Origin of the sequence: Aeromicrobium sp. UC242_57 (genome assembly GCF_044452305.1) — a bacterium.
Taxonomy (GTDB): Bacteria; Actinomycetota; Actinomycetes; order Propionibacteriales; family Nocardioidaceae; genus Aeromicrobium.
Genome location: NZ_JBIOAM010000002.1, coordinates 547,983 through 602,420, shown reverse-complemented (window position 1 = coordinate 602,420; position 54,438 = coordinate 547,983). Strand labels below are relative to the sequence as shown.

59 protein-coding genes and 13 pseudogenes (2 of these 72 running past the window's edge) are annotated in these 54,438 nt (G+C 68.1%); 59 read left to right on the top strand and 13 right to left on the bottom strand.

Annotation, left to right across the window (positions count from 1 at the left end):
* From ACHMWU_RS08485 to ACHMWU_RS08420, 14 genes and pseudogenes are all read left to right on the top strand, one after another.
* Nucleotides 1–196, top strand: partial view of a glutaredoxin family protein gene (locus tag ACHMWU_RS08485; RefSeq protein ID WP_396042756.1) — the 3' portion only. The gene continues 107 nt to the left of window position 1, outside the view; only the last 196 of its 303 coding nucleotides appear in the window; the start codon falls outside the window, past its left edge; the stop codon is at nt 194–196.
* A 137-nt stretch (nt 197–333) separates the two neighbouring features.
* Nucleotides 334–438: pseudogene (locus tag ACHMWU_RS08480) on the top strand (redox-sensing transcriptional repressor Rex); the annotation flags it as partial.
* On the top strand, nt 389–1,021 hold the full coding sequence (locus ACHMWU_RS08475) for a redox-sensing transcriptional repressor Rex (RefSeq protein WP_396042754.1): 633 nt from the start codon (nt 389–391) through the stop codon (nt 1,019–1,021). The pseudogene ACHMWU_RS08480 and the gene ACHMWU_RS08475, both read left to right, overlap by 50 nt.
* Before the next feature lie 124 nt (nt 1,022–1,145).
* Nucleotides 1,146–2,294, top strand: a complete 1,149-nt coding sequence (gene hemA, locus ACHMWU_RS08470; RefSeq protein WP_396042752.1) for a glutamyl-tRNA reductase — start codon at nt 1,146–1,148, stop codon at nt 2,292–2,294.
* Between the two features lie 114 nt (nt 2,295–2,408).
* Nucleotides 2,409–2,534, top strand: a complete 126-nt coding sequence (locus ACHMWU_RS08465; RefSeq protein WP_396042750.1) for a hypothetical protein — start codon at nt 2,409–2,411, stop codon at nt 2,532–2,534.
* A gap of 351 nt (nt 2,535–2,885) precedes the next feature.
* Nucleotides 2,886–3,170, top strand: a complete 285-nt coding sequence (locus ACHMWU_RS08460; protein WP_396042748.1) for a hypothetical protein — start codon at nt 2,886–2,888, stop codon at nt 3,168–3,170.
* A 126-nt stretch (nt 3,171–3,296) separates the two neighbouring features.
* Nucleotides 3,297–4,909: pseudogene (locus ACHMWU_RS08455) on the top strand (uroporphyrinogen-III synthase).
* An 81-nt stretch (nt 4,910–4,990) separates the two neighbouring features.
* Nucleotides 4,991–5,853 (top strand): annotated as a pseudogene (gene hemB, locus ACHMWU_RS08450) (porphobilinogen synthase); the annotation flags it as partial.
* A gap of 168 nt (nt 5,854–6,021) precedes the next feature.
* Entirely contained in the window at nt 6,022–6,318 is a 297-nt protein-coding gene (locus ACHMWU_RS08445; protein ID WP_396042746.1) for a PadR family transcriptional regulator, read from the top strand.
* 87 nt (nt 6,319–6,405) lie between these two features.
* Nucleotides 6,406–6,597: pseudogene (locus ACHMWU_RS08440) on the top strand (PadR family transcriptional regulator); the annotation flags it as partial.
* A pseudogene (locus tag ACHMWU_RS08435) lies at nt 6,594–7,323 on the top strand (ABC transporter ATP-binding protein). The pseudogenes ACHMWU_RS08440 and ACHMWU_RS08435, both read left to right, overlap by 4 nt.
* A complete protein-coding gene (locus tag ACHMWU_RS08430; protein WP_396042743.1) occupies nt 7,320–7,895 on the top strand; it encodes a hypothetical protein in 576 nt (191 codons plus the stop codon). Before ACHMWU_RS08435 ends, ACHMWU_RS08430 begins: the two are co-directional and overlap by 4 nt.
* A complete protein-coding gene (locus tag ACHMWU_RS08425; protein WP_396042741.1) occupies nt 7,808–8,536 on the top strand; it encodes an FtsX-like permease family protein in 729 nt (242 codons plus the stop codon). Before ACHMWU_RS08430 ends, ACHMWU_RS08425 begins: the two co-directional genes overlap by 88 nt.
* A 457-nt stretch (nt 8,537–8,993) precedes the next feature.
* Nucleotides 8,994–9,929 carry an FtsX-like permease family protein gene (locus ACHMWU_RS08420; RefSeq protein ID WP_396042739.1) on the top strand — a complete coding sequence of 312 codons (936 nt, stop codon included), beginning with the start codon at nt 8,994–8,996 and terminating at the stop codon, nt 9,927–9,929.
* Between the two features lie 169 nt (nt 9,930–10,098).
* On the opposite strand, the gene ACHMWU_RS08415 is transcribed toward ACHMWU_RS08420, so the two are convergent.
* Together ACHMWU_RS08415 and ACHMWU_RS08410 are read right to left on the bottom strand one after the other, a co-directional pair.
* Entirely contained in the window at nt 10,099–10,563 is a 465-nt protein-coding gene (locus tag ACHMWU_RS08415; RefSeq protein WP_396042737.1) for a hypothetical protein, read from the bottom strand.
* 37 nt (nt 10,564–10,600) lie between these two features.
* On the bottom strand, nt 10,601–11,119 hold the full coding sequence (locus tag ACHMWU_RS08410; protein WP_396042735.1) for a lytic transglycosylase domain-containing protein: 519 nt from the start codon (nt 11,117–11,119) through the stop codon (nt 10,601–10,603).
* Between the two features lie 415 nt (nt 11,120–11,534).
* Between ACHMWU_RS08410 and hemL the strand changes: the two are divergent.
* The 6 genes and pseudogenes from hemL (at nt 11,535) to ccsB (ending at nt 17,382) form a co-directional block, all read left to right on the top strand.
* A pseudogene (gene hemL / locus ACHMWU_RS08405) lies at nt 11,535–12,873 on the top strand (glutamate-1-semialdehyde 2,1-aminomutase).
* A complete protein-coding gene (locus tag ACHMWU_RS08400; RefSeq protein WP_396042733.1) occupies nt 12,870–13,517 on the top strand; it encodes a histidine phosphatase family protein in 648 nt (215 codons plus the stop codon). The pseudogene hemL and the gene ACHMWU_RS08400 overlap by 4 nt, the downstream one beginning before the upstream one ends.
* Before the next feature lie 6 nt (nt 13,518–13,523).
* A complete protein-coding gene (locus ACHMWU_RS08395; protein ID WP_396042731.1) occupies nt 13,524–14,114 on the top strand; it encodes a TlpA family protein disulfide reductase in 591 nt (196 codons plus the stop codon).
* A 25-nt stretch (nt 14,115–14,139) separates the two neighbouring features.
* Nucleotides 14,140–14,874, top strand: coding sequence for a cytochrome c biogenesis CcdA family protein (locus ACHMWU_RS08390; RefSeq protein ID WP_396042728.1), 735 nt, complete (start codon nt 14,140–14,142; stop codon nt 14,872–14,874).
* Nucleotides 14,875–14,902: 28 nt separating this feature from the next.
* The gene (locus tag ACHMWU_RS08385; RefSeq protein WP_396042726.1) at nt 14,903–16,456 is read left to right on the top strand and encodes a cytochrome c biogenesis protein ResB; all 1,554 of its coding nucleotides are present in this window, start codon (nt 14,903–14,905) and stop codon (nt 16,454–16,456) included.
* Entirely contained in the window at nt 16,453–17,382 is a 930-nt protein-coding gene (gene ccsB / locus ACHMWU_RS08380; protein WP_396042723.1) for a c-type cytochrome biogenesis protein CcsB, read from the top strand. Before ACHMWU_RS08385 ends, ccsB begins: the two co-directional genes overlap by 4 nt.
* Here ccsB and ACHMWU_RS08375 read toward each other — a convergent pair.
* A complete protein-coding gene (locus ACHMWU_RS08375; protein ID WP_396042720.1) occupies nt 17,370–18,479 on the bottom strand; it encodes a type IV toxin-antitoxin system AbiEi family antitoxin domain-containing protein in 1,110 nt (369 codons plus the stop codon). The two genes, ccsB and ACHMWU_RS08375, sit on opposite strands and share 13 nt — an antisense overlap.
* A gap of 192 nt (nt 18,480–18,671) precedes the next feature.
* On the opposite strand from ACHMWU_RS08375, the gene ACHMWU_RS08370 reads away from it, so the two are divergent.
* Both ACHMWU_RS08370 and ACHMWU_RS08365 read left to right on the top strand, forming a co-directional pair.
* On the top strand, nt 18,672–19,574 hold the full coding sequence (locus tag ACHMWU_RS08370; protein ID WP_396042718.1) for an ABC transporter ATP-binding protein: 903 nt from the start codon (nt 18,672–18,674) through the stop codon (nt 19,572–19,574).
* Nucleotides 19,571–20,650, top strand: coding sequence for an ABC transporter permease (locus ACHMWU_RS08365; RefSeq protein WP_396042716.1), 1,080 nt, complete (start codon nt 19,571–19,573; stop codon nt 20,648–20,650). The genes ACHMWU_RS08370 and ACHMWU_RS08365 overlap by 4 nt, the downstream gene beginning before the upstream one ends.
* Before the next feature lie 96 nt (nt 20,651–20,746).
* Here ACHMWU_RS08365 and ACHMWU_RS08360 read toward each other — a convergent pair.
* Nucleotides 20,747–20,866, bottom strand: a pseudogene (locus tag ACHMWU_RS08360) (PLDc N-terminal domain-containing protein); the annotation flags it as partial.
* Nucleotides 20,867–20,971: 105 nt separating this feature from the next.
* On the opposite strand from ACHMWU_RS08360, the gene ACHMWU_RS08355 reads away from it, so the two are divergent.
* Complete coding sequence (locus ACHMWU_RS08355) at nt 20,972–21,238, top strand: DUF4229 domain-containing protein (RefSeq protein ID WP_396042714.1); 267 nt, start codon at nt 20,972–20,974, stop codon at nt 21,236–21,238.
* Nucleotides 21,219–22,301: a PLP-dependent cysteine synthase family protein gene (locus ACHMWU_RS08350; RefSeq protein ID WP_396042712.1), complete on the top strand. Its 1,083-nt coding sequence runs from the start codon at nt 21,219–21,221 to the stop codon at nt 22,299–22,301. The genes ACHMWU_RS08355 and ACHMWU_RS08350 overlap by 20 nt, the downstream gene beginning before the upstream one ends.
* Here ACHMWU_RS08350 and ACHMWU_RS08345 read toward each other — a convergent pair.
* Both ACHMWU_RS08345 and ACHMWU_RS08340 read right to left on the bottom strand, forming a co-directional pair.
* Entirely contained in the window at nt 22,240–22,902 is a 663-nt protein-coding gene (locus ACHMWU_RS08345; RefSeq protein WP_396042710.1) for a metallophosphoesterase family protein, read from the bottom strand. The two genes, ACHMWU_RS08350 and ACHMWU_RS08345, sit on opposite strands and share 62 nt — an antisense overlap.
* Before the next feature lies 1 nt (nt 22,903).
* A pseudogene (locus tag ACHMWU_RS08340) lies at nt 22,904–23,789 on the bottom strand (1,4-dihydroxy-2-naphthoate polyprenyltransferase).
* Nucleotides 23,790–23,866: 77 nt separating this feature from the next.
* Between ACHMWU_RS08340 and ACHMWU_RS08335 the strand changes: the two are divergent.
* The gene (locus tag ACHMWU_RS08335) at nt 23,867–25,450 is read left to right on the top strand and encodes an AMP-binding protein (RefSeq protein ID WP_396042708.1); all 1,584 of its coding nucleotides are present in this window, start codon (nt 23,867–23,869) and stop codon (nt 25,448–25,450) included.
* Nucleotides 25,451–25,501: 51 nt separating this feature from the next.
* Here ACHMWU_RS08335 and ACHMWU_RS08330 read toward each other — a convergent pair whose 3' ends face one another.
* Entirely contained in the window at nt 25,502–26,155 is a 654-nt protein-coding gene (locus ACHMWU_RS08330; RefSeq protein WP_396042706.1) for an SDR family oxidoreductase, read from the bottom strand.
* Nucleotides 26,156–26,192: 37 nt separating this feature from the next.
* Between ACHMWU_RS08330 and ACHMWU_RS08325 the strand changes: the two genes are divergently transcribed.
* The 10 genes and pseudogenes from ACHMWU_RS08325 to ACHMWU_RS08280 all read left to right on the top strand — a co-directional run bounded on the left by ACHMWU_RS08325 (nt 26,193) and on the right by ACHMWU_RS08280 (nt 35,111).
* Nucleotides 26,193–27,137: an o-succinylbenzoate synthase gene (locus ACHMWU_RS08325; RefSeq protein ID WP_396042704.1), complete on the top strand. Its 945-nt coding sequence runs from the start codon at nt 26,193–26,195 to the stop codon at nt 27,135–27,137.
* Nucleotides 27,134–27,922, top strand: a complete 789-nt coding sequence (locus ACHMWU_RS08320; RefSeq protein WP_396042702.1) for a thiamine pyrophosphate-binding protein — start codon at nt 27,134–27,136, stop codon at nt 27,920–27,922. The genes ACHMWU_RS08325 and ACHMWU_RS08320 overlap by 4 nt, the downstream gene beginning before the upstream one ends.
* Nucleotides 27,807–28,745, top strand: coding sequence for a thiamine pyrophosphate-dependent enzyme (locus ACHMWU_RS08315; protein WP_396042700.1), 939 nt, complete (start codon nt 27,807–27,809; stop codon nt 28,743–28,745). Before ACHMWU_RS08320 ends, ACHMWU_RS08315 begins: the two co-directional genes overlap by 116 nt.
* 75 nt (nt 28,746–28,820) lie before the next feature.
* Nucleotides 28,821–30,404, top strand: coding sequence for a GMC family oxidoreductase (locus tag ACHMWU_RS08310; protein WP_396042698.1), 1,584 nt, complete (start codon nt 28,821–28,823; stop codon nt 30,402–30,404).
* Nucleotides 30,401–31,941 (top strand): annotated as a pseudogene (locus tag ACHMWU_RS08305) (aldehyde dehydrogenase family protein). Before ACHMWU_RS08310 ends, ACHMWU_RS08305 begins: the two are co-directional and overlap by 4 nt.
* Nucleotides 31,942–32,006: 65 nt before the next feature.
* Complete coding sequence (locus ACHMWU_RS08300) at nt 32,007–32,177, top strand: hypothetical protein (protein ID WP_396042696.1); 171 nt, start codon at nt 32,007–32,009, stop codon at nt 32,175–32,177.
* Between the two features lie 47 nt (nt 32,178–32,224).
* Nucleotides 32,225–32,635, top strand: a complete 411-nt coding sequence (locus ACHMWU_RS08295) for an ATP-binding protein (protein WP_396042694.1) — start codon at nt 32,225–32,227, stop codon at nt 32,633–32,635.
* The gene (locus ACHMWU_RS08290; RefSeq protein ID WP_396042692.1) at nt 32,625–33,623 is read left to right on the top strand and encodes an ATP-binding protein; all 999 of its coding nucleotides are present in this window, start codon (nt 32,625–32,627) and stop codon (nt 33,621–33,623) included. Before ACHMWU_RS08295 ends, ACHMWU_RS08290 begins: the two co-directional genes overlap by 11 nt.
* Before the next feature lie 85 nt (nt 33,624–33,708).
* Complete coding sequence (locus ACHMWU_RS08285) at nt 33,709–33,861, top strand: hypothetical protein (RefSeq protein ID WP_396042690.1); 153 nt, start codon at nt 33,709–33,711, stop codon at nt 33,859–33,861.
* Nucleotides 33,858–35,111, top strand: coding sequence for a LuxR C-terminal-related transcriptional regulator (locus tag ACHMWU_RS08280; RefSeq protein WP_396042687.1), 1,254 nt, complete (start codon nt 33,858–33,860; stop codon nt 35,109–35,111). The genes ACHMWU_RS08285 and ACHMWU_RS08280 overlap by 4 nt, the downstream gene beginning before the upstream one ends.
* A gap of 95 nt (nt 35,112–35,206) precedes the next feature.
* Here ACHMWU_RS08280 and ACHMWU_RS08275 read toward each other — a convergent pair whose 3' ends face one another.
* On the bottom strand, nt 35,207–35,815 hold the full coding sequence (locus tag ACHMWU_RS08275; RefSeq protein ID WP_396042685.1) for a GntR family transcriptional regulator: 609 nt from the start codon (nt 35,813–35,815) through the stop codon (nt 35,207–35,209).
* A gap of 204 nt (nt 35,816–36,019) precedes the next feature.
* Between ACHMWU_RS08275 and ACHMWU_RS08270 the strand changes: the two genes are divergently transcribed.
* From ACHMWU_RS08270 to ACHMWU_RS08190, 17 genes are all read left to right on the top strand, one after another.
* Nucleotides 36,020–36,211, top strand: coding sequence for a hypothetical protein (locus ACHMWU_RS08270; RefSeq protein ID WP_396042683.1), 192 nt, complete (start codon nt 36,020–36,022; stop codon nt 36,209–36,211).
* A 7-nt stretch (nt 36,212–36,218) separates the two neighbouring features.
* Nucleotides 36,219–37,322 (top strand): substrate-binding domain-containing protein, encoded by a 1,104-nt coding sequence (locus ACHMWU_RS08265; RefSeq protein WP_396042681.1) that lies wholly within the window; start codon nt 36,219–36,221, stop codon nt 37,320–37,322.
* Between the two features lie 118 nt (nt 37,323–37,440).
* Nucleotides 37,441–38,340: an ABC transporter permease gene (locus ACHMWU_RS08260; protein WP_396043033.1), complete on the top strand. Its 900-nt coding sequence runs from the start codon at nt 37,441–37,443 to the stop codon at nt 38,338–38,340.
* A 9-nt stretch (nt 38,341–38,349) separates the two neighbouring features.
* Nucleotides 38,350–38,760: an ATP-binding cassette domain-containing protein gene (locus ACHMWU_RS08255; RefSeq protein ID WP_396042679.1), complete on the top strand. Its 411-nt coding sequence runs from the start codon at nt 38,350–38,352 to the stop codon at nt 38,758–38,760.
* A gap of 38 nt (nt 38,761–38,798) precedes the next feature.
* The gene (locus tag ACHMWU_RS08250) at nt 38,799–39,914 is read left to right on the top strand and encodes an ATP-binding cassette domain-containing protein (protein ID WP_396042677.1); all 1,116 of its coding nucleotides are present in this window, start codon (nt 38,799–38,801) and stop codon (nt 39,912–39,914) included.
* Nucleotides 39,911–40,879 carry an ABC transporter permease gene (locus tag ACHMWU_RS08245; protein ID WP_396042675.1) on the top strand — a complete coding sequence of 323 codons (969 nt, stop codon included), beginning with the start codon at nt 39,911–39,913 and terminating at the stop codon, nt 40,877–40,879. The genes ACHMWU_RS08250 and ACHMWU_RS08245 overlap by 4 nt, the downstream gene beginning before the upstream one ends.
* Nucleotides 40,876–41,148 carry a nitrilase-related carbon-nitrogen hydrolase gene (locus ACHMWU_RS08240; RefSeq protein WP_396042673.1) on the top strand — a complete coding sequence of 91 codons (273 nt, stop codon included), beginning with the start codon at nt 40,876–40,878 and terminating at the stop codon, nt 41,146–41,148. Before ACHMWU_RS08245 ends, ACHMWU_RS08240 begins: the two co-directional genes overlap by 4 nt.
* On the top strand, nt 41,145–41,561 hold the full coding sequence (locus tag ACHMWU_RS08235) for a carbon-nitrogen hydrolase family protein (protein WP_396042671.1): 417 nt from the start codon (nt 41,145–41,147) through the stop codon (nt 41,559–41,561). Before ACHMWU_RS08240 ends, ACHMWU_RS08235 begins: the two co-directional genes overlap by 4 nt.
* Nucleotides 41,455–41,766: a nitrilase-related carbon-nitrogen hydrolase gene (locus ACHMWU_RS08230; RefSeq protein WP_396042669.1), complete on the top strand. Its 312-nt coding sequence runs from the start codon at nt 41,455–41,457 to the stop codon at nt 41,764–41,766. Before ACHMWU_RS08235 ends, ACHMWU_RS08230 begins: the two co-directional genes overlap by 107 nt.
* A gap of 2 nt (nt 41,767–41,768) precedes the next feature.
* Nucleotides 41,769–42,740 carry a cyclase family protein gene (locus tag ACHMWU_RS08225; RefSeq protein WP_396042667.1) on the top strand — a complete coding sequence of 324 codons (972 nt, stop codon included), beginning with the start codon at nt 41,769–41,771 and terminating at the stop codon, nt 42,738–42,740.
* Nucleotides 42,741–42,768: 28 nt separating this feature from the next.
* Nucleotides 42,769–43,521, top strand: a complete 753-nt coding sequence (locus ACHMWU_RS08220; RefSeq protein WP_396042665.1) for an SDR family oxidoreductase — start codon at nt 42,769–42,771, stop codon at nt 43,519–43,521.
* Between the two features lie 17 nt (nt 43,522–43,538).
* The gene (gene lhgO, locus ACHMWU_RS08215) at nt 43,539–44,519 is read left to right on the top strand and encodes an L-2-hydroxyglutarate oxidase (RefSeq protein WP_396042663.1); all 981 of its coding nucleotides are present in this window, start codon (nt 43,539–43,541) and stop codon (nt 44,517–44,519) included.
* Between the two features lie 14 nt (nt 44,520–44,533).
* Complete coding sequence (locus ACHMWU_RS08210) at nt 44,534–44,716, top strand: hypothetical protein (RefSeq protein WP_396042661.1); 183 nt, start codon at nt 44,534–44,536, stop codon at nt 44,714–44,716.
* A 213-nt stretch (nt 44,717–44,929) separates the two neighbouring features.
* On the top strand, nt 44,930–45,463 hold the full coding sequence (locus ACHMWU_RS08205; protein WP_396042659.1) for a TSUP family transporter: 534 nt from the start codon (nt 44,930–44,932) through the stop codon (nt 45,461–45,463).
* A 30-nt stretch (nt 45,464–45,493) separates the two neighbouring features.
* Nucleotides 45,494–45,739, top strand: coding sequence for an SGNH/GDSL hydrolase family protein (locus tag ACHMWU_RS08200; RefSeq protein WP_396042657.1), 246 nt, complete (start codon nt 45,494–45,496; stop codon nt 45,737–45,739).
* Complete coding sequence (locus tag ACHMWU_RS08195) at nt 45,699–46,205, top strand: SGNH/GDSL hydrolase family protein (RefSeq protein ID WP_396042655.1); 507 nt, start codon at nt 45,699–45,701, stop codon at nt 46,203–46,205. Before ACHMWU_RS08200 ends, ACHMWU_RS08195 begins: the two co-directional genes overlap by 41 nt.
* A gap of 15 nt (nt 46,206–46,220) precedes the next feature.
* Nucleotides 46,221–46,688 (top strand): hypothetical protein, encoded by a 468-nt coding sequence (locus tag ACHMWU_RS08190; protein WP_396042653.1) that lies wholly within the window; start codon nt 46,221–46,223, stop codon nt 46,686–46,688.
* Here the strand turns inward: ACHMWU_RS08190 and ACHMWU_RS08185 are convergent.
* The 5 genes and pseudogenes from ACHMWU_RS08185 to ACHMWU_RS08165 form a co-directional block, all read right to left on the bottom strand.
* Nucleotides 46,679–47,056, bottom strand: a complete 378-nt coding sequence (locus ACHMWU_RS08185) for a hypothetical protein (RefSeq protein ID WP_396042651.1) — start codon at nt 47,054–47,056, stop codon at nt 46,679–46,681. The two genes, ACHMWU_RS08190 and ACHMWU_RS08185, sit on opposite strands and share 10 nt — an antisense overlap.
* A gap of 343 nt (nt 47,057–47,399) precedes the next feature.
* Nucleotides 47,400–48,389 carry a DUF222 domain-containing protein gene (locus tag ACHMWU_RS08180; RefSeq protein ID WP_396042649.1) on the bottom strand — a complete coding sequence of 330 codons (990 nt, stop codon included), beginning with the start codon at nt 48,387–48,389 and terminating at the stop codon, nt 47,400–47,402.
* Nucleotides 48,388–48,813, bottom strand: a pseudogene (locus tag ACHMWU_RS08175) (DUF222 domain-containing protein); the annotation flags it as partial. The pseudogene ACHMWU_RS08175 and the gene ACHMWU_RS08180, both read right to left, overlap by 2 nt.
* Before the next feature lie 181 nt (nt 48,814–48,994).
* Nucleotides 48,995–50,005: an isochorismate synthase MenF gene (locus ACHMWU_RS08170; protein ID WP_396042647.1), complete on the bottom strand. Its 1,011-nt coding sequence runs from the start codon at nt 50,003–50,005 to the stop codon at nt 48,995–48,997.
* Nucleotides 49,918–50,235, bottom strand: coding sequence for a hypothetical protein (locus tag ACHMWU_RS08165; RefSeq protein WP_396042645.1), 318 nt, complete (start codon nt 50,233–50,235; stop codon nt 49,918–49,920). The genes ACHMWU_RS08170 and ACHMWU_RS08165 overlap by 88 nt, the downstream gene beginning before the upstream one ends.
* A 78-nt stretch (nt 50,236–50,313) precedes the next feature.
* Here ACHMWU_RS08165 and ACHMWU_RS08160 point away from each other — a divergent pair.
* The 7 genes and pseudogenes from ACHMWU_RS08160 to ACHMWU_RS08130 form a co-directional block, all read left to right on the top strand.
* A pseudogene (locus ACHMWU_RS08160) lies at nt 50,314–50,962 on the top strand (demethylmenaquinone methyltransferase).
* Between the two features lie 170 nt (nt 50,963–51,132).
* Nucleotides 51,133–51,492, top strand: coding sequence for an NADH-quinone oxidoreductase subunit A (locus ACHMWU_RS08155; RefSeq protein WP_396042643.1), 360 nt, complete (start codon nt 51,133–51,135; stop codon nt 51,490–51,492).
* The gene (locus ACHMWU_RS08150; RefSeq protein ID WP_396042641.1) at nt 51,492–52,046 is read left to right on the top strand and encodes a NuoB/complex I 20 kDa subunit family protein; all 555 of its coding nucleotides are present in this window, start codon (nt 51,492–51,494) and stop codon (nt 52,044–52,046) included. The genes ACHMWU_RS08155 and ACHMWU_RS08150 overlap by 1 nt, the downstream gene beginning before the upstream one ends.
* Nucleotides 52,043–52,204 carry a hypothetical protein gene (locus ACHMWU_RS08145; RefSeq protein ID WP_396042639.1) on the top strand — a complete coding sequence of 54 codons (162 nt, stop codon included), beginning with the start codon at nt 52,043–52,045 and terminating at the stop codon, nt 52,202–52,204. The genes ACHMWU_RS08150 and ACHMWU_RS08145 overlap by 4 nt, the downstream gene beginning before the upstream one ends.
* Nucleotides 52,129–52,771 (top strand): annotated as a pseudogene (locus ACHMWU_RS08140) (NADH-quinone oxidoreductase subunit C). The gene ACHMWU_RS08145 and the pseudogene ACHMWU_RS08140 overlap by 76 nt, the downstream one beginning before the upstream one ends.
* A pseudogene (locus ACHMWU_RS08135) lies at nt 52,768–54,113 on the top strand (NADH-quinone oxidoreductase subunit D). The pseudogenes ACHMWU_RS08140 and ACHMWU_RS08135 overlap by 4 nt, the downstream one beginning before the upstream one ends.
* Before the next feature lie 206 nt (nt 54,114–54,319).
* Nucleotides 54,320–54,438, top strand: the 5' end (the start) of a protein-coding gene (locus ACHMWU_RS08130; RefSeq protein ID WP_396043031.1) for an NADH-quinone oxidoreductase subunit NuoE. Its footprint extends 529 nt past the window's final position; 119 of the gene's 648 nt are visible here — the first part of the coding sequence; its start codon is at nt 54,320–54,322; its stop codon lies beyond the right edge, outside the window.

Genomic DNA, 54,438 nt, shown 5'->3' with positions numbered 1-54,438 from the left:
GGTCGCCGAGGCGCAGGTCGCCGAGATCTGCGCCGAGCTGGGCACCTCGTGGACGCGCGTCGACATCGACGACGACCCCGATCTTCACCAGCGTTTCACCGAACAAGTGCCTGTCACCTTCGTCGACGGAGCCCAGCACGACTTCTGGCGGGTGGACCCCGAACGGCTTCGCAAGGCCCTGTCGAAGCGTCCCTGAACGAGGCCGTCGAGTGTGACGTGGGCCACCGAGATGTGTCTCGATTTTGTTAACGCGTTCACAAACTCTTAAACTGTCGGTGCACCGCGTGCCCGTCCCGCAAGGGATAATCCCCAGCACCGCAGTGCAGGAGCACCGTGACCATTCTTCGCAGCCCCCGTCTTGGCGACGGAAGCAGCCGCGGCATCCCTGATGCCACCGTGGCGCGCTTGCCCGTCTACCTGCGCGCGCTCAATGCGCTGGCCGAGCAGGCCGTGGCGACCTGTTCGTCCAACGAGCTTCGCAGACGCTGCTGGAGTCAACCCGGCCAAGCTCCGCAAGGACCTGTCCTACCTCGGCTCCTACGGCACCCGCGGTGTCGGCTACGACGTCGAGTACCTGCGCTACCAGATCGCTCGCGAGATCGGCCAGACCCAGGACTGGGACGTCGTCATCGTCGGCATCGGCAACCTGGGCTCGGCGCTGTCGGCCTACCAAGGATTCACGACCCGCGGCATCCGCGTCGCCGCGCTGGTCGACACCGACCCGCAGCGCATCGGCACCGTCGTGTCCGACATCGTCGTGAGCTCGGTCGACGACCTCGACGAGATCGTGGCCGAGCGGTCCATCTCGATCGGCATCATCGCGACCCCCGGAACGGCGGCCCAAGAGGTCGCCGACCGGCTGGTCGCTGCTGGGATCACCAGCATCCTCAACTTCGCGCCCGCCCTCGTGCAGGTTCCCGACGGCGTCGACGTCCGCAAGGTCGATCTGTCGATCGAGCTGCAGATCCTCGCCTATCACGAGCAGCGCAAGGCCGGAACCGAGACACGGGGGGTCTCCTGACTTATGAGCGTTCTAGTGGTGGGCATGTCCCACAAGTCGGCGCCGATCGACCTGCTCGAGCGGGCTTCGCTCGACTCCGAGGCCGGGGTCAAGCTTGTCCCGGATGGTGCTCGAGGCGCCCTTCGTGACCGAGTCGGTCGTCGTCTCGACCTGCAACCGGGTCGAGATCTACGTCGAGGCCGAGCGCTTCCACGGCGCCGTCGAAGAGGTGTCACGCATCCTGGCCGAGCACTCAGGGCTCGACCGTGACGAGCTCGTGCGCCACGTGTACGTCCACTTCGACGAGGCCGCCGTCGCCCACCTGTTCGGTGTCGCGGCCGGCATGGACTCGATGATCCTGGGCGAGAGCCAGATCCTCGGACAGGTTCGCGACGCGCTGCACAGCGCCCAGGCTGAGTCGACGGTTGGCTCGGCGCTCAACACGTTGTTCCAGCAGGCGTTGCGTATCGGCAAGCGCGGCCATGCCGAGACCGGGATCGACCGGCTCGCGCCGTCGGTCGTCACAGCCGGCCTCGACGCCGCCGGAGCGGTCGTCGACGCACCCGAGAGCCGTTTCCTCGTGGCCGGCGCCGGGACCATGGCAAGCCTCGCGGTCCGCACGCTGGTCGACCGAGGCGTCGACCCGACCCGCATCATGGTCGCGAACCGCACGTTCCAGCGAGCCTTCGCACTGGTCGAGACGTTCGGAGTCAGCGCGGTCCGCTGGCAGGCGATGGACGTCGAGCTGGCCGGTGCCGATGTCGTGATCAGCTGCACCGGAGCCAGCGGCATCGTCTTCGACCGCGAACGGGTTGCCGCAGCGACCCAGGGCCGTCCGATGTCGCTGATCGATCTCGCCCTGCCCCGCGACATCGATCCGGCCGTCGGCGAGATCGACGGCGTCACGCTGGTCGACCTCATCGTCCTGTCCGGACTGTCCGAGAACGCCGAGATCGCTGCCGACGTGCGCGAGGTGCGCTCGATCGTCGACAGCGAGGTCCGCACGTTCCTGGCAGCCAAGGCCGCTTCGCACATCACGCCGACCGTCGTCGCGCTGCGCACCATGGCCACCGAGGTCGTCGCCGCCGAGCAGGCCCGCATCGAGGCCCGGCTGCCCGGGCTGAGCGACGAGGATCGGGCCGACGTCCGCAAGGCCCTTCATCGAGTCGCCGAGAAGCTCATCCACGCACCCACGGTGCGGGTGCAGCAGTCGTCGACGGCCCGGCCGGGCTCACGTACGCCAATGCGCTTGCTGATCTGTTCGCGCTTGATCCGTCCGCTGTCGAGGCAGTGACACGAGTGGGGGACCAGGCATGACCACAGACAAGACCGTCCTGAGGCTCGGCACGCGCGCCAGCGCTCTGGCGACGACGCAGTCGGGCATCATCACTGACCGGTTGCGCGCCGAGTGGGGTGTCGAGATGGAGCCGTGCACATCTCCACCGAAGGAGATCGCAGCAGCGAGCCACTCGCGCAGATCGGCGGAACCGGCGTGTTCGTCGCTGCCCTCCGTGAGGCGTTCGTGCCGCGGTGAGATCGACCTCGCCGTGCACTCGCTCAAGGACCTGCCGACCGCGCCGCACCCCGAGCTGCGTCGTCGCGGCGATCCCGCCGCGGGTCGATCCGCGCGACGTCCTGGTCGGCCGCGACGGGCTGACGCTCGGCGAGCTCCGCAAGGCGCCCGGATCGGCACCGGTTCACCGCGTCGCCAGGCCCAGCTCAACGCGCTCGGGCTCGGAGTCGAGGGGGCGCCGCTGCGCGGCAACGTCGACACCCGCATCGGCAAGGTCACCTCCGGTGGCTCGACGGTGTGCTCCTGGCGCGGGCCGGACTGCTGCGGCTCGGCCGCGCCGAACGAGGCCACCGAGATCATTGACCCCTGCAGATGCTTCCGCCCCCCGGGCAGGGAGCACTTGCCTGCGAATGTCGCGCCGATGATGGCGCGACGATTCGACTGCTCGAACGACTCGACGACAGCGACACACGTGCTGCCGTCACCGCCGAGCGAAGCCTCCTCGCCACCCTTGAGGCAGGTTGCAGTGCACCAGTGGGAGCTCTGGCCGAGATCGTCGAAGGCGATGACGGTGTCGAAGCTCTGGCTTCGTGCCGTGGTCGGAGACGTTTCCGGCTCGCCCACTATCCGACTGTCCGCGACCGGCAAGCCCAGTGATGCCGCCGCGGTCGGTGAACGTCTTGCTGTCGAGATGCTCGCCGAAGGTGCTGACGACCTGATGGCCGCCACCACCTCCTGACCCCCTGACAGACCGAGAAAAGGAACACCGTGACAATCACCCCGATGCGAGAAGCACCGACGACGCCGGATCCCGGCGTGCGCAAGGTCATTCGCGGCCACGTGAGCTTCGTGGGCACAGGACCAGGAGACGCGAGTTCTCCTGACGGTCCGTGCCGCCGAGCTCCTCGCGCAGGCCGACGTCGTCATCACGGAGCTGCCTGAGCAGGCTGAGCCGTCACCAACGGTGCAGAGATCATCGATGGCGGTGTGGGCGAGGACGGCGAGAAGCTGACCCACGCCGCTCGTGCCCGACTCGTGGTCAAGCACGCCAAGACCGGCGCGCACGTCGTGCGCCTGATCGCTGGTGACCCGTTCACGTATGCCACGGGCCCCGAAGAGGCCGCTGCGTGCAGCAAGGCCGGTATCGGCTTCGAGATCGTCCCCGGCATCTCGTCGATCACCGCGGTTCCGGCGTACGCGGGTGTCCCGCTGACCAACAAGACGCACCGTGAGTACTCGGTCGTCAGCGTGGGTGACGCGTCCATCAACTGGGCCGATCACACGGGCAACGACACGCTGGTGCTGCTGTCGGCCGTCGCGCGGATCGCCGAGGTCGCCTCGGGACTGATCGATGCGGGTCGCAAGGCCGAGACGCCGGTCGCGATGACCCGGGTCGGCACGACGACCGAGCAGACCACGGTCGTCTCGACGCTCGCCAACATCGCTGCCGACGCCAAGGCCGCGGGCATGACCGCCCCGGCGATCACGGTCGTCGGCGAGGTCGTCACGATGCGCGAGGCGCTGTCGTGGTTCGAGACCAAGCCGCTGTACGGCTGGCGCATCCTGGTGCCCCGCACCAAGGAGCAGTCCGCCGGTCTGGCCTCGCGCCTGCGCGGGTTCGGTGCGATCTCCGAGGAAGTTCCGACGATCTCGGTCGAGCCGCCGCGCAACCCGCAGCAGATGGACAAGGCCGTCCGCGGTCTGGTCGAGGGCCGTTACGAGTGGATCGCGTTCACGAGCGTCAGACGCCGTCAAGGCCGTTCGCGAGAAGTTCGAGGAGTATGGGCTCGACGCTCGTGCGTTCTCGGGCCTGAAGATCGCCGCAGTCGGCGAGAAGACCGCCGAGGCCATCGCCACGTGGGGCATCCGCGCCGATCTCATCCCGTCGGGTGAGCAGTCGGCTCGTGGGTTGCTCGAGGACTGGCCGCCGTACGACGAGCTGCTCGACCCGATCAACCGGGTCTTCCTGCCGCGCGCCGACATCGCGACCGAGACCCTGGTCGCCGGCCTGATCGACCTGGGCTGGGAGGTCGACGACGTCACGGCCTACCGGACCGTCCGGGCGGCCCCGCCGCCGGCGCCGACCCGCGAGGCGATCAAGACCGGCAAGTTCGACGCGGTGATGTTCACCTCGTCGTCCACGGTCCGCAACCTCGTGGGTATTGCCGGCAAGCCGCACACGTCGACGATCATCGCGTGCATCGGCCCGGCTACGGCCAAGACGGCTGAGGAGCACGGCCTGCGGGTCGACGTGATGGCCGAGTCGCCGTCGGTCGACGTGCTGGCTGATGCTCTGGCCGAGTTCGGCGCGGCCCGTCGTCTGGGCTTTCGTCGAGGCGGGCGAGCCGGTGACGAAGCCGTCGCAGAAGCGTCCGTCGTCGCGCCGCAAGGCCTGACGCGTTCCCGAGAGAACAAGCAAAGGAAACGCCATCAGCTTCCCCGCCGACCGTCCTCGTCGTCTGCGTTCAACGCCTGCGATGAGGCGGTTGGTGGCGGAGACTCATGTGCAGCCGTCCCAGCTGATCCTGCCGATGTTCGTGGCAGAGGGGCGCACCGAGCCGCGGCCGATCTCGAGCATGCCCGGCGTCGTGCAGCACACCCGCGACACCGCCCGACGGGCCTACGCCGAGGCCGCCGAGGTGGGCCTTGGCGGGGTCATGCTGTTCGGTTGCCCGAGCGCAAGGACGCGGTCGGCTCGGGGGCGCTCGATCCTGATGGCATCCTCAACGTCGCGCTGGCCGATGCTCGCGCCGAGGTCGGTGACGACCTGCTCGTGATGGCCGATCTGTGCCTCGACGAGTTCACCGATCACGGCCACTGCGGTGTGCTCGACGACCGGGGTCGGGTCGACAACGACCGGACGGTCGAGATCTACGCCCAGATGGGGGTCGTCCAGGCTGAGTCGGGTGCCCACGTCGTCGCACCGAGCGGGATGATGGACGGTCAGGTCGGTGCGATCCGCTCGGCCCTCGACGCAGCAGGTCACGACGACGCGGTGATCCTGGCGTACGCCGCCAAGTACGCATCGGCCTTCTACGGTCCGTTCCGCGAGGCCGTCGACTCCTCGTTGCAGGGCGATCGCAAGTCGTACCAGCAAGATCCGGCCAATGGTCGTGAGGCGATCCGCGAGACCCTGCTCGACATCGAGGAGGGCGCCGACATCGTCATGGTCAAGCCGGCGCTGTCGTACCTCGACCTGATCGCCGACGTGCGCGCTGCCGTCGACGTGCCGGTGGCCGCCTACAACATCTCCGGCGAGCTCGCGATGGTCGAGGCCGCCGCGGCGAACGGCTGGATCGATCGTGAACGGGCCATCGACGAGATCATCATCTCGATCCGTCGCGCGGGCGCCGACATCGTGCTGACGTACTGGGCCGCCGAGCTCGCCGCCCGCCTGGCGCGCTGATCCCCCACCCGCACCGCTAGTACCGAGGTTGTTTGACGGCCTCTGCATACCCGGTATACAGTCATGTCCGAGCGGTGCATACCGGGTATAGGGAGAGCGAACATGTCGATCCGTCACAGCTTGATGGCGTTGCTGAAGCAAGGACCGCGCCACGGTTATCAGCTCCGCGCGGAGTTCGAGGCGCGCACCGGAGGTACCTGGCCGCTCAACGTCGGGCAGGTCTACACGACCCTGCAGCGTCTGCAGCGAGATGGTCTAGTTGACGTTGTGGGCGAGGCTGATCATGACGGTCGTATTGCCTATCAGCTCACCGCGACCGGACAGGCCGACGTGGATGCCTGGTTCATCAGCCCGGTCGACAAATCTGGTGACCCGCGGGGTGGCTGTCGATCAAGCTAGCCCTGAGCGTCGGGATGGACGGCGTCGACGTGCCCGCGATCATCCAGACCCAACGGGCCGCGACGCTGCGCCAGCCAGGACTACACCCGGCTCAAGCGCCAAGCTGACGACACGAACGATCTTGCGTGGGAGCTCGTGCTTGAACGACTGATCTTCTCGGCTGAGTCGCAGGTCCGCTGGCTGGATCATGTCGAGTCCCGAGTGAGTCGCGCCAATCCTCCGACCCAGGCCGCCCCAGCCCGGCCGGTGCAGGTCGACAGCAGTCAGGTGAACGCATGAGCGAGGTCGTGCTGGAGCTGCGCGCAGTGAGCCGCGTCCACGGCGAGGGCGCCGCCGAGGTGCACGCGTTGCGTGACGTCGATCTGCGCCTGATCGAAGGCGAGCTGGTCGCCATCATGGGACCGTCTGGCTCGGCAAGTCCACCTTGCTGACGATGGCCGGCGGACTCGACCGGCCGACTGAGGGCGAGGTGGTCGTGGAGGGTCAGAGCCTGGGGCAGGCGACGGCCAAGCAGCCCGCGGCGATGCGCCGACGCAGCGTGGGCTACGTCTTCCAGGACCTCAACCTCATTCCGACCCTCACCGCAGCCGAGAATGTGGCCCTGCCGCTGGAAGCTCGACGGGATGTCTCGGCGGGCGGCGCGGCGCAGTGCATCCAAGTCGCTGGAGGACGTCGAGATGGATGGCCTCGCCGACCGGTTCCCCGACGAGATGTCTGGTGGTCAGCAGCAGCGCGTCGCCATCGCTCGAGCTCTGGTCGGCCCACGTCGCGTGCTCCTCGCTGATGAGCCGACCGGCGCGCTCGACTCGCAGACGGGAGAGGCCGTGCTCGAGGTGCTGGCGCAAGCGCATCGACCGCGGCGCAGCAGGGCTGATCGTGACCCACGACGCCCGGCACGCTGCGTGGGCTGATCGCATCATCTTCCTGCGCGACGGTCGCATCACCGACTCCACCGCGTCGGAGCAGTCGGCAGAGACGCTGCTCGTCACCGGTCGGCACGTGTGAGTCAGTTCTCCGCCTCATGGCGCGTTGCCCTGCGCGCGGGTCGTCGCGACGTGCTGCGCTCGAAGGGACGCAGTGCGCTGATCATGACCATGGTCGGCGCCCCGGTGCTGCTCACCGTGATGCTGACGTCGATCGTCGCGTCCAACGAGATCAGCTCGGCAGAGGGCCTTCGCGACCAGCTGGGCTCGGCCCAGGCGGCGGCCACCTATGTCGGAGGCAGGGTCGAACAGCTGCCCGACGGAATCGACATGGCACGGTACGAGGGCGGGACGCAGTGGGAGACCACCGACGAGCAGGCCGCGTCGTTGGCGGGGCTGGTCGACGGGCGCGTCGATGTGGTCGAACGGGGATTCGGCACGACCGTCGTGATCGACGGCAAGGGTTACCGCAGCGAGTCACTGGCGTCGACGGTTCGAGCCCAGCTACCCGAGGTCTTTTCCGGTTGGACTCGGGACGTGTGCCTCGCACCAAGGACGAAGTTGTCGTGTCACAGCGCCTGGCCGAGGAGGGGGCCGTTGTCGGTTCCACGGTCAAGGCCGGCCGGAACCACGCCCTCGAGGTGGTGGGGGTAGGGCGGATCGGCACGGTCACCCGCGGGGGAGACCGGCAGACGGTCATGACGTTGCCGGGAGTTCTACCAGCTGCGGATGGCGCATCATTTCTGATCGATCGCGCTGCGCCTGTGACGTGGGACGACGTCAAACGGCTCAATCGCCAGGGGTTCCTCGTCACGTCTGAGCACGTGCTGGCCCACCCGCCAGCTGAGGCTGAGCTCTACCCTGACACGCTGGTGATGCAGTCGGAAGGTGATGCCGCACTCCGGGGCGTCCTGGCGATTGTGGTGACCGCGATCGTGCTGGAAGTCGTGCTGCTGGCCGGTCCTGCCTTCGCGGTCGGAGTGCGCCGACAACGGCGCGATCTGGCCTTGCTTGCCGCCACCGGGGCGTCGCCGACGCAGATTCGCCGGGTCGTGCTGGGCCAAGCGCTCGTGCTCGGGATACTGGCCTGCCTTGTCGGCGCCCTGCTGGGTGCTGCGTTGTCGGCGCTGGTCGTGTGGCTCGGTCCTTCCGTGGTTCCGAAGGTGGAGTCGGCCCCTTCGAGATGCAGTGGCCGTACGTGGCAGCGGCGATCCTGCTCGGCTCCCTTGCCTCGGTGGGAGCCGCGCTCGTTCCGGCCCGTCAGGCGGCGAGGCAAGAAGTGGCTGCCGTGCTAGCTGGCCGCCGCGGGACTGTCAGGTCGAGTCGAGGGTGGCCCGTCGTCGGTATCGTCCTGGTGGTGGCGGGACTCGCCGCATGTTTCACCTTCGGCACCCGGCCCGGAGGGGAGATGGCCGTGGCTGCCTCGACCATCGCGATCGTCTTTGGAGCGGTGTTCTTGACGCCGCTCGTCATCGGCGCGGTGGCCCGAGCCGGCGGATGGCTGCCGCTGTCGTTGCGGCTCGCCCTGCGTGACACGGCGAGGCACCGCGCGCGAAGTGCGCCGGCGATTGCCGCAGTCATGGCGTCGGTCGCAGGGATCACGACCCTTCGCGATCGGCTCCTCGAGCGATTTCGAGCAGAGCCGCCGGGACTATCAGTACCAGCAGCAAGCCGGACGCATGACGATCAATGCCCAACCGGACGTTCTCGAGTCCGCCGTGGCTACTGCCACGAAAAGCTGCTGGTGGGCTCGTGTTCACGCCGATCGGCTCCGCCGGTGTCGAGTCCGACTCGGGAGAAGACAGCACCTGGGTCTACGCCAAGTCGTCCGAGATGTACTCGGGTCCGACCGATGTGGTCGTCGGCGATGCGGACGCAGCACGCGAGTGGGGCGTCCGGCTCGATGCTGCCGGTGAGGCGGCGCTGTCCTCTGGAACGGCGGTGGTCGGTGACCCCGACGCCATCAACCCGGACGGCAAGGTCGTGCTCGAGGTCGAGGGCGGCGAGGAGACGCAGCAGGTGTCTCTCCCCGCTGTGCTGGGCGACCTCGGCACAGGTGGCGTGCCCAGCGGACCCGAGCCCAGGCTCGGCCTGGTCCTCGTCTCGCCCCAGACCATGAAGTCCGTCGGCGTCCCGTGGGAGTCACGGCGCGCGATCTCCGCGCTCGGTGCCCCAATCCAGAGCGAGGCGGTCGAGGCGCGGGTCCAGCGAGCCGTGTCGGGGCTGGACTCGATTGGCGGTGGAGCGTACGTCGAGCGCGGCTTCCAGGAGTCGTTCGCCTTGCCATTCCTCGCGCTTCTCGGCTTCGGCGCCGTGGCGGTCCTGGTCGGGACGATGACTGCGACCGGTCTGGCGCTGAGTGATGCCCGGCCTGACTTCTCGACGCTCGCCGCGGTGGGGGCTGCACCACGCACGCGCCGTCTGGTGGCTGGCGCGCAGGCGATCGTGCTGGCGACCCTGGGCACCTTGCTCGGCATTGCCGTGGGTTTCGCGCCGGGGATCGCGGTGACGTGGCCGCTGACCAGCGAGAGCTATGTGTCGGGCGTGGCCGAGCAGGTCGGTCCCATCATCCAGGTGCCGTGGCTGCTGCTCGGTGCCATCGTGGTGGTCGTCCCGCTGATAGCGGCGCTGGCGGCCATGATTTTCACGCGCAGCCGGTTGCCGATCGTGCGGAGGCTGGCCCAGTGAGCCGGGGAACTCTTGCGCATCGTCGGAGGCTCATCGCCAAGCGTCGGCTGGCCGAGCTCATCGCGGTCCGCCGCACGGCTCAGGTCATGCAGCAGCATCGCAGAGGCTGACGGGCACATGACGAAGGCCCGACCCAGGGGAGCGGGCCTTCGTCAGGCTGTCGTGCTGATCAGGACAGCAGGTCAGTGACGCACTTGAGGATTCCGGCGACGTCGAGACTCGAGATGCCGGTCGCCAGGCACTTGGCCTTGGCCTCGGCCCAGGTCAGTGTCGCCGAGCCGGTCGATCCGCCGTCTTCTTCTGTCGTGGTGCCGGTGCCGTCGCTGACGACGCCGCCCACGAGACCTGACAAGCCGCCGCTGGAGCCGTGGCCGCTGTCGGTACCACCGCCGCTGCCGCCCGTTCCGCCACCACCGCCGGTCGATCCACCGCCGCCAGTACCGCCACCGCCGGTGGATCCTCCGGTGCCACCGCCCGTGCCGCCACCGGTAGTCCCGCCACCGGTTCCGCCGCCCGTCGAGCCGCTCTCACCCTTCGACGGCTTCGGCTTCTTGGCAGCCTTCTTCTCGGCCTTGGCGGCTGCCTTGCGCTCGCTCGAGGTCAACGTCTGGTCATTCGACGAAGAGGTCAGCACCGGCGCGGTCGAGAAGCCGTCGGGAGACTGGGTGAAGTCACCCCTGTGCGTAGGCGGCCGAGATCTTGAGCACCAGGTCGACGTAGGAGTCGGAGTGGTTGTAGCGCTTGACGGCGGTCGCGGCGCCCGTCGGTGTCGATAGGTCGCCCTCGCCGGCACACAAGTAGATGCCAGCCGATGTCGCAGCATCGTCGATGTCCTGCGGATTCTTCTTGTCGTCGTTGTCGGAGTCGACGCCGACGGCCTCCCACGTGCTGGGGATGAACTGCATCGGACCGACGGCACGGTCGAGGACCGGGTTCTTGTCGAGGGTGCCGTTGTCGGTGTCTGTGATCTTCGCGCGGCCGTCGCGGCCGTCGAGCAGGGGACCGTAGATGCCGGGCTTGGCGGTGCCGTCGGCAGTCGAGTGCGCATTTCCGCCGGTGCGACCGTGGTTGGACTCGACCCGTCCGATCGCGGCAACGAGGTTCCACGGCAACTTGCACGCCTCGTCGGCCTTGCCCAGCAGGCTCTCGGCCCGGCGGTAGGCGTACAGCGCGGGAGGCGGGGATGCCATTGGTCGACAGCGTCGAGATCGTGCCGACGGTGCCGGCCCGCGGGTCGACGCCCTCAGGTGACTGCTGCACGCTGGCCGGCTGCTCGAAGGCGGTGGCCGGCACGGCGGGGATTTCGTCGTCGGCCTTTCCGCCCGTCGCCGTCGCCAGCTCGGAGTTGGTCAGCATGGCTCCCCACACGCCGACCAAGAGTGTCATCGGAACAAGGGCGCTGGCCTTTTGCCAACGCGTGGCTTACGAGTTTCCCATTAGTCGTACCCTCCCAAACGGCGCCACCCACGCGCCACGGTGCTGAATCAGTGCCGTATGTAACCAGATGTTACGTCAGTCGGCGCGTGATGCGTACCCCCACAGACATCCCACTAACGAGTCAGATGGCGTCGAAGTTACGCGCACCTGACGCCGCTGTCGCCCCGAATTGGACGCGAGAGACAATGGACCGGTGACGTCCTACCCGCATCTCAGCAGTTGTTCGACCGTGCACGCGCCGTCTCGCCGGGCGGCGTCAACTCTCCCGTCCGGGCCTTTCGTGCTGTCGGAGGGACACCGATCTTCATGGCGAAGGGCAAGGGCGCCTGGCTGACCGACGTCGACGGCCGTCGATACGTCGACCTGGTCGGCTCGTGGGGGCCGATGCTGCTCGGGCACGCACACCCCGAGGTCATGGCGGCCGTGGGTGCGGCGGTCGCGCACGGCACGTCATTCGGCACCCCGAGCGCTCCCGAGGTGCTCCTGGCCGAGGAGATCGTCGGACGCACGTCGGCCGAGAGCGTCCGCATGGTGTCGTCCGGCACCGAGGCGACGATGTCGGCGATCCGGCTCGCACGCGGTTTCACGGGGCGCGACAAGGTCGTCAAGTTCGCCGGCTGCTATCACGGTCACGTCGATGCGCTGCTGGCCCAGGCCGGCTCGGGCGTCGTGACCCTCGGGCTCCCCGAGACCCCGGCGTGCCGTCGCACGTCACCGCCGACACCATCGTGCTGCCCTACAACGACCGGGCCGCAGTCGAGGCCGCATTCGCCGAGTACGGCGACCAGATCGCCTGCCTGATCACCGAGGCAGCCGCCGGCAACATGGGCGTCGTCCCCCGCTGCCGGGCTTCAACGAGTTCCTGTCGCAGATCTGTGGCCGTCACGGCGCGCTGTTCATCAGCGACGAGGTCATGACCGGCTTCCGGGTCACCCGCTCAGGGCACTGGGGTCTCGACGGTCAGCAAGAAGGCTGGGCACCTGACCTGGTGACGTTCGGCAAGGTCATGGGCGGCGGCTTCCCCGGCCGCGGCCTTCGGTGGCCGCCGCGAGGTCATGGAGCAGCTGGCACCGGTCGGCCCCGTGTATCAAGCCGGCACCCTGTCGGGCAACCCGGTCGCCACGACCGCCGGACTGACCACCTTGAAGCTCGCCGACGCCGATGCCTACGCGCGTCTCGACGCCGCCTCCGCGCAGCTCCAGCAGCCGTGCGTGAAGCGCTCGACGCGACCGGGTTGGCGTACACGATGCAGAACGCCGGCAACATGTTCAGCGTCTTCTGGGGCACCGACGGTCCGGTCAACGACTTCGCGGCGGCGCAGCGACAGGAAGCGTGGCGCTACAAGCCGTTCTTCCACGCGATGCTCGACGCCGGGATCTACCTGCCGCCGAGTGCTTTCGAGTGCTGGTTCGTCTCGGCCGCACACGATGAGGACGCACTCTCTAGAATTGCAGCGGCACTCCCGGGTGCCGCGCTCGCTGCTGCCCAAGCCAAGGAAGATTCATGACTCGAACCATCGTGCACCTGATGCGGCACGGCGAGGTCCACAACCCGCTCGGCGTTCTCTACGGCCGCATCGCGGGCTACAACCTGTCAGATCTCGGGCACGAGATGGCTGCCAAGGTCGCCGACTCGCTCAAGAGCAACGACATCACCCATCTGGTGTCATCGCCGCTCGAACGCGCGCAGCAGACGGCGCAGCCGCTGTCCGACATCCTCAAGCTCGACATCCAGACCGACGAGCGGGTCATCGAGGCCGGCAACAAGTTCGAGGGCGTGACCTTCGGAACGGGTGAAGGATCGCTCTGGCGTCCCAAGAACTGGTGGCTCGTGCGCAATCCCATGAAGCCGTCGTGGGGTGAGCCCTACGTCGAGATCGCTGCCCGCATGCGCGCGGCGATCCGCGATGCGCTGGAGGTCGCCCGCGGCCACGAGGCGGTCATTGTCTCGCACCAGCTGCCGGTCTGGACGGCGCGGCGAGCCTACGAGAAGGCCCGGTTCGCTCACGATCCCCGCAAGCGTCAGTGCTCGCTGGCCAGCCTGACGTCGTTGACCTTCGAGGACGACACCTTCACCGGACTTCAGTACAGCGAGCCGGCGGGAGACCTGATCCCCGACGCGCTGAAGAAGAAGTTCGTGGGCGGGGCCTGAGCGCAGATGATGTTCACGACCCGCGGTCGGACGCTGCGCCTTGCCGCCGCAGCAGGTGTGCTGGCGCTGCTGGCCGCCTGCTCGGGCGAGACCGGCACCGGCGGTTCCACCAGCGGCTTCGTCAGCCCGACCGGCGGCATCACCAAGGTCGCTCAGGCCGACCGCAAGGACGCGCCGGTCATCGAAGGAGTCGACCTCGACGGCAAGGAGCTGTCGTCGGAGTCGTTCGACGGCAAGGTGCTGGTCGTCAACGTGTGGGGATCATGGTGCGTGCCGTGCCGCAAGGAGGCACCCGCTCTGCAAGAGGTCTCCGAGCAGTACGCCGACAAGGGCGTGCAGTTCCTCGGCGTCAACGTGCGCGACAACGCCGCCTCGGCCAAGAGGTTCGAGGAGACGTACGGCGTCACCTATCCGAGCCTCGACGACCCCAGCCAGAAGAGCCTGCTGGCCTTCAAGGACAGCCTGCCTGCCCAGGGCATCCCCACGACCTGGATCATCGATGCTGATGGCAAGGTCGCCGTGCGCATCTTCGTCGACAACGTCACGCCCACCACCCTGGCCGGACTGATCGACGACGTCATCGCGGGCTCGGCGTGAGCATGAGGCCGATGTGATCGACTGGATGACCGAGACTGTCGGCTCAGGCAGTCTCATCCTCGCTGCGCCCATCGCGGTGCTCGCGGGACTCGTGTCGTTCTTCTCGCCGTGCGTGCTGCCGCTGCTCCCGGGCTACTTCTCGTACATGACCGGCGTCGGAGTCCAAGATCTCGAGTCGACGAACCGCGGGCGCATGCTGCTCGGCTCGTCGCTGTTCGTGCTCGGCTTCAGCGTCGTGTTCGTCTCCGGCGGGATGCTGTTCGGCTCGATCGGCCAGGAGCTGTTCCAGTACCAGCGACAGATCTCGATCGTCATGGGCGTCGTCGTGATCGTGCTGGGCCTGGCGTTCATGGGCTTCATCCCGCTGATGCAGCGCGAGATCAAGGTCCACGCAGTGCCGGCCGTGGGCCTCGGCGTCGCCCCGCTGCTCGGGGCGCTGTTCGGCCTCGGCTGGATCCCGTGCGTCAGCCCCACCCTCGGAACCGTCCTGACCCTCGCCAACAGCGAGGGCACCGCAGCGCGTGGCGCCCTGCTGTCGTTCATCTACTGCCTCGGACTCGGCATCCCGTTCATCGTCGCTGCGCTGGCCTTCGGTCGGTTCATGCGGGCCATGACGTGGGTCAAGCAGCACCAACGCGCCATCTCGGTCGCCGGTGGCCTGATGCTCGTCGCTGTCGGCGTCCTGCTCGTGACCGGCCTGTACGACCAGATGGTCGACAACCTGCGTGGCTCGTTCGGCACCGGATCGGTGGCCATATGACCGTCACACACCTGAATGAGGACAACGCATGAGCCAGAATGCGGTCAGCGAGCTGGGCCGTCGTGAGTTCACCCGATGGTTCTGGCGCCAGCTGACGTCGATGCGCACCGCGCTGTTCCTGCTGCTGCTGCTCGCGATCGCGGCAGTGCCCGGATCGCTCGTCCCACAGCGGGGCGTCGACGCACGGGCGGTCGAGACCTACTTCCTCGACCATCCGACCAGCGCACCGATCCTCGACAAGCTGGGCTTCTTCAGCGTCTACAGCTCACCGTGGTTCAGCTCGATCTACCTGCTGCTGATGGTGTCCCTGGTCGGGTGCATCCTGCCGCGCACCTTCGTGTACTTCCGGGCCATGCGGGCCAGGCCGCCCAAGGCCCCGCGCAACTTCGCCCGGCTGCCGGCATCGGCATCGTTCGAGACCTCGGCCTCCGACGACGAGGTCATGGCCGCAGCACAGCGCGTGCTGGGCCGGTCCCGGGTCGACGTCGTCGACCGTGACGGTGTACGTGAGCTGAGTGCCGAGAAGGGCTTCGGGCGCGAAGCCGGCAACCTGGTGTTCCACGTCAGCATCGTCGTCGTGCTCGTCGGCGTCGCCTTCGGCAGCCTGTTCGGCTATCGCGGCTCGGTCATCGTGACCGAGGGCGACGGATTCTCCAACGTCCTGAGCCAGTACGACGAGTTCAGCTCAGGCGCACTGTTCAGCGCCGACGACCTGCCGCCGTTCTCGCTGTCGCTCGACAAGGTCACGGCCCGCTTCCAGCCCTTCGGCAGCCAGCAGGCCGGAGCGCCCCGCGAGTTCCGTGCCCAAGGCACCTACATCACCGGTCCCGGCAAGCCCGACAACGACTTCGACATCCAGGTCAACCACCCGCTGACGATCGGCAGCACGTCGGTCTACCTGGTGGGTCAGGGCTACGCGCCGGTGCTCAAGATCACCGACGCCGACGGGAACGTCGAGTTCGAGGATGCCGTGGCCTTCCTGCCGACCGACTCGACCTACACGTCCAACGGCGTCCTGAAGCTGCCCGACGCCAAGCCCGACCAGCTCGGCTTCCAAGGCTTCTTCCTGCCGACCGCGGCCGACCAGAACGGGATCTCGATCTCGGTCCATCCCGCGGCCGCCAACCCGATCGTCTCGTTCAACGTCTGGCACGGCGACCTGGGGCTCGACGACGGCAGCCCGCAGTCGGTCTTCATCCTCGACAAGTCCAAGCTCAAGCAGTATAAGGACGCCGACGGCAAGAACGTGCGCATCAGCCTGAGCCCCGGCCAGGTCGACGACCTGCCCGGCGGAGGGACGATCGAGTACGTCGAGACCGCACAGTTCGCGCGGTTCCAGATCAGCTCGGCCCCGTTGGTCAAGGTGCCGCTGATCGGGATCGTCGCCGGTCTTCTCGGCCTGATGGCATCGCTGACGATCAAGCCGCGACGGACCTGGATTCGGTCGCGCCGCGAGGGCTCACGTACCGTGGTAGATGTCGCCGTACTGGATCGCGTGCCCCGCGATGACCTACCCGCCGACCTGGACAATTTCCTCGAGCAGTTCAAGGACGAGCTCGGCGATACGGAGGACAGAGCATGACGCTCGAGAACTACGCACAGATCTCCAACTACGCTGTCGCCTCGGCGACGATCGTGCTGGCGCTCGCCTTCGTCGCGTACGTCGCGCAATGGGGTTTCGCGCGCGGCGTGGCACCTGACCGCGAGCTCGTCGCCGCTGGCGGCGGTGAGGCGCCGCCGTCCGCACCCGTCGAGCGCAGCAACATGGCCGGCGGGATCGGCCTGTCGCTGTCGACCCTCGCCGCGGTGATCCTGTTCATCGGTCTGCTGACCCGTGGTCTGGCGGCCGAACGTGTGCCGTGGGGCAACATGTACGAGTTCGGCTGCGCGGCGACGTTCGCCGCGTTGCTGGTGTACCTGCTGCTCGAACGCGTCTGGGATATCGAATGGGCCGGACCGTTCATCACCGGTGTCGGCACCGTCGTGCTGGGTGCCTCCGCGATGGTCTACGTCCCGGCTGGCCCGCTGGTCCCGGCGCTGCACTCGTACTGGCTCGTCATCCACGTCTTCAGCGCGATCATCTCCGGTGCGGCCTTCCTGGTCGGCGCCGCCGCCTCGGTGCTCTACCTGGTCAAGTCGCGGGCCGAGCGCAACACCCCCGACGGCGAGCGCACCGGCTTCCTGTGGCGCATCCCGTCGTCGGCCAAGATCGACCAGGTCGCCTACCGGGTGCACGCCTTCGCGTTCCCGATCTGGACGTTCGCGGCCCTGATCTCCGGGCCCATCTGGGCGCAGTACGCGTGGGGCCGCTACTGGGGCTGGGACCCCAAGGAGGTCTGGGCGTTCATCACCTGGGTCGTCTACGCCGGCTACCTGCACGCCCGCGCGACGGCCGGCTGGAAGGGCAAGGCTGCGGCCATCATCGCCCTCATCGGCTTCGCGACGTTCGTGTTCAACTTCGTGGGCGTCAACCTCTTCGTCGGCGGGATGCACTCTTACGCCAAGTAACCTCGCCTCCCCGCGCCGTCGGTTTCCCACGAGACCTGGGGTCTTTGGCACGCACCGGGCGTTACAGCGCGGGGTGGGTGCCAAGGTCGCTGGGTAGGTGGACGGTCCCGGGTCAGGAAAGCGGGATCACTGTGCCGTTGCGGGTGTAGAGCCGGCGTGACCGCTCGAGATCGGACGCGATCCGGGCTGCGGTCTGCTTGGCCTTCATGCCGCTGAGGTCGTGCCACCCCCCAACGGCTCATGCCTGCCTGCTGTGCCCGCATGGCGTCCTCGCGACGCTTTTCCGCGTAGGCGATGTCCTGGGGTGTGCGGGGATCGCTCGGGATACCGCCGTACTTGACTTTTCCGTCGAACTCGCCGAGATGGTGGTACTCCAGCCACCCGAAGTCGCTGAAGCCGATCAGCCGACCATCCTCGTCGTCGACCCGCACCTGAAGATCGGCCTGCGGCAGGCCCTCGCGCCGGAACAGGAATCGCGACCGGGACTCGCCGGGCGACTCCGCTCGTCCGTCCGCGAGCCTCGTCGCGAAACGCGCCCGTCGCGACCCCGGCCAGTTCCACCACAGGGCGCCGAGATCGGTGAGCTCGTCGAGCGACGTGAGCGCCAGGTGCAGGCCTGAGTCGAGGGTCACGATCGCTGACTCCACGGTGTGGCGGGTGCTGGCCTCGAACATCGCCCGAGCAGGTCGGGTCACCAGCATGCCGTCGACCTCGACGAGGTCTTCGTCCTTCAGCACCTTGCCGACGTGGTGGACGATTCCGTACTCGGTGCGTCCCGCCGCGCCGTCGAGTCTCGTCACGTGGATCTTCGTCAGGTCAACGCCGTACATCGCAATGCCATGGACGGCGCATGCGGACTCGTGGCTGATGGCCACGCTTCTCAGCTTGTCGGCGACCGACCGGACGTCGATGACGTGCTGCTGCTCGGTGCTGAGGCGGCTGAACTCGGCAGCGTAGACGTAGACGCCGTGGCGGCGCCGCAGGAGCAGCTTTGCGTGCACGGCCGAGCGGATGTCGCGGTCGTTGTAGCCCTGAGAGAGGAACTGCGCCCGGGTGACATAGCCGCGGCCGGTGACGGTCAGGTGGTCGAAGGTCATGCCCTCATCGTTCGTCTGCCACTCGTGGGGAAGGAGAGCTCTCGGGCCAGTTGTGGATAGAGAGTTCCGCGACGGCGCATGTGGACGGCGCACGCACCAAGCGTTCTGCCACGTACCGAGCGCTGTGACGCGCGGTGCGTGCCAAAGAGCCGAGGTCTCGTGGAAACCGACGAAGGTGGTTAGGGTCGAGGCATGGGGGATGAGATCAGGGTCGACGGGCTCGAGATGACGTACGGAGAGGTCCGGGCAGTTGACGGGGTCAGCTTCACGGTGGCGCCGGGGGAGTTCTTCGGACTCCTGGGGCCTAATGGTGCCGGCAAGACCACGACGCTCGAGATGATCGAAGGGCTGCGCAAGCCGATGGCCGGGACGGTCCGTATCGGCGAGCACGAGCCGTGGCGCCGTGAGCCGGAGCTGCAACGCCGCATGGGCGTCCAGCTCCAGTCGTCAGCCTTCTTCGAACGACTGACCGCCCGCGAACAGCTCGACACGTTCGGAGCGCTGTACGGCGTCGCGGCCGGCCGCACCGACGAGATGCTCGAACAGGTCGGGCTCGTCGACAAGGCCGACATCCGCACCGAAGACCTCTCGGGAGGCCAGAAGCAACGTCTCTCGATCGCCTGCGCGCTGATCCACGACCCGGAGGTCGTGTTCCTCGACGAGCCGACGGCCGCGCTCGACCCGCAGGCCCGCCGCAACCTCTGGGACGTGCTGCGGACCCTCAACGAGTCGGGCCGCACCGTCGTGCTGACGACGCACTACATGGACGAGGCCGAGGTGCTGTGCGACCGGGTCGCGATCATGGACGCCGGCAAGATCCTGCAGATCGACACCCCCGCAGCGCTGGTGCGCGGACTGGACGCTCCGGTCAGGATCAGCCTCGCGCCGGGCACGCTCTCGCTCGACGAGGCCCGAGCAGTCGCCGGGGCCGATCCGGTCGAGGCCGATGACTCAGGCACGACGATAACGACCCGCGAGCCATCGCGCATCCTGACCGATCTGGCCAACCGCGACGCGCTGGACGGGCTGAGCGTCCGGGGAGCCTCGCTCGAGGACGTGTTCCTCGAGCTGACCGGACGGGAGTACCGCGCATGAGAGCGTTTCGCAGCCTGGCCCGGGCGATGCTCAAGGGCTTCTTCCGCGACAAGATGGCGTTCTTCTTCGCCGTGATCTTCCCGCTGATGTTCTTGGTGCTGTTCGGTGGGATCTTCACCAACCAGGGGGCGTCGAAGGCCGAGATCATCCAGGTCGGCCCGGTGTCGATCCTCGACGAGCTGCCGGCCGGCATGAAGGGCTACGTCGCCGAGAGCCTCGACATCACCAAGTCGTCCGACCGGGCCGATGCGATCGAGCAGGTCCGCAAGGGCGATGCAGATGCGGTGATCTCGCAGGACGGCGACGAGCTCGTCGTGCGCTACTCGCAGGCCGACCAGGTCAAGGCCGCAACGGTGCAGGGCACGTTCCAGGCGATCGTCCAGTCGGCCAACATCCAGGCCACGGGGCAGCCGCCGAAGTTCACGGTCGTCAGCGACCAGGTCGAGGACGACTCGCTGTCGGCGATCCAGTACTACACGCCAGGGCTGATGGGCTGGGCCATCGCGTCAGGCGCGACGTTCGGCGCCGCGACCAACCTGGTCGTGTGGCGTCGCAACGGGCTGCTGCGCCGGCTCCGCCTCGCCCCCATCCCGACCCGTTCGGTCGTGCTGGCCCGCATCGCAGTATCGATCGCGATCGCCATCGTGCAGGCAGCGATCTTCCTCGGTGTCGGTGCGGCCTTCTTCGACCTCAAGCTGACCGGCTCGTGGCCCATGATCATCCCGCTGCTGGTGTGCGGGACGCTCGCGTTCATGGCGATCGGCCTGTTGGCCGGCGCGGTGGCCAAGAGCGAGGAGGCCGCCGTCGGGATCGCGAACTTCGTGGTGCTGCCGATGGCGTTCTTGTCGGGGTCGTTCTTCCCGCTCGACGGCGCACCCGGCTACGTCACCGCCATCAGCAAGGTGCTGCCCCTCAAGCACCTCAACGACGGGATGCTCGACACCATGGTGCGCGGTGAGGGCCCGTCGGCGGCGCTCGTGCCGATGGGGATCCTGCTGGGGGTTCGCGATCGTCGTGACGGCGATCGCCAGCCGGTTGTTCCGGTGGGACGACTGACTCAGAGCCCGCGCAGGTAGTCGGGATCGTCGTCGGGGCCGCGAGGACCCGGCGGGGGGCGTCCAACCGGTGTTCTTGGGCTTGGGTGGGGCGTCCTTCAGGTGGCCCCAGAACAGCCACAGCAGCGGCCCGGCGAACGGCACGAAGACCAGGATCGCGAGCCACACCGGCTTGGGCATCAACCTGACCTGTGCCTTGGGAGTCGCTATCAGGTCGAACAACGCGAATATCAGCATCACGACGCCGAGTGCGATCAGAACTGCCTTGCCCATGGCACCACCGTATCTGGCCTGGCACAACCAGCAGGCTGAACGTCGGGACGCACCGATTAGGCTGGGGGCATGAAGGCATTCTGGGTCTACACGCTGGCGCGCTTCGCGATCTTGTTGGTGTGCCTGACCGTCGTGTGGTCTGTCGGACAGATCTGGTTCGAGCGCACAGAGATCTTCAACATCTTCGTCCTGCTGGTCTCGCTGGTGTTGTCGTCGATCATCTCGATCTTCGCGCTGGCCGGCCTGCGCAACAAGCTGGCGCTCAACGTGCACCAGCGCGCCGAACGGATGACCGCGCGGATCGAGGAATCTCGCAGTGCCGAAGACGTCGATTGAGAGTCGGGCGTGGATTGCTGAGGCGATCCGTCGTGTGGATGCTGATGCCAATCGCAGTGCTGACACGCATCTGCATGTGTTGCCGATTCCGGTCGAGGGTGTTGACCTGTATCTGAAGGACGAGTCGGTCCATCCGACTGGGAGTCTGAAGCACCGGTTGGCTCGGTCGTTGTTCTTGTATGCGTTGTGCAATGGGTGGATCGGTCCGTCTACGACGGTCATCGAGGCCTCGAGTGGTTCGACTGCGGTCAGCGAGGCGTACTTTGCCCGGTTGATCGGGTTGCCGTTCGTGGCGGTGATGCCGGCCTCGACCAGTGTCGAGAAGATCGCGTTGATCGAGTTCTACGGTGGACGCTGTCACCTGGTCGACGATCCGGGCACCGTGTATGACGTGGCCCGTGACCTGGCTGCTGGGTGTGGTGGGCACTACATGGATCAGTTCACCTACGCCGAACGGGCCACTGACTGGCGTGGCAACAACAACATCGCCGAGTCGATCTTCGAGCAGATGGCCGCCGAGCCGCATCCCTGCCCGACGTGGATCGTGGTCAGTGCCGGTACTGGTGGCACGTCGGCCACGATCGGCCGGTTCGTGCGGTACCGCCGGTTCGCGACTCGTGTCGCGGTTGCTGACCCGGAGAACTCCGCGTTCTACGACGGGTGGCGGACCGACAGCTCGGACGTGACCACGGGTTTGCCGTCACGGATCGAGGGCATCGGCCGGATGCGGGTCGAGCCGTCGTTCGTGGGTGGGGTCGTCGACGAGATGGTCCAGGTGCCTGATGCGGCCTCGATCGCCACGATGCGGTGGGTCTCGAACATCCTGGGTCGCCGGGTCGGGGGATCGACTGGCACCAACGTGTGGGCTGCACTGGGATTGATCGGCCACATGCGGGCCGACAACCAGACCGGCAGTGTCGTGACCCTGCTGTGTGATGGCGGCGAACGGTACGAGAACACGTACTACAACGACGCCTGGCTGGCGGCCAAGAACATCGACATCACCCCGTACACGACAGCCCTGGCCGAGTTCGACCACACCGGCATCCTGCCCACCACCTGACCCGCCCCGGCTGCGTCGGCCCCGCCCGACCACACACCGAGCGTCCTTGCCACCCACCGTGCGCTGTCACGCAGGGACAGTGGCAACAACCCCAGGCCTCGTGGGAAACCGCAGCTAGGGGGTCATGGCGTGGATCGTGGCTGAGACCAGGCGTCCGTCGTCGAGGCCTACCGCCGCGGGGCTGGCGCCGTTTGTCGGTCGGTGAGCCGGGGTTGAACAGCCGCTGACCGTCCTGCTCGGTGTCCCACGGGATGTGCGAGTGGCCGAAGACGACCAGGTCGGCGTGCGGGAACCGCTGACGCATGCGCCGGGCACGCCCCTGCTTGGGCCCGCTGTCGTGGATCATCGCGACCGTGACGCCGTCGAGGTCGAGCTCGAGCACCTCGGGCGCACCCCAGGCCACGACGTCGGGGCCGTCGTTGTTGCCGGCGACGACGTGGACCGGCGCGAAGGCCGCCAGCTCGTCGAGCACCTGCGGCTGGCAGACGTCCCCGGCGTGCAGGATCAGGTCGACGTCGGTGAGCTGCGCTGCCACCGCCAGCGGCATGGCCTTCCAGAATCGCGGTGCGTGGGTGTCGGAGAGCACCGCGACCTGCAGCACGTCAGGCTCCGATGGCCAGACCCGCAGCCAGACCGGCGGCATAGACCAGCTCGGCCAGGCCGGTGTCGCGCAGCACGGGGATCAGCGCCATGCCCTGGGCCCCGGACGCGACGACGCTCGCGGCGCGTCCGATCAGGGGCAGGGCGAGCAGGCCGAGCAGGGCCCATGGCGTCGAGAACGCGGCCCAGACGAGCATCGCGATGGCCAGTGCCATCAGCAGGCCGAAGAGACGGCGAGTGTCGGCGTCGCCGAGGATCACGGCGAGGGTCTTCTTGCCGGTGACGGAGTCGGTGGGGATGTCGCGCAGGTTGTTGGCGACCAGGATCGTGCAGGCGATCGCACCGATGCCGATCGAGGCCGCGACCGCTGGTGCGGTGATGCTGCCGATCTGGACGTAGGCCGTGCCGAGCACCGCGACGAGCCCAAAGAAGATGAAGACGCTGACCTCGCCGAGCGCCCGGTAGCCGTAGGGCGACGGCCCGCCGGTGTAGGTCCATGCGGCGCCCAGGGCCGCGGCGCCGACCAGCAGCAGCCACCAGCTCGAGGTGGCGGCGAGCGCGAACCCGAGTGCTCCGCCGAGTCCGAGGAACAGCAGGGCTGCCGCCTTGACCTGGCGGGCGGGAACGAGCCCGGATCCGACGAGACGCAGCGGGCCGACGCGGTCGTCGTCGGTGCCCTTGATCCCGTCGGAGTAGTCATTGGCGTAGTTGACGCCGATCTGCAGGGCCAGGGAGACGCCGAGGGCTAGCAGGGCCTTCCACCACACGACCGAGTCGGCGAAATGCTGCGGCCCCGGTGCCTGCAACGACGGGAGCGACGGCCGCCGGGAGGGTGCGGGGACGGGCGCCGGCGATCCAGAGCTGGGTGGGAGTGAGCGAGGCAGTCATGGCTGCCCAGTCTGCCACTCGACGACATGTCAACCGTTGCTTGACGACGATTTCGACGTCAAGGTAGCGTTGACGCCATGGCTGTCGACGATGCCGAGCTCGCTGATCTCATCGCCCGCGCCGTGGCGCGCGCCGATCCGACGATCGAACGTCGCCTCGAGCAGGAGCCCCAGGCGCACCTCGATCTGGTCGTCCTGACCCGGCGTGCGCAGGAGGTCACCAACGACCTGCTCCACGATGCGGTGGCGTCGGCCCGAGCGGCCGGCGCGAGCTGGGAGGCGATCGGCTCGGCCCTGGGGATGTCACGCCAAGCCGCGCAGCAGCGCTTCGGTCGCCGGCCCGAACCGATCCCCGGCACGGCAGAGCACCGGCAGATCGTGGGCCTGACGGCGTTCAACGAGATCGAGCAGCTCAACGCCTGGGGTCGTCACGGATGGCACTCGATCCCGCTTCGGGCCGTTGTTCCACGACGTCCAGCTGTCGGCCGTTCAGTGGGAGCATGCACGCACGGTGATCGGCGGGCGCAAGGCCAAGGAGCTCGAGAGCTCCGGGTGGGAGCGGATCGGCTCGTCGTGGTTCCCGTGGGTCTACTTCAAGCGCCCGCTCGACCTGCCCGCCGAACCTGGAGAGCCGCAGTGACCGCATCGCTTCGACCCGTGACTGGCAGTCCGCGGGACGTCTTCGCGCTCGTGCAGCAGTGGGTCCGCGACGCTGGTGACCCGGTCGTGGTCCGGACGTCCGGCAGCACCGGCAAGCCGAAGGACGTCGTGCTGTCGCACGCGGCGATGCTGGCGTCTGCCCACGCGACCCTCGACCGACTGGGTGGTCCGGGGGGATGGCTCCAGGCCATGCCCGTGACCGGTGTGGGGGGTCTCCAGGTGCTGGTCCGTTCGGCTCTGGCGGGCCTCGAACCGGTCTTCGTCGACGAGCATCCGTCCCTGGCCGAGGCGGTCGCCGCAATTCCCGGCGAGCGCCGCTATGCCTCGCTCGTGCCGACCCAGGTGCACCGCGTGCTCGAGAGCGGCGCGGGCGACGTCCTGGAGGAGCTCGATGCCTTGCTGATCGGTGGTGCGTCGACCCCGCAGGACCTGCTCGACCGGTTGCCCGGCGTCAACGTCGTGCGGACGTACGGCATGAGCGAGACCTGCGGAGGCTGCGTCTACGACGGGCTGCCGCTCGACGGCGTCAGCGTGCGCCTCGACGAGCAGGGTCAGGTGCTGCTGTCGGGGCCGATGCTGTTCGACGGCTACGCCGACCCTGCTGCAACCGCAGCGGTCATGCGCGACGGCTGGTTCCTGACGGCCGACCTGGGTGAGCTGGTCGACGGCCGGCTGCGCATCACGGGACGCCGCGACGACGTCGTGATCAGCGGCGGGGTCAACATCTCGCTGCCCGCCGTGACCGCCGCTCTTCGGCAGCTCGACGGTGTCCGTGACGCGGTGGCCGTCGGGGTCGACGACCCGGAGTGGGGTGCGCGGGTCGTGGGCTACCTGGTTCCGGACGACGCCGTGTGCCTCGATGGGCTACGCCTCGACGAGGTCCGCGACGCCGTCGAGGAGTCGGGTCTGCCCCGCACCTGGGCGCCCCGCGAGGTCCGGCTCCTCGATGCGCTGCCGCTGCTGCCCGGCGGCAAGATCGACCGCCAGTCCCTGAAGCGGTGACACAGCGACGTATCGGGGGTCCGGACAGGTCGCTATGTCACCGCCCTGGGGTCAGGCGTGGGCGATGGCGTCGGCGATCGGCGTCGGACCGCTGACGACCTCCCACTGCTTGTGGTGCGTGGCCGGATTCGGCAGCACCGCCGCCACAAGAGCCGCGACGTCGGCGCGAGGAATCTGCTCGCGCTCGACCTGCTCGGCCAAGGTGATGTGACCCGTCGGAGGGCCGTCGGTGAGACCGCCGGGACGGATGATGGTCCAGTCGAGGTCGCTGGCCCGCAGGGCGATGTCGGCGTCGCGCTTGGCCTCGACATAGGCGACCCAGGTCGGGTCGGCGCCGTGGTCGATCGGCTTGTCGACGCTGATCGCCGAGATCTGCACGAATCGCCGGACTCCTGCAGCGGTCGCACCGGCGATCGACTTCAGCGAGCCACCGAGGTCGACGGTCTTCTTGCGTGCGGCATTGCCGTCCGGTCCGCCGCCAGCAGCGAAGACCACGGCATCTGTTCCGGCGAAGGCAGCGGCGAAGGCTTCATCGCCGGATGCCTCGATGTCGAGCAGGACGACCTCGGCGCCGAGTGCCTCCAGACGCGGGGCATGGTCGGGATTGCGGACCAGGCAGACGGGAACGTGCCCGTCAGCGACCAGCAGGGGGACGAGGAGGCGGGCGATCTTGCCATGGCCTCCGACAATCGCGATACGGCTCATGAACCCAACCTACGGACCTGCCGGTAAGTTGCCAGTTGTGCAGCCGCGAACCTTCTCCATCCCGATGCCGACGAAGTTCCGCGGCATCACGCGGCGAGAAGGGATGATCTTCGAGGGACCTGCAGGCTGGGCGGAGTTCAGCCCGTTCCTCGACTACGACGCCCGCGAGAGCGCGCCCTGGCTCGCCGCCGCGATCGCCTCGGCCGAGCAGGACTGGCCGGTGGCACTGCGCAGCCAGATCCCGGTCAACTGCACCGTCCCGGCGGTCGGAGCTGCGCAGGCGGCGCAGATCGTCTCGGCCAGCGGGTGCGGCACCGCCAAGGTCAAGGTCGCCGAGAAGGGACAGTCGCTCGCCGACGACATCGCCCGGGTCGAGGCGGTGCGCGATGCGCTCGGACCGCACGGCAAGGTGCGGGTCGACGCCAACGGCGGATGGACGGTCGACGAGGCAGTCGCAGCGATCCGCGCCCTCGACGCCGCCGCAACGGGTCTGGAGTACGTCGAACAACCCTGCGCCACGGTCGAGGACCTCGCTGCGGTACGTCGCCGGGTCGACGTCCCGATCGCTGCCGATGAGTCGATCCGCCGGGCCGATGATCCGTTCCGGGTGGTCGAGCTCGACGCTGCTGACATCGCCGTCCTCAAGGTCGCGCCGCTCGGCGGGGTGCACGCCTGCCTGCGCATCGCCGATCAGATCGGTCTGCCCGTCGTGGTCTCCAGCGCAGTCGACACCTCGATCGGACTGGCTGCAGGGCTGGCTCTCGCGGCCGCGCTGCCGGAGCTGCCGTACGCGTGCGGCCTCGGCACGACCTCCTTGCTCGACGGAGACGTCGTCGCCCACCCGCTCGTGCCGGTCGACGGCTTCTTGCCGGTCGGCCGCCAGGTGCTCGACCTCGACGCCTACGACGCCGTCGCCGCAGACGGTGAGACCGACGCCCGTTGGCAAGCACGGTTCTCGGCTGTTCGGGCGGTGCTGTCATGAGCGAGCAACGTGCTGTCGGTGTCGCACGCCGGTTCATCGGCGCGATGCTCGGCTGGCACGTCACCGACGCCGTGCTCGCACCCGGATCGCGTTCTGGCCCGCTGGCCCTGGCGCTCGCCGCCGCAGACGAGCAGGGACTGATCCGGCTGCACGTGCGGGTCGACGAGCGGGAGGCGGGGTTCCTCGCGCTCGGCCTGGCCAAGGCGTCGGGTCGGCTGGTCCCGGTCATCACGACATCGGGCACGGCGGTCGCCAACCTGCACCCGGCGATGCTCGAGGCCGTGCACGCCGACGTCCCGGTGCTGGCGGTCACCGCTGATCGTCCCGCGCGCTTGCGGGGGACCGGCGCCAACCAGACCACCGATCAACGGGAGATCTTCCCGGGACTGCCGTTCGTCGATCGGGTCAAGGCGATCAACGGCGGTCCAGGTCATCTGAACCTCGAGCCTCGAGGAGCCGTTGATCGAGCCGATCGACTGGGACTTCCCGAACACCATGTCGATGGGGCTTGCCTGGCAGGAGATACCGCGGGAGACGCTGGAGCTCGGCCCCCGCACCGTCGTCGTCGCCGGCGACGACGCCCAGCAGCCGGCCCGCATCCTGGCCCGGGACGCCGGGTGGCCGCTGCTGGCCGAGCCCACGTCCGGGTCGCGCAACGGCGAGGCGCTGGTGTCGTACCGCCAGGTGCTGGCCCACTCGCCCCTGGCCGAGCAGATCGAGCGGGTCGTCGGCTTCGGCCACGCGACGTTGACCCGGCCGGTGACTCAGCTGCTGGCGCGTACTGACATCGAGATCATCCACGTCGGGTCGCAGGCCACCTACCCGGTTCCGGCTGGGCCGAACGTCCGGTTCGTCGAGCAGACCCTGCTGTCGAAGCAGCAGACCGGTGGCGCTCCGGCGCGGCTGGGCGGGCTAGAGACCGACGGCACCGACGATCCGGCCTGGTTGCAGGCCTGGCAGGACGCCGACGCTGCCGCGACCGCGGCGATCGACGCCGAGCTCGACGGCTCGACCCCGTACGACCTGGCGAAGGCGGTCAACGCGGCGATCCCGCCGGGCGGTCTGCTCTTCGTCGGTGCATCCAGCCCCATCCGCGACCTCGACCTGGTGGCCCGGCCGTACGTCGTGGGGGAGAAGCGGCTCATCATCGCCAACCGGGGGCTGGCCGGCATCGACGGGACCCTCTCCACGGCGATCGGTGCTGCACTGGCACGAGAGTCGACCCGCGCAATCGCCTACGTCGGGGACCTGACGTTCCTGCACGGCAGCAACGGCCTGCTGATCGGCCCGTCCGAGCCGCGACCCGATCTCACGATCGTCATCGCCTCCGACGACGGCGGCAGCATCTTCACGACGCTCGAACAAGGTGCTCCGGAGTACGCGGCGTCGTTCGAGCGGGTCTACGCGACCCCGACCGGCGCCGACATCGGCCGGTTGTGCGCGGGTTACGGCGTACCGCACCAGGTAGTCGCGGTGGCCGACGTGGCTCAGGTGCTGGCCGAGGAGGTCTCAGGGATCCGGGTCGTCGAGGTGCCGGTCGACCGCACGAGGCGGCGAGAGCTGGACGCACGTATCAGCGCTGCGGTGCGGAACGAGCTGACACCGTGACACTGGTTGTGTCAGCGACATACTCGCAGTAGGTTTGTGGCCTGGGTCACCCAGCGAACCCGCCGAGAGGAAGTCATGGCAGACGAGCGCTTCGACTACATCGTGATCGGTGCTGGCAGCGCAGGCGGAGTCATCGCCGCGCGGCTGACCGAAGATCCTCAGGTCAACGTCCTCCTGCTGGAGGCCGGCCCCGCCGATGACGACGACATGATCCACATGCCGTTGGGCTTCTCGACGTTGTTCAAGACCAAGTGGGACTGGAACTACGAGACGACCCCGCAGAAGCACCTCGCAGGTCGGCGGGCCTACTGGCCTCGGATGAAGGCCCTCGGCGGATGCTCGTCGATGAACGCCATGATCTACATCCGCGGCAATCATGCCGACTACGACGAGTGGCGCGACGCCTACGGTGCCACCGGGTGGGGCTTCGACGATGTCCTGCCCTACTTCACGAAGTCCGAGGCCAACACCCGGCTCGGCGGTCCGTTCCACGGCCAGGACGGTCCGTTGCACGTCGAGGACCGCGGCTACAACCACGAGCTCAGCACAGCGTTCATCGAGGCCGGCGTGGCCGCGGGGCTCAAGCGCAACGACGACTTCAACGGCGCTGGCCAAGAGGGCGTCGGGCCCTACCAGGTCACGTGCAAGAAGGGCCGACGCTGGTCGGTCGCCGACGCCTACATCCATCCGGCCGAGGACCGGCCCAACTTGACGGTGCTGACCGAGGCCTTCGTGACGTCGATCGTCCTCGACGGAACCAGGGCGGTGGGAGTCGCCTACCGGCACGGCGGGCAGTCGCACGTCGTGCGCGCCGAGGGCGAGATCGTGCTGAGCGGCGGAGCCATCAACAGCCCGCAGCTGCTGATGCTGTCAGGCATCGGACCCGGTGCGCACCTGCGCGACGTCGGCGTCGAGGTCAAGGTCGAGTCGTCCGGCGTGGGGCAGAACCTGCAGGACCACCCCGTCTCGGGCATCCTCAGCTACACCAAGGACACTTCCGACATCGCCGAGATGCTCGGGCTGGGCAACTTGCTGAAGTGGAAGGCCACGGGCAAGGGCCCGCTGAGCTCCAACGTCGCCGAGACCGGTGCCTTCTTCAGCTCACGCGACGACCTCGATCTGCCCGACATCCAGCTACACGTCGCGCCCACCGGCTTCTACGACAACGGCATGCACGAGCCGGTGCGACGAGCCCTGACGACGGCCGTGACGCTGGTCAACGTGCAGAGCAAGGGCCACGTCAGGCTGCGGTCGACCGATCCGACCTGGCACCCCGAGATCGATCCGGGTTACTTCGACGACCGCTCCGACCTCGACGCGATGATCGCCGGATTCCGGCGTGCCAACGACGTGCTGCGCCAGGGCCCCATCGCGCGGTTCATCGACGAGCCGTGGGTTCCGGCATCGGCCGACCCGACCGACGACGAGATCATCGAGGCGATCGGGCAGCTCGCCCAGACGCTCTACCACCCTGTTGCGACCTGCGCGATGGGCACGATCGAGGGCAGCGTCGTCGATCCTGAGCTCAAGGTCCACGGCGTCGAAGGCCTCCGGGTCGCTGACGCCCCCGTCATGCCGCGCGTTCCCCGCGGCAACACCAACGCCCCCACCATCATGATCGGCGAGAAGTGCGCCGACCTCATCAAGGAGTCACGATGACCGCGACGCTCGATCCCGCAACCGAAGCCGGCACCCCCGAGACCTTCGACTCGCTGAACCCCGCCAACGGCGACGTCGTCGGCACTTATCCCGTCCACGGCAAGAGCGACGTCGACGAGACCGTCGCGCGTGCTCGCGAGGCCTCCGACTGGTGGGGCAACCTGACGTTCGCCGAACGCGCCGAGTACCTGCTGACCTGGCGCAGCGTCATCACCCGCCGCATCGCCCAGCTCGCCGACGTGTCGCACCGCGAGACCGGCAAGCCGCACGGTGACGCCCAACTCGAGATCATCCTGGCGATCGACCACATCGCCTGGGCGGCCAAGAACGCCAAGAAGGTGCTCGGCCCCCGCAAGGTCAGCTCAGGTCTGCTGATGGCCAACCAGGCCTCCAGCGTCGAGTACAAGTCGCTCGGTGTCGTCGGGGTCATCGGCCCGTGGAACTACCCGGTCTTCACGCCCGTGGGTTCGATCGCCTACGCGCTGGCGGCCGGCAACGCGGTCGTGTTCAAGCCCAGCGAGTACACGCCCGGCGTCGGCACCTGGCTCGTCGACTCGTTCACCGAGGTCGTCCACGGCCGAGCCGTGCTGCAGGTCGTCACCGGCTTCGGCCCGACCGGCAACGCGCTGTGCACCGCCGACATCGACAAGCTGGCGTTCACCGGATCGGGCCCGACCGGCAAGAAGGTCATGGCCGCCTGCGCCGAGAACCTCACCCCCGTCGTGATCGAGGCCGGCGGCAAGGACTCCATGATCGTCGACCAGGACGCCGACATCACCAAGGCCGCTGAGGCCGCGCTGTGGGGCGGCATGTCGAATGCCGGTCAGACGTGCGTCGGCACCGAGCGGGTCTACGTCCACGAGAAGGTCTTCGACTCGTTCGTCGCCGAGATCCTCGACCAGGCCAAGGGGCTGAAGGCCGAGGAGGGCGGCAAGATCGGACCCATCACGATGCCGTCCCAGCTCGACGTCATCAAGCGGCACATCGACGACGCGATCGCCAAGGGCGCCAACGTCGCGCTCGGTGGCGCCGACGCGGTGGGCGAGCGTTTCGTCCAGCCCACGATCCTGACCCACGTGCCCGAAGACTCCACCGAGATGACCGAGGAGACCTTCGGCCCGACCCTCGCGATCAACCCGTCGCCAGCATGGACGAAGCCGTCGCCCGCACCAACGCCACCGAGTACGGCCTGGCCGGTGCGGTGTTCTCGAAGAAGAACGGCGTCGAGATCGCGCGCCGGGTTCGGTCGGGCATGACGTCGGTCAACTCCGTCATCGCCTTCGCGGGCGTCCCCACGCTGCCGTTCGGCGGTGTCGGCCAGTCGGGCTTCGGGCGCATCCACGGACCCGACGGGCTCAAGGAGTTCACCTACGCCAAGTCGATCACCCGACAGAAGTTCAAGCCCGTCATGATGCTGACGTCATTCGCCCGTGACGCCAAGACCGACGGAAAGGTCGTCCAGCTCATCACGCTGCTGCACGGGGGGAAGAAGACGCTCAAATGGATCGCCACGCTCGCTCGGCCCTTGGTGAGGTAGCAGGCTGGCGAATCTAGGACATCTGTCCGATGTGGGGGGCTACCTCAGGCGGCGACGGTGGATACATGATTATCGACCCGCAGTCCTTCATCCCACTCGAGATGGACCGTCACCTGGCGGCGGCCCGCGCAGCACAGTTCGCCCGTGAGCACCGCTCACCGCGGCGCAGCGGTCCACGACGTGGTCTCCGGCTGCGCCTGGCGGCCTGGATCACCGGTCGCGCCATCCACGCGTGAGGTCCGAGCCTGCCGAGATGTCCGAGCCATCGGCCATCATGGAGGACATGGCACACGATCGGAAGCCCTCCACGCCGCTCGTCGGGCGGCGCGCTGAGCTCGACGTGCTGCTGGCGCACGCCGGGGTGACCGACGCCGATGCGCGCGATGTCGTGCTCCTCGGCGGCGACGCCGGCATCGGCAAGACCCGGCTGCTCCGCGAGCTGGGCGTTCGAGCGCGGGAGGCAGGGCACCGTGTGCTGGCCGGTCATTGCCTCGACCTCGGAGACAGTGCCCTGCCGTACCAGCCGTTCGCCGACGCCCTCTCGCGACTCGGCGACGACGAACGAGACTACCTGGCACAGCGGTTCCCGGCACTAGGTCCTCTCCTGCCTTGGCCGTCCCCAGCACCTGGCCCCGGAGTCGAACGGGCAGAGCTTCGCGTCGGTCGTCGCGGGACTCGATGCGTTGGCCGCTGAGCAGCCGGTGCTGCTGGTGCTCGAAGACGCGCACTGGGCCGATGCCTCGACCCGGCACCTCATCAGGTACGTGCTGTCCCAGGGGTTCCGCGGCCCCGTCCACGTCGTGATCAGCTACCGCTCCGACGATCTGCACCGTCGCCACCCGCTGCGTCAGGCCATCGCCGAGTGGGTCCGGCTGGCCGGCGTGCGACGCATCGAGCTCGACCCGTTGGCCGATGCCGACGTCGTCGACCTGGTGCGCACCCGCACCGCTGTCGGGCTGGCGGCCGACGAGGTGCGAGCCGTGGTGCAGCGGGCCGCCGGCAATGCGTTCTACGTCGAAGAGCTGCTCGATGCGGGACTCGACGACCACCGGTCGACTCTTCCCGAGACGCTGAGCGATCTGCTGCTGGTCAGGCTCGAGCGGCTCGACGACCCGGCACGACGGCTGGTCCGCGCGGCATCGGTCACCGACGGCCGTGAGGGCTTCGCGGCGCTGGCGGCTGCGGCCGGGCTCAGCGACATCGAGCTCGACGCCGCACTCGGTGTGGCGGTCGACCACAAGGTGCTGCGCCGCACCGAGCAGGACAGCACCGAGCAGATCAACTTCGTGTTCCGGCACGCGCTGCTCGGTGAGGCCGTGCGCGACGACCTGCTGCCAGGCGAGCGTCGGCGTATCCACGCGGCCTTCCTCGACGCGCTCGACGACTCGACACCGGCCGCGACGGTGGCCAGGCACGCCATGGCCGCCGGAGAGCGCACGGTGGCCTTCCATGCCACGGTCCGTGCTGCCGAGGATGCCCGACGGGTCGCCGGCTACGACGAGGCCGCCCAGCACTACGAGCATGCGCTCGGGCTGATCGACGCGGCACCTGAGGGCACCGACGAGGTCGACCTGGTCATCGCCGCCTCGCTCGCCCTCATGACCTCGGGTCAGCTGATCCGGGCGTTGGAGCTGTTGCGCGACCACGATCGTCAGCTCGACGTCCTCCACTCCCGGACATGATCACGGGCGGCTCCTGGTCACGATCGGCGACATCGCGTACTTCGCGAGTCTCGACACCGAGGCCGAAGAGGCCAGTCGCGAGGCCGTGCAGGTGGTGCTCGACGAGCCCACGGTCCTGCGCGGACAGGCCGCTGGGCTGCGGGCACGGGTCCTGGCCAACAAGCGGCGAGACGACGAGGCCATCAGCTGGGTGAGCGGGCGCTGGCCATCGGTGAGCAGATCGGTGCCGACAACGTGATCGCCGACGCCAAGGCCACGTTGACCCGGTTGATGCTGCGCTCGGGTGCCGATCCCGAGAAGACCAAGATCGCCTTCCGCGAGGTCGTCGCCGACTCTCGTGCCTCCGGCCACGTGCTGGGCGAGCTGCGCGGCCTGCGCCAGCTGGCCTTCGTCCACTACAACGCCGGCGAGCTCGACGAGGCCGAAGCCGTCTTCGCCGAAGGCATGCGCCGAGCTGACGAGACGGGCTGGTCGTGGGGGCCGTATGGCTTCGACGGGCGGTTCTTCGGCGCGCTGGTCGCCTACATCCGGGGCCGGTGGGACCGTGTGCTGGAGCTCTGCGCAGTCAGTCCGATGGCGCCGGCCGATGCGCGGGCGGGTCTTGCCGCGGTCGCCTTGCCGGTGGCTGCTGCCAGGGGAGAGGTGGGCCAGATCGAGCAGACCCTCCCGATGCGATCGTTGTGGCAGCACGACGAAGCCTCCGCGATCCACAGCGGCGCCGCCTTGATCGAGCTCTACGGCCTGCGCGGCGATCTTGGGGATGCGCGCCGGGTCTACGACGACGTGGTCGGGCTACACGTGTCGGTGTGGGACGACCCCGACTTCCCGGGTCGCATCCGGCTCGCCTCGATGCTGGTCGGCCAGTACGCGTCGGCGGTCGGTCGACTCGACCGTGCGCATCGTGACGACCTCCTGGCCCAGCTGCCCGAGCTGACCATCGAGGTCGAGCGTGCCGTCACGGCGACCACGCCATTCGGCCCCGAGGGCGCTGCCTGGTGGTTGAGGTTCCAGGCAGAGGCCGCCCGGCTGACGTGGCTGAGCGTCGACGCCCCGACCGATGCAGATGAGGTCGCGTCGTTGTGGCAGTCGACCTACGACGCCTTCACGGCGCTGGGCGAGCCGTACGAGGCGGCGAGATCAGCCGCCCGATGGGCGCAGGTGCTGCTCGCGTCCGGGCACGATGCGCAGGCCGCAGACCTGGTCGCCCTGGCCCGCGAGACTGCTGTCCGTCTCGGTGCCGAGCCGCTGCTCGCCTCCCTCCCGCGTGTCGCCACGCGGGCTGTGCGACCAGACGTCGACCTCACGCCGCGTGAACGCGAGGTGCTGCTGCAGGTGGCGGCGGGTCACAGCAACGGCGAGATCGGCTCGTTGCTGTTCATCAGCACCAAGACGGTCTCGGTGCACGTGTCCAACATCCTGGCCAAGCTGGGTGCCGCGAGTCGCACCGAGGCAGCCGCGATCGGCCGGCGCAAGGGCCTGCTCGACTGACGTCAGCTGCGATCAGGCAGGTGCGTTGGCGATCTCGAAATGAGCCAGGGCCTCGCCGAAGATCGCTGACTCGTCGTCGCCGAACTCCTGGCGGATCAGCCGATGTCCCGTCTCGATGATGTGGCGGTGCATCGAGCGCGTCGCCCCGGCGGCGTCGTGGGCGCGCACGAGCTGGAGCAAGCTCGACGTGAGGCTCGAGGATCTCTTCGATCGACTCGCTCTGGTTGGCGGTCGAGACCCCTTTGCTGAGCACGATGTTGCGCAGTCCGTTCGACGAACTCGGCGAGTCGGTCGTTGCCGCTGATCGTCAGCAGCGTGCGGTGGAACTGCCGGTCCGCGCGCAGGAAGGTCTCAGCATCCTGGCCGTCCATCGCCTGGCGCATCCGCTCGATGTCGGCCTCGAGAGCGGCGATGTCGTCGTCGGTCGCGAGGACGGCTGCGGCGCGGGTCGCCGGCACTTCGAGCAGCAGGCGCAGCGAAAAGATCTGCCGGAGCTCCTCTGCGGTGGTCCCGAGGACGATGAAGCCGCGGTTGCGGTGCACGCGCACCATGCCGTCCGCGGCGAGCCGGATCACGGCCTCGCGCACCGGCGTGCGTGAGACGCCGAGCCGGTCAGCCACGGTGTGCACGGCGTGCAGCGTGTCGGGCTCGAGGTCGCCGTTGAGGATCGCGGTCCGCAGGGCTGCGGTGGCTCGATCGGCCATGGACCCTTCACTGGCCAACGGCTGCATATCTCTCCGATCGTCTGCGGGCCGCCCGGAAGGCTTTCCCGTGCTCGTCCCTGTACGCCGATCGTAACGGTTGCGTTTCGTTTCGCGATCAGTATTGACGCTTTGGGATGTGGAGTGTTGTATGTTACACGTCAAACACTGTGCGCCACACCACTCTCTGACTCTGCAAGGAGCACCATGAACCGACTCACGACGCGCCCCCTCGGCGCCGGAATTCGCCGGAAGGCCGCGATCATCGCCTTGGCCGCCGGCCTGCTGCGCTCCGCTTGCGGCGTGCGGCGGACTCTCAGCCGACGGCGGCAGCGACGCGAAGGACTCGACTGCCTCCTACACCGAGCTGCGCACCGGCAAGGCAGAGAGCGCGGCTGACAAGGCCGTGCTCGACAAGCTGCCGTCCTCGGTGCGCGACACCTACGCCGGTTTCTGGCACGCCACGCGCGTCGGTCCCGATCCGTACGCCGACTGGACGCCGTCGAAGGCGCCGTGGAAGTTCTGCTACTCCAGCGCCTACCAGGGCAACTCGTGGCGCCAGGAAGGTCTGACCGTGGCGAAGAACATCGTCGCGGACCTGCAGAAGAAGGACCTCGCCGACGGACCGCTGCTCGTCTCCGACGCCAACAACAACGCGAGCCTGCAGGCCACCCAGATCACCACGATGGTCCAGAAGGGCTGCGACGTCATCCTCGTGATGCAGCCGCCGACGGTCGGCGTGTGCAAGGCCTTCGACACGGCCCAGAAGGCCGGGGTCCTCGTGGTGGTCATGCAGACCGGCACCGACTGCACCAACGTCATCCAGTCCGACTTCGGTGCCTACTACGCGGGCCAGACCTCGGCGAAGTGGCTCGTCGACCAGGTCGGCGACGCCAAGGGCTCGATCGTCATGTGTGACGGCATCCCCGGCGTCGCAGCAGCTGAAGCCCGCCAGGCAGGCGCAGCCGACGTGTTCAAGCAGGCCGGCCTGAAGGTCGACCACATCACCGGCGAGTGGACGCCGTCGACGATCAAGTCGCAGATGCTGAGCTTCCTGAGCACCAACCAGGGTGCTGTGGCCGGTGTGTGGGACGGCGGAGTGTGCGCCGTGCCCGTGACGCAGGCTTTCCAGCAGGCCGACCGTGACCTTCCCTGGGTCACCGGTTTCGAAGGTGCGTGCTCGTGGCTGGCCAGCTGGGACAAGACCGGCAAGGACTCGATCGGATTCGCCGGCGGAGCCGGTCAGGGCGTCAACGAGGCCCTGAAGGTCGCGATGCGCATGCTCGCGGGACAGAAGCCGAAGTACAACACGCTGCTGTACCCGTTGGCGCAGATCGACTCGACCAACGTCGACCAGTACCTGAAGCCGGGCATGACGCTGAACAGCGCCTGCAACGCGCAGCCCGCAGAGGGCGAGTCCGTCCCGGACTCGTACTACGACGACCTGTTCACCGGTGACGGCAAGCCCGCGACGTTCGACGCGGCGCTCGCTGACCTGCCGATCAAGTAGGGACCCCGGTCATGACCAGCCCCACGATTCACCAGACGTCCCCCTCGGCGTCGTCGACCACCAGTCGACGACGCCGGGGGGCGGCGGTCCGCTTCTCGTCTATCTCGCCCCCGTGGCGATGTTCTTGGTGCTCGCGGTCGCGACGCCTGATGTGCTGTCGCGGACCGGAATCATGTCGTTGCTCGTGCTGTCGTCAGTGCTGGGCATCGCGGCGGTCGGTCAGACCTGGGCCGTCATGATCGCGGGGATCGACCTGTCGATCCCCGCGACGATCGGCATGGCGAACGTGCTGCTGACGACGCTGTACGCCAAGGGATGGGGATTCGGCGAGATCGTCCTCCTCCTGATCGTGCTGTCGTTGGCGATCGGCATCGCCAACGGTGTCCTGTCGAGCCTGTTCGGGCTGCATCCGCTGGTCGTGAGCCTCGGCGTTGCCTCGGTCGTGACAGGCGGTGTCCTGATCGCTGTCGACGGCAACACCGGCGGCGACGTCCCCGGCTTCATCACCGATGCCGTCTCGCCGAAGGGCTCATTCCTCGGCATCCCACTTCCGGCGGCGTTCTTCGTCTGGATGCTGGTCCTGGTGCTCGTCATCGTGGTCGAGCGCAGGACCGTCATCGGCCGCCACGTCTATGCGCTCGGTTCGAATGTCACCGCGTCACGGCTCGCGCTGGTGCGTCCGATGGTCGTGCGTGTCGTCGTCTACAGCGTCAGCGCCCTGTGCGCGAGCGTCGCGGGCGTCCTGCTGGCTGGTTTCAGCGGTGGGGCGTCGGTCGACATCGGCGATCCGTACCTCTTCTCGACCATCACGGCCGTCGTCGTCGGAGGCACGTCCCTGCTGGGCGGTGCCGGCAGCTATGCCCGGACCGTGGCAGGCGTTCTCGTCACGACCGAGTTCACGACGCTGCTGATCGGCTTCAAGATCGGTCCCAACATGCAACAGGTGATGCTCGGCGTGGCGATCCTCGCGCTCATCACCGTCTACGGGCGCGACCGCCACGTCGCGCAACGTCTCTGAGAGGCCACCATGACTCATCCACCACTGGTCGAGCTGGCCGGAATCACTCATCGTTACGGCGCGACGGTTGCGCTGAACGGCTGCCGGCTCGACATCCGCCCCGGCGAGATCCATGGTCTCGTCGGCGAGAACGGCTCCGGCAAGAGCACCGTCGTCAAGCTGCTCAGCGGCATCATGCGACCGACCGAGGGCGCTGTGCGGGTCGACGGGCAGGACGTCATCCTGCGTTCGCCGGCTCAAGCCCAACGCCACGGGATCCTCACGGTGTTCCAGGAGACCTTGATCTCCGACGAGTGCTCGGGGCTCGACAACGTCTTCGCCGGGACGGACGGACTGTTCCGGCGCGCCCGTAGCCGATCGGCCGAGCCGCCGCCGCCACGGAGGTCGTCGAGCGGCTGGGCGCCTCGGCATCCATCCTGACGGCGTCGCCGTACGGCCTGTCGCTCGCTGAGCGGCAGGTGCTGACGCTGACTCGTGCGTTGGTGCGGCCGTGGCGGGTGCTGATCCTCGACGAGGCGACCTCTGCCCTCGACCTGGGCACCCGTGATCGGCTCTTCGAGCTGCTCGACGAGGGGCGGGCCGATGGCCGAAGCGTGCTGTTCGTCTCGCACCGCATGGACGAGCTCGAGATCCTCATCGATCGCGCGACGGTCCAGCGTTCGGGGCGCACGATCGGCACAGTCGACCGCGCCGAAGCCACGCCGTCGCGTCTGCTCGCGATGATGGACGGCCGCAGCGAGTCCGAGCACCAGGCTGCCGCAACCTCGGCGCCACGCGTCTTGCCCGACCGCGGCGATGCGGCTCGGTGTCGAGGTGTGGCCCTCGCCGACGACGCGCAGCCGTTCGACCTCGCGGTGCGCCGGGGCGAGATCCTGGGCGTCGCCGGTCTGGACGGCCACGGCGGCGTGCCGCTGGTCGAGACCTTCGCCGGTGTGCGAAGCCCGGCGCAGGGTGTCGTCGAGCTCGACCGGGACGGGGCGTGGACGTCGATCCGCGGCTACCGGCGCGCCGTCGATGCGGGGATCGCCTACGTTCCTGGCAAGCGTCAGGAAGAGGGGCTGTTCCGCACGCTGGACGTCCAGGACAACCTCGCGATGGCGACGTACCGACGTCATGCACGATGGGGTCTCATCAGCCCGTCGGCAGTGACCGCGGTCGTGCGCTCGCAGATGCGCCGACTCGGGGTCGTGCCCGACGATCCGAGCTATCCGATCACCGGGCTCAGCGGCGGCAACGCCCAGAAGGTCCTGGTCGGTCGCTGGCTGGCGTCCGACCCCGACCTGCTGGTGCTGAACGATCCCCTGCGCGGGGTCGACATCGGCACGAAGCGCGACTTCTACGCCTTGCTGCGTGAGCTGACCGAAGACGGCATGACCGTCGTGATGCTCTCGACCGAGATCGAGGAGCTGCTGACGTCGTGCGACCGCATCGCGGTGTGTCACGACCAGTCCGTGGCCGCCGTCCTGGAGGACGACGAGATGACCTATGACGCAGTGCTGTCGTCGATGTTCGGCCAGTCGGTCGAGCGCGTGACCACCGGAAGACTCGTGACCACAGAAAGGGCAGACGCATGACGACGATCGAGCGGAGCCCGGTGCGGCGAACCCGCCAGGTGCCCTATTTCGTGCCCGCGGCGATCGCGGTGCTGCTGATGATCGTGGTGACGGCGCTCAAGAGCAGTCAGTTCCTCGATGGCGGCTGGAAGCTCGTGCTGGTTTACGCGTCTCCGTTGATCCTGCTGGCGATGGCGCAGGCTCCGGTCGTCCTCAGCGGTGGCGGCGGCCTCGACATGTCGGTCGGTCCGGCTGCCGGGCTGGTCAGCGTCGTGCTGGCTGCCGTGCTGATCGCCCACAACATCTCGGTGGCCTGGATCATCGTGGCCGCAGCGGTCGTGGTCGGTGCGGCGATCGGCGCGCTCAATGGGACGCTCGTGGCATTCGTGCGCATCCCGCCGATCATCGCGACGCTCGCGACGTACCTGGTGTTCGCCGGGATCGCGACCCAGGTGCTGGCGTCGCCGACGGGTGCGCTGCCGGAGTGGATGAACTGGTTCACCGACACCGGAGGGATCGTGCCCAACGTCTTGTGGGTCGTGCTTCTCGTCGGTGCGGCGTGGTGGCTGCTGACCCGGACGGCGTACTGGCGAAACCTGCGGATGGTCGGCTCGAACGATCGGGCCGCCTACACCGCAGGGGTGCCGGTGACGGCTGTGCGGTTCACCGCCTACGTCCTGACCGGGGTCATGGCCGGAATCGCAGGACTCGTCCTGACCGCCGTGCTGGGCGGTGCCGACTCAACGGTCGGGCCGACCTACACGATGCTGGCGATCGCGGCCGTCGCCCTGGGTGGAGTGAGCCTTGCAGGCGGACGTGGCGGCCTGCTCGGTGCCGCGTGTGGCGCCGTGCTGCTCTTCCTCATCCAGAACTACCTGACTCTCACCGAGGCGTCCTCCTTCGTGCTGGAGGCGGCCTACGGCGTCGTGCTCGTCGTGGCCATCGTGGTCAACGGCGCTTGGGACCACCGAAGGAAGAACCGATGACTCTCACATCCACCGACCCGATCGTGCGGGTCGCGGCGGGCCAGATCGGCTCCGTTCCGGGCGAGGCCGACAAGAACACGATCCGGACCCTCGAGGTCATGGCGGAGGCTCACGACCGCGGTGTCCAGCTGCTCGTGATGCCCGAGTGCGGGTTGACCGGCTACGTGTTCGAGACGGCCGCGGAGTCCCGGGCAGCGGCGGTCACGCTGGACGGACCCGAGGTGCGGCGCATCGCCGAAGCCGCTGACGGCTCGCGATCCACGTCGTGATCGGCTTCCTCGAGCTCGACGGCGACCTCCTGCGCAACACGGCGGTGCTGCTGGGCCCCGGGGGAGTCATGGCGACCTATCGCAAGACCCACCTGCCGCACCTGGGCGCCGACCGGTTCGTCACGCCGGGCGACAACGAGCCGGTGCTGGTCGAGACGCCGTTGGGCGTCGTCGGGCTCAGCATCTGCTACGACCTGCGCTTTCCCGAGTGGGCCCGCTGCCTGGCGCTCGGCGGCGCCGACATCATCGCCAATCCGACGAACTGGCCGGCACCAGCCGAGCGGGTCGCGGAGCTGTTCACCCGGGGTGCGGGCCGCCGAGAACCACGTCTTCGTGATTGCGGCGAACCGGGGCGACGAGGAACACGGCGCTCAGTTCATCGGGCGCAGCCAGGTCATCGATCCGACCGGTAGCGTCTTGGCATCGGTCGAGCGTGAGGAAGGGCTCATCGTCGTGGACATCCAGCCTGCCAGCGCGCGGCTCAAGGACGTCCACGTGCCGGAGGTCGACTTCGCGATCTCCTTGTTCGGCGATCGCCGCCCGGCGCTCTACGGCGCCATCAGCAAGACCGATCCATTGACTGCCCGGCAGGCCGAGGGCACGGACGAGAGGAACTGACCATGTGTGGAATCAACTTCGTCGACGACGGGACGGCCAACAAGATCGCGGCCGCCGCAGCGAGCTTCCGGCAGATCACCGAGAGCCCGTTCGGGCCGGACGACGAGATCGGGATGCTCAACCTGATCACGCCCGACATGGCACGCACCGTGTTCTCTCGCGCCGACGCCGGGCACACCCTCGACCTGAGCGTCGACTACTTCCTGGGCATGCCGTCGTTCACTGCTGCGGGACAGCCGCCGTACCAGATCTGGATGACCAACACCCCGCGCGGAACGGCGATCGACAACTCGACCGGCTTCGGTGCCGAGAACGAGCTGGTCGGATACTCCGGTGATGCGATCTCGATGTACACGCACTGCGGCACGCACATCGACACGCTCAACCACTTCGGCTATGGCCGCAAGATCTGGAACAACTTCGACGCCGACCAGTGGCTCGGCGCGCGACACTGGATGTGCGCCGGCGCCGAGAAGCAGCCGCCGATCATCACCCGCGGTGTGCTGCTCGACGTCGCTGCCCTGCATGGTGTCGACGTCCTGCCGCCGAGCTACGGCATCACCGCCCAGGACCTGGCCGACGCGGCCCGCCATCAAGGCGTCGAGGTGCGTCCCGGCGACGCGGTGCTGGTGCGTTCGGGCCAGATGACTCTGTGGAACGACCCGCAGGCGTACATCACGAACGAGGCAGGCGTCACCCGCGATGGTGCGGAGTACCTGGCCAAGGCTGGTGCCGCAGTCGTGGCTGCCGACAACCTGTCGTTCGAGCAGATCCCGTCGACCGAGGAAGGCAACTGGCTCCCGGTGCACACCTACCTGTTCGCCGAGGCCGGCATCCCCATCATGGAGGTCGTCGACATGGAGGCGCTGTCGCAGGAGCAGCTGTACGAGTTCTGCTTCATCGGAGCCGGGATCAAGCTGCGAGGTGCCACGGCGGCACCGATGCGTCCGCTCGCCATGCCGCTGCGCGACTGACGTGCCCGATCGAACCGCAGGAGCGTCCGTGGTCAAGCCATCCGTGCTCATCACCGGAGCAGGCATCGGCATCGGCGCTGCGTGTGCTGGGTCGTTTGCTCGTGCGGGCTACCGCACAGTCCTGACCGACGTGCTGCAGGAGGAGGGCGAGCAGCGGGCCGCGATGCTGCGAGCCGAGGGGCTAGACGCCGAGTTCCACCTGCTCGATGTCACCGACTCCAGTGCCGTGCGCGAGATCGTTCTCGCCACCGAAGGGGACGGCTTCGACGTCGTGGTCGCGAATGCTGGCATCGTCCGGCGTCGTGCCTTCGCCGCCCTGACCGACGACGACTGGTCACAGACGGTCGACGTCGACCTCGCCGGGGAGATGCGGATCTTCCGCGAAGCAGTCCCGGCCATGTCGCGTCGCGGCAGCGGTTCGCTCATCGCGATGTCCTCGGTGAGCGGCGCCGCCTACGGCTGGGCAGAGCACGCGCACTACTCGGCTGCCAAGGCTGGGGTGATCGGGCTGGCCCGTGCGCTGGCTGTCGAGCTGGGGCCGCAGGGGATCCGCGCCAACGTCGTGGCGCCGGGCTTCATCCGCACGGCGCAGTCGCTCGACGAGACCCATTCGATGGGTGACGCGGCACTGCGCGATGCCGTGTCCGCGGTCCCGCTGGGTCGGATCGGTGAGCCGTCCGATGTCGCCGACGTCGTGCTGTTCCTCGCCTCGGACGCGGCGCGTTACGTCACGGGGCAGGTCATCGTCGTCGACGGTGGCCTGCTGGTCAGGCAGGGGTGACGGCGATGAAGAGTCACGTGATCGTCGTCGGGGCCGGGATCGTCGGCCTCGCCACGGCCCACGAGCTGTCGTCACGCGGTTACCAGGTGACCGTCGTCGACAAGGAACAGCGGGTCGCGGCCCACCAGACCGGCCACAACTCCGGGGTCATCCACTCCGGTCTCTACTACGCTCCCGGTTCGCTGAAGGCCCGTCTCGGTGCGGCCGGAGCGGCGTCCATGGTCGATTTCGCGCAGCGTCACGGCGTCACGGTCGAACGATGCGGCAAGCTCGTCGTGGCGACCAGCGCGTCACAGCTGCCCGCCCTCGACGACTCTTGCGGCGTGGTGCGGCCGAACGGCGTGCCGTGCCACCGGGTCAGCCCCGACGAGGCACGAGAGTGGGAGCCGCACGTCCGGTCGGTCGCAGCGGCGCGCATCGACACCACGGCAGTCGTCGACTACGTCGGAGTGTGCCGGGTGCTCGCAGACCTGGTGTCTGAGGCAGGTGGGGAGATTCGGCTGGGCACGGCCGTCGAGGCCATCCGCGCCGACGACTCGGGCGTCACGGTGGAGACCTCGTCCGGTGTGATCCGGGCGGACCTGCTCGTCAACTGCTCGGGCCTGCACAGCGACCGGATCGCCCGCCTGGCCGGCGTCGACCCAGGGGTGCGCATCGTGCCGTTCCGCGGCGAGTACTTGGAGCCGACCCCGCAGGCCACGCACCTCGTCAAGGGCCTGGTCTATCCCGTCCCTGATCCTGACCTGCCGTTCCTGGGCGTCCACCTCACCCGCATGTTCGACGGCACGGTTCACGCCGGTCCCAATGCAGTGCTGGCGCTCGCCCGCGAGGGCTACACCTGGGGCACGATCCGTCCGCGCGACGTCGCCGACTTCGCGCGCTGGCCAGGCACGTGGCGGCTGGGCCGACAGTGGTGGCGCACAGGCGTCAGCGAGGTGGCAAGGTCGTTGTCGCGGCGCCGGTTCCTGAGCAGCCTGCAGCGGCCGGTGCCGAGCTGACGTCTGATGACATCGTGCCGACGCACGCTGGGGTGCGGGCGCAGGCCGTCGACCGCAGCGGTGCGATGGTCGACGACTTCTTGCTGCGTCACGGTCCGCGTCAGCTGCACGTCCTCAACGCACCGTCGCCGGCGGCGACCGCGGCTCTCGAGATCGGTCGGCACATCGCCGACTCGCTCGCCGACCTCGGCAGGTGATCGACACCTGGTGGTTCTTGGTGCTGGCCGGCGTTGGTGCAGGCCTGTGCGGCTCGGTCGCGGGGCTGGCCTCGTTGGTCTCCTATCCGGCGCTCCTGGCGGCGGGGATGCCACCGATCGTCGCCAACGCGACCAACAGCAGCGCTCTGCTGGCCAACACCGTGGGGGCGGGGCTCAGCCACGACAAGAGGCCGAGGACAGGCTGGCCGGCTGGTGGTGCTGTGCGCCGAGATGGCGATCGGCGGTCTCGCGGGCGCTGCGCTGCTGCTGCTCGCTCCTGCCTCGGTGTTCACCGCCGTCGTCCCGTGGCTCGTCGCACTGGGAGCCGTGCTGCTGCTGGCGCGCGACCGGATCCGTTCGTGGGCCGAGCGGAGGGCGTTGCGACGGGGCAGAGCCAGCTCGCCGTGGACGTGGCACCTGATGGTCCCGGTCATCGGGGTGTACGGAGGCTACTTCGGTGCGGGTGCGGGCGTCATCTTGCTGGCTGCGATCGCCGTGCGTCACGTCGAGCCGTTCGCAGTGTCGAATGCGGTCAAGAACCTGGGCATCGGTGCGGCCAACGGCACGGCTGCGATCGCCTACCTCGCGCGCGGTCAGGTGGATGTGCGCGCGGCCGTGCTGCTGGGTGCCGGCGCGTTCGTCGGCGGATGGTTCGGGCCTGCCGTGGTGCGCTGGTTGCCTGAGCGCCCGCTTCGGATGGCGATCGGCATCGCCGGGCTGGGACTGGCGGTCTCGCTCGCGGTCTGAACCTGCACGGCGTCACCTATCCTGGGGGGCGTGACTTTCCAACGTTTTGTCGCTCTCGGCGACTCCTTCACCGAGGGTGTCGGCGATCCGGACGCTTCCCTCCCCAACGGCGTTTGCGGATGGGCTGACCGGGTGGCCGAGGCGATGGCCGACGACGACTTCCAGTACGCCAACCTCGCGATCCGCGGTCGCAAGATGACCGGCATCATCGACGAGCAGCGAGCCCGCGATCGAGATGAGGCCCGATCTGGTCAGCATCTACGCCGGTGCCAATGACATCCTGCGTCCCCGCATCGACATCGATGCGCTGGTGGCAGCCTATGACGTGGCGCTGGGTCGTCTGGTCGACGCGGGAGCGCATGTCGTGACGTTCACGGCCTTCGATCCGGCTGGATTCGCGGTCTTCGGTGCGCTGCGCGGCCGGTTCGCGATCTACAACGAGCTGGTACGGCAGGTCGCCGAGAAGCACGGCGCCGCTCTTGTCGACTTTTGGCGGTTGAAGGACTACCGGGACGACCGGCTGTGGGACGTCGACCGGATGCACATGTCGAGTGCCGGCCACCAGCGCATGGCGATCGCCGTTCTCGACACGCTGGGCATCGATCACGATCTTTCAACCCATCGACCTCGGTCAGCGGGTCACCTTGTCGCCACGCGAACGTCGTTCGGCCAATGCCGAGTGGGCCAAGGTCCATGTCGCGCCGTGGATCAAGCGCCGGGTCACCGGAACGTCGTCGGGTGACAGCCTGAGCCCGCGTTGGCCGTCTCTCACGTCGATCGCCGCGGTCTGACTCGCATGGTTCGTCTGCCGCGTCTTGGCGCCAAGCTGGCCGAAGCGCCGACGAACCTCGATGACGACTCGATGGAGCGGCTCGACGAGTTCCTGCGGATGACCCGCGGTGAGCAGTACGTCAACACCCGGCGTCTGCTGTGGCTGGCGGTGGTGTTCGCCGGGCCGCTGAAGCTCAAGGACGAGCGTTCACCGAAGGCCAGTGGCGAGTCGGTGGTGCTGGGACCTCACGCGGTCGTCATGACCCCGCAGCAGACGGTCGGCGTCGCGAAGGTCAACTACTACCTCACTCAGCTCGACGCGGGGGAGTCGATCAAGGCCGCGCGCGTGTACGACGTCGGTGATGGCGGTGGCTGGTGGCATCTCGACGGACTGCATCGCCTGCTCGCCGCCCGGATTCTCGGACAGAGCCTGGAGGCGAAGGTCTACCGGTGAGGTGCCTGGTCTTGCTTTGTCGTGACGGGACCCAGTGAGAGGACGAGCAGCGCGCAAGCTCCCGAAGCCAGGATGAGCGGTGGCAGGTAGAGCCCGGTGAGGTCGATGCCGTCGTCGCCTTGCTCGGCGAAGCGTGCCCATGCCATGAGGCAGGCGGAGGCCAGAGCGAATGCCAAGGGGATGCGTGCCCAGCTGCGCCTCAGACAAGCGACGGCTGCGCTGAGCGCTGCGATGATCCCCGCGCCGCCCACGACGGCGTCGTAGGTCGTGTCGCTGAAGGACCATGGCTGCGAACCGACTACCCAGGCGATGGCAGCGGCGACCATGACGCCAACCGCGCAGATCTTGGCGGCTGTCTGGCTTCGCATGGCTGAACCGTAACTGCCCGGACGGCCCCGAGGGGTGGACTATGAGTCAAAGTTGATGCTGAGGCTGCTGCCATAGGCGGACCCTGCTGGTTCAGGGTCGTGGTCGAACGGCTCTGATCCGGCGGGCCATGCTCGAGTCGCGCGAAATTCGAAACCGTCCTGCTGAGCGGGTTCCCGATTCGAAGGTGATGCGGGCGCCGGGTTGTGGCTCCCACAGGAACTCGATCGCGAGGGCAGAGAAGTGCGCCCATCAGCCACCGGGGGTTGCGGGAGACTCGATGACGCCCCAGCCGTCGTCGACATGCCAGAGGAGCACAGTCCCTTCGTCAGTCATGGCGACAGACTAGTGATGTGGTGGCCCAGGGTCGGCGCACCGTCCCTGGGGTTCGGGGGTGTTAGCCGGCGCGGGGCCCGGGTTTGGCGAATCTGTGTCTGGTGTGTCTGGCGTGGCGTCGGGGTGTTTGGTTGGGGTCGACGTTGGTGGGTGGGATGACTTCGACGATGCCGTCGGGTGCCATGCGGGCTGTCCATTGGCCTTCGTGCAAGAGAAAGTGGTGGAAGTGGCAGAACAGGGCTGCGTTGTCGAGGTCGGTGGGTCCGTTTCGGACCAGAAGTTGAGGTGGTGGGCTTCGCACCATGCGGGCGGCCGGTCTTCCCCGCCGCTATGCGCCTTGTGCGGGGGGACCCCCAGTCCCTTCCAGACGCAGCCGCCGTCGCGGCCAGCGAGGATGGGTCGTTGGTGGCGGTCGAAGAGTCGCTTGGTCATGCCGTGGTTGATGACACGGGAGTCTGAATCCAAGTAGAGGCCGACCAAATGTGCGTTGCAGGCCATGCGTTGGGCTTTGGTGGCCGAGACGTCGGTGCCGCTGGTGTTGGTCGCAAAGCCTTGGCCGGTGCGGAGGTCGTCGATGTCGATCGTGACTGCCACGGTGGCTGCCAGTCCACCTGACTGCGGCAGCGCGTCGGTGGGTAAGTGATTGATGAGCTCGATGAACGCGTGGCCCATCTTCTGGTCGCGGGGCAGGGCGTTGAAGTCGTCGAGGTTCATGTCGAGGTTGGTGGCGTTGGTGGCCGCGCGGCGGGGGTTGATGAGTCCTTCGATCGCGGCCCGCAGGGTGTCGGCGTCGGCGTTGGGGATGTTGAACACCCCGCGGGTGGTGCCGTCGCCACGGTTGGTCATCGAGAACCGGGTGGCGTTGAACGCACTTTTTGTTTGAGCACCGTCTTCTTCTTTGCGGAAGCTTTTTGCCGAGTTCTTCGTCGGCGCCGTCGGGGTCGATGACTTCAATAACGTGGTTGGCAAGGCGTTTGAGGTCGTCGAGGTTGTGCTCACCGGCCAGGCGCAGCAGGTGGGTTCGGGCGTCGTGGCGGGGTTCGTCGTCGACCCAGTCGGGCAGTGCGTTGATCGCTTTCATGATGACGGCGGCTTTGTCGGTGGTGATCAGGCCTTTGGCCCACGCGGACCGGGTGGCTTCGGTGTGCTCGGTGGTGGCTTTGGACAGGCTGACGAGCTTGGCGGCGTCACCTTTGTGGATGCCAACATGGTTGGCGAGCCAGGCGGTGGCAGAGGTCGCGCCGTCTTCTGTGGGCAAGCCCATCGAGTCAGCAGTACCCGCCAGCCGGGAGACCAGGGCGTCTAGGCCGGTGCGGGCTTGTTGCGCTGCGGTCAGGACTTGCCGGATCTCGGGGCCGGTCAGGGTCCAGGGTTCGAGGGTCGAGGTGTCATCCAGCAGCGATGACAGCTGATCGACGAGCATGCGAACCTCCTTGGAATCACGGCCTTTTCTCCAACACTCAAAAGCCTAGACACCACCGGTGACACCGTCTTTTCGCGCCGCCAGAGATATCCACAACCGCCCGGACGCGGTGACCTAGCGACCTATCGACGCCCGGATACGTCGCTAGGTCACCGCGCCGGGAGCGGGTCAGGTCAGGGAGTCAGGGCGTCCCGGACGGGGATGAGCTTGGCGTTGGACTCGGCGAGCCATCGGCAGGGACGGAGTCGGCGACGATGCCGCAGCCGGCGAAGAGCCGCACGTTGCGGCCGTCGCCCTCGACCTGAGCCGACCGCAGACCGATGCCCCATTCACCGTCGCCGCTGGCATCGATCCAGCCGACCCGCCGGCGTAGCGGGCGCGATCGAGCAGCGATCTCGGCGATGAGTCGTACTGCGGCCTCGGTCGGGGTTCCTCCGACGGCGGCCGAGGGATGCAGCGAGGCGGCCAGTGTCAGCGCGCTCGCGCCGTTCTTCATGACCCCGGTGACGTCAGTGGCGAGGTGCATGACATTGGGCAGGTGGAGCACGAACGGGGTCTCGGGCACGAACATGTTGGTGCAGTGCGGTGCGAGCGCGTCGGCGACTGACCGCACGGCGTACTCGTGCTCTTCGAGATCCTTTGACGAGCGGGCGAGCGAGCCGGCCAGCGCGAGGTCATGGGTGTCGTCGCCGGTGCGGCGGATCGTGCCAGCCAGCACCCGCGACGTGACGAGTCCACGTTCGAGCCGCACCAGCATCTCGGGTGTCGAGCCGAAGAAGCCGTCGACGTGGAACGTCCAGCAGCTGGGGTACTCGGCCGCGAGGCGGGTCAGGGGGGCACGGACGTCGAGGGGGTCATCGAGCGTGGCGACCAGATCACGTGCGAGGACGACCTTGTCGAGCTCGCCGGCGGTGATGCGTTCGACGGCCTGCGCGACGAGCCCCTGCCAGGTGATGCTGTCGACGGGGCCGTCGGCGAACGTCGTGCCACGGGGATCGGCGGGAGTGCTGGTCTGCCCGACCTCAGGCATCACCGAGATCGAGGTGCCGATGACGGTGATCCAGGTGACGCCGTCGCGGCGGCCGATGACCACCTCGGGCACGATCAGCACGCTGCCCTCTGCGTCGTCGGTGAACGTGAACGAGCCGAACGCCACGAGCCCTGATCCGGGAACCGAGACCTCGTCGCGCACGACCGCATGACCGCACAGCCACGCCACCAGTCGGCAGCCTCGGTGAACCGTCCGCTGCCCGACGTGCTGAACGTCGTTGTACGGCCCCAGCCGACGAGACCGTCACCACCGTGCACCCAGGCGAGGGCCTCGTCCTCGGGAAGCAACGAGAGCAACGCTCCCGGATCGGCGATCGGCGCCGACCGCACCAGCAAGGGCGCGACCAGGTCGGCAAGGACGGGGTTGCTCACAATCCTTGAGCCTACTCGTGGGATGGTTGAATCGTGAGCCGAGCCGGTCTGGACAAGGAGCCCCGAGACGTCGCGAAGATGTTCGACGGGGTCGCGGAGAAGTATGACCTGACCAATGACGTGCTGTCGATGGGTCAAGACCGTCGCTGGCGCAAACGGGTCGTCGACCTGGTCGCCCCGCGGCCCGGTGAGCTGATCCTCGACCTGGCGGCCGGCACCGGAACATCGAGCCAGCCCTTCGCCGATGCTGGCGCGACCGTGGTGCCGTGCGACTTCTCGATCGGGATGCTCGAGGTCGGCAAGCGTGAACGTCCGGCGCTGGCTTTCACCGCAGGTGACGGCACGAAGCTGCCGTTCGCCGACGAGACGTTCGACGCGGTCACGATCTCGTTCGGTCTGCGCAACATCGTCGACCCGATCGCGGGCCTGCGCGAGCTTGCTCCGCGTGACCAAGCCCGGCGGACGCATCGTGGTGTGCGAGTTCAGCACGCCGACGTGGGGTCCGTTCGAGGCGGTCTACTCCAACTACCTGATGCGGGCGCTGCCGAGCATCGCGCGCAAGGTCTCGTCCAATCCCGAGTCGTACGTCTATCTGGCCGAGTCGATCCGCGACTGGCCCGATCAGAAGGGGCTGGCCCTGCGCATGGTCGAGGCCGGCTGGGGCAAGGTCGACTGGCACAACCTGTCGGGCGGCATCGTCGCCCTGCACCACTCGTTCAAGGCCTGAGCGTCGCACGGGTCGCAGTCGTGTGACGGCTGCCACATCCCGGTTAGTGTGACCTAAGTTACAAGCCGGATTCTGCGGGCGTATCGTGAGACCGTGATCACGTTGTGAAGTAATTCACAAGGGAACGATCATGAGGGTTCCACTCTGTCGGTCGAGGTCCGGGAGGCGCCGTGACGGCATACACGCCGATTCTTGTGCTGGGGGGCCTTGCTGCGCTGTTCGCCATCGGCAGCATCGCGATCGCCCCGCTCACCGGACCCAAGAGGTACAACCGCGCCAAGCTCGACCGGTACGAGTCCGGCATCGAGCCGAGCCCGCTGCCCGCAGGCGGCGGACGTATCCCGGTCAAGTACTTCTTCACCGCGATGATGTTCATCGTCTTCGACATCGAGATCGTGTTCCTCTACCCGTTCGCGGTGGCCTTCGACCAGATGTCGTGGTTCGCGGTCTTCGCGATGATGCTGTTCCTCGTCAACGTCACGATCGCGTACGCCTATGAATGGCGTCGCGGCGGAATGGAGTGGACCTGATGGGTATCGAAGAGAAGCTGCCTAGTGGTGTTCTGCTCTCGACGGTCGAGGGTCTGGCCGGCTACATGCGCAAGGCCTCGTTCTGGCCCGCGACGTTCGGCCTGGCCTGCTGTGCGATCGAGATGATGACGTTCGGCGCACCGCGCTTCGACTCGGCGCGGTTCGGCATGGAGGTCTTCCGGCCCTCGCCGCGCCAGGCCGACCTGATGATCGTCGCGGGCCGCGTCAGCAACAAGATGGCGCCGGTCCTGCGCCAGATCTACGACCAGATGGCCGGCCCGAAGTACGTGCTCGCGATGGGCGTGTGTGCCAGCTCTGGCGGCATGTTCAACAACTACGCGATCGTCCAGGGTGTCGATCACGTCGTGCCGGTCGACATGTACCTGCCGGGCTGTCCGCCGCGCCCCGAGATGCTGATCGACGCGGTCCTGAAGCTGCACGACCAGATCCAGCACCAGAAGCTCGGCGCCAACCGCCTCGAGCAGATCAAGGAGCAGGAGCAGGTCGCCCTCCTGGCCACGCCGACGTCGGCGATGAAGGGGCTCATGCGATGAGCACCGAGTCGACCCGCAGCGGCCCCGAGCAGGACGGCTCGCACGAGACCCGCGACGAGCCGTCAGGTCGGACGTCAACGAGCTGGAGATCGTCGAGGTCCGTGAAGGAGCCTTCGGCGCCCACGGCACGGGCGACACCAGCGGCTTCGGCGGCCTGACCCCGGCCGGTCATCATGCCGGGGGCGAGCCAGCAGCCCTACGGCGGTTGGTTCGACGAGGTCGCCGAGCGGTTCGCCGCCGGAACGGGCCTGGCCGACGCGATCGAGAAGGTCGTGGTCGACCGCGGCGAGATCACGTTCTACGTGCGACGCCAGCTGTTGCTCGAAGCCGTGACCCACCTGCGCAACGACCCGGTGCTGCGGTTCGAGTTCTGCTCCAGCCTCAGCGGGGTGCACTTCCCTCACGAGACGGGGCGCGAGCTGCACGTCGTCCTGCACCTGCTGTCGATGACCCACAACCGTCGCATCCGGGTCGAGGTCACAGCACCCGAGGACGATCCGCACGTGCCGAGCGTCGTGTCGATCTACCCGACAGCCGACTGGCAGGAGCGCGAGGCCTGGGACATGTTCGGGATCATCTTCGACGGTCACCCCGCGCTGACCCGCATCCTGATGCCCGACGACTGGCCGGGTCACCCGCAGCTGGAGGACCCGCTCGGCGGCATCCCGGTCGAGTACAAGGGCGGCACGATCGCACCTCCGGACCAGCGCAGGAGCTACTCATGACGCAGACAGTCAACGACGGCGCGACCGACCCGTACGCGGGCACCACCGAGTCCACCGAAGGTCCGGTCTTCAACGTCACGGGCCAGGACTGGGACACGATCGACGCATCGGCCGTCAAGGGCGACCGGCTCGTCATCAACATGGGCCCCCAGCACCCGTCGACGCACGGCGTGCTGCGCCTGATCCTCGAGATCGACGGCGAGACGGTGCGCGACGCCCGGGCCGGCATCGGCTACCTGCACACCGGCATCGAGAAGAACATGGAGTTCCGCACCTGGACGCAGGGCGTGACGTTCTGCACCCGCATGGACTACGTGGCCCCGTTCTCCAACGAGGCTGCGTACGTCATGGCGGTCGAGAAGCTGCTCGGCATCGAGGCGCCCGAGAAGGCGCAGGCCATCCGGGTGCTGCTGCTCGGAGCTCAACCGGATCTCCTCGCACCTGGTCTGCATCGCCACCGGCGGCATGGAGATCGGGGCGCTGACGGTCATGACCTGTGGCTTCCGCGACCGCGAAGAGATCCTCAACCTGTTCGAGCTGATCACGGGCCTGCGCATGAACCACGCGTACTTCCGGCCCGGCGGCGTCGCCCAAGACCTGCCCGACGGCGCGATCGCCCAGCTGCGTGAGACCGTCGCGCTGCTCAAGAAGCGGCTGCCCGAGTACGCGGCGCTGTGCAACGCCAACCCGATCTTCAAGGGACGTCTCAAGGGGGTCGGTCACCTCGACCTCGCCGGCTGCCTCGCGCTCGGCCTGACCGGGCCGGTGCTCAGGGCGACCGGGTACGACTGGGACCTCCGCAAGAAGCAGCCCTACTCGGGGCTATGAGACGTACGACTTCGACGTCGTGACCCGCGACGAGCCCGATGCGTACGGACGTTTCCGCGTGCGCCTCGACGAGATGTGGCAGTCGCTCAAGATCGTCGAGCAGGCCATCGACCGGCTCGAAGGCATGGACGGCATGCCCGTCATGGTCGCCGACAAGAAGATCGCCTGGCCCTCCCAGCTCAGCGTCGGCGCAGACGGTCAAGGCAACTCGGCCGAGCACATCAAGCACATCATGGGCGAGTCGATGGAAGCGCTGATCCACCACTTCAAGATCGTCACCGAAGGCTTCCGCGTTCCCGCCGGCCAGGCCTACGGGGCGATCGAGGCGCCGCGAGGCGAGATCGGCTGCCACCTGGTCTCAGACGGTGGCACCCGGCCCTACCGAGCGCACTTCCGCGATCCGTCGTTCGTCAACCTGCAAGGCACCTCGGTCATGAGCGAGGGCGGCATGATCTCCGACGTCATCGTGGCCGTCGCGAGCATCGATCCCGTGATGGGCGGTGTCGATCGGTGAGCCTCAGTCGCTGCGCTCCCTCGGCTCGCCGATCGCCGGGACGACTTCGTCGTCCCCGCGCTCCGCGCGGCCGCTACCCTCGCTTCGCTCGGGCCATGGTTGCGTCCGGATGGGATGGTTCTCGATGACGCTTTCTGATACGACTCGGTCTGAGCTTGGTTCAGCTGGCTTCTCGTTATCCGCAGGCTCGCAGTGCTCTGCTGCCGATGCTGCACCTCGTGCAGTCCGCCGAAGGGAACGTGACCAACGAAGGCGTCGAGGTCTGCGCCGAGATCCTCGGCATCACTGCCGCCGAGGTCTCCGGCGTCGCGACGTTCTACACGAT

Bases quoted from the DNA above. Each gene is read 5' to 3' on its own strand.
- ACHMWU_RS08475 (WP_396042754.1), top strand. From the start codon at position 389: ATGCCACCGTGGCGCGCTTGCCCGTCTACCTGCGCGCGCTCAATGCGC.
- ACHMWU_RS08460 (WP_396042748.1), top strand. From the start codon at position 2,886: ATGCTTCCGCCCCCCGGGCAGGGAGCACTTGCCTGCGAATGTCGCGCC.
- ACHMWU_RS08445 (WP_396042746.1), top strand. From the start codon at position 6,022: ATGTCGATCCGTCACAGCTTGATGGCGTTGCTGAAGCAAGGACCGCGC.
- ACHMWU_RS08410 (WP_396042735.1), bottom strand. From the start codon at position 11,119: ATGGCATCCCCGCCTCCCGCGCTGTACGCCTACCGCCGGGCCGAGAGC.
- ACHMWU_RS08400 (WP_396042733.1), top strand. From the start codon at position 12,870: ATGACTCGAACCATCGTGCACCTGATGCGGCACGGCGAGGTCCACAAC.
- ACHMWU_RS08395 (WP_396042731.1), top strand. From the start codon at position 13,524: ATGATGTTCACGACCCGCGGTCGGACGCTGCGCCTTGCCGCCGCAGCA.
- ACHMWU_RS08390 (WP_396042728.1), top strand. From the start codon at position 14,140: ATGACCGAGACTGTCGGCTCAGGCAGTCTCATCCTCGCTGCGCCCATC.
- ACHMWU_RS08385 (WP_396042726.1), top strand. From the start codon at position 14,903: ATGAGCCAGAATGCGGTCAGCGAGCTGGGCCGTCGTGAGTTCACCCGA.
- ccsB (WP_396042723.1), top strand. From the start codon at position 16,453: ATGACGCTCGAGAACTACGCACAGATCTCCAACTACGCTGTCGCCTCG.
- ACHMWU_RS08375 (WP_396042720.1), bottom strand. From the start codon at position 18,479: ATGACCTTCGACCACCTGACCGTCACCGGCCGCGGCTATGTCACCCGG.
- ACHMWU_RS08370 (WP_396042718.1), top strand. From the start codon at position 18,672: ATGGGGGATGAGATCAGGGTCGACGGGCTCGAGATGACGTACGGAGAG.
- ACHMWU_RS08365 (WP_396042716.1), top strand. From the start codon at position 19,571: ATGAGAGCGTTTCGCAGCCTGGCCCGGGCGATGCTCAAGGGCTTCTTC.
- ACHMWU_RS08355 (WP_396042714.1), top strand. From the start codon at position 20,972: ATGAAGGCATTCTGGGTCTACACGCTGGCGCGCTTCGCGATCTTGTTG.
- ACHMWU_RS08335 (WP_396042708.1), top strand. From the start codon at position 23,867: ATGGCTGTCGACGATGCCGAGCTCGCTGATCTCATCGCCCGCGCCGTG.
- ACHMWU_RS08330 (WP_396042706.1), bottom strand. From the start codon at position 26,155: ATGAGCCGTATCGCGATTGTCGGAGGCCATGGCAAGATCGCCCGCCTC.
- ACHMWU_RS08320 (WP_396042702.1), top strand. From the start codon at position 27,134: ATGAGCGAGCAACGTGCTGTCGGTGTCGCACGCCGGTTCATCGGCGCG.
- ACHMWU_RS08310 (WP_396042698.1), top strand. From the start codon at position 28,821: ATGGCAGACGAGCGCTTCGACTACATCGTGATCGGTGCTGGCAGCGCA.
- ACHMWU_RS08300 (WP_396042696.1), top strand. From the start codon at position 32,007: ATGATTATCGACCCGCAGTCCTTCATCCCACTCGAGATGGACCGTCAC.
- ACHMWU_RS08295 (WP_396042694.1), top strand. From the start codon at position 32,225: ATGGCACACGATCGGAAGCCCTCCACGCCGCTCGTCGGGCGGCGCGCT.
- ACHMWU_RS08275 (WP_396042685.1), bottom strand. From the start codon at position 35,815: ATGGCCGATCGAGCCACCGCAGCCCTGCGGACCGCGATCCTCAACGGC.
- ACHMWU_RS08270 (WP_396042683.1), top strand. From the start codon at position 36,020: ATGAACCGACTCACGACGCGCCCCCTCGGCGCCGGAATTCGCCGGAAG.
- ACHMWU_RS08260 (WP_396043033.1), top strand. From the start codon at position 37,441: ATGTTCTTGGTGCTCGCGGTCGCGACGCCTGATGTGCTGTCGCGGACC.
- ACHMWU_RS08255 (WP_396042679.1), top strand. From the start codon at position 38,350: ATGACTCATCCACCACTGGTCGAGCTGGCCGGAATCACTCATCGTTAC.
- ACHMWU_RS08245 (WP_396042675.1), top strand. From the start codon at position 39,911: ATGACGACGATCGAGCGGAGCCCGGTGCGGCGAACCCGCCAGGTGCCC.
- ACHMWU_RS08240 (WP_396042673.1), top strand. From the start codon at position 40,876: ATGACTCTCACATCCACCGACCCGATCGTGCGGGTCGCGGCGGGCCAG.
- ACHMWU_RS08225 (WP_396042667.1), top strand. From the start codon at position 41,769: ATGTGTGGAATCAACTTCGTCGACGACGGGACGGCCAACAAGATCGCG.
- ACHMWU_RS08195 (WP_396042655.1), top strand. From the start codon at position 45,699: ATGAGGCCCGATCTGGTCAGCATCTACGCCGGTGCCAATGACATCCTG.
- ACHMWU_RS08185 (WP_396042651.1), bottom strand. From the start codon at position 47,056: ATGCGAAGCCAGACAGCCGCCAAGATCTGCGCGGTTGGCGTCATGGTC.
- ACHMWU_RS08150 (WP_396042641.1), top strand. From the start codon at position 51,492: ATGGGTATCGAAGAGAAGCTGCCTAGTGGTGTTCTGCTCTCGACGGTC.
- ACHMWU_RS08145 (WP_396042639.1), top strand. From the start codon at position 52,043: ATGAGCACCGAGTCGACCCGCAGCGGCCCCGAGCAGGACGGCTCGCAC.